Below are 56,123 nucleotides of genomic sequence, written 5' to 3'. Positions count from 1 at the left end.
CCTGGGGCGTGCCCGGGGCTGCTTCGCGGTTGTACTTCAGGATGGCGTGGCTCAGCGCGGGCGTAGGTGTGTAGGCGTGCCGTGCGTCAACCAGCACGGTGACTCCGTTGGCGGCCAGAACTTCCAGCGCGGAGTTCTGTGCCGGTTCGCTGAGGGCGTGGGTGTCCCGTCCTATGAACAGCGGCCCGGTAATGCCCTGACGCCCGCGGTATTCGACGATTGCCTGCGTGATCGCGAGGATATGCGGCTCGTTGAACGACGCCTTCAAGCTGGATCCGCGGTGTCCAGACGTTCCAAACGCCACACGCTGCGCGGGGTCACCCAGGTCAGGCGCGACGTCGAAGTACGCGTCCAGCAGGGCTGTGATGTCTACAAGGTCTTGGGGAAGGGCAACTGTGCCCGCTCGGCTAGCCATGGGGTCCAGCATGCCAGACCTCGGGGCCTGCCGACAGGAAATGTCCGGGATCCGGTCCCTGTGACGCCGAATGGCGCCCACGGCAGCCGCCCCTGAATGAAGATTAACCTCTTGTTCAAGAACGGCTGCTAGCCAAAAGAACGCTCCGCCCCGGTCCAAGGAACCGGGGCGGAGCGGGGGTGTCAGTGAGGAGGCGCCGCTAGACAGCCGTGTAGCCGCCGTCGACAAGTACGTACGAACCGGTCATGAAGCTGGCCTTGTCAGATAGGAGGAACGTAGTGACGTTCGCGATCTCTTCTGCCTTGCCCAGGCGGCCGAGCGAGTGCTTGGCTTCGAGGCCGCTGATGACTTCCTTCGGGGCGCTGGCCAGGAGCGGGGTGTCGATGTAGCCCGGGCCGATGGCGTTGACGCGCAAGCCCTGGGCGCCGTATTCGGCGGCTGCGTTTTTGGTCAGGCCGACGACGCCGTGCTTGGCTGCGGTGTAGGCGGCATTGCCGGGTGCGGCGACGGCACCGTGGATCGATGCCATGTTGACGATTGCGCCTTCGGAAGCGCCTGCTGCGAGGATGGCCGGGATCTGGTAGCGCATTCCATACAGGACGCCGCTCAGGTTGATTCCAATAACGCGGTCCCAGTCATCGATGTCGACTTCGCCAATGGGGGCGTTGGCTCCGCCGATTCCGGCGTTGTTGACGGCGTAGTTAAGGGCACCATAGGTCTCGACGGCGAAGTCGACGGCTTTCTTGCTGTCCTCGGCAACTGCTGTGTTGCCCTGGAAGGGTACGGCTTTCCCGCCTGCGGCGGTGATCTCGTCGGCTACGCGGGTGGCGGCGTCGAGATTGACGTCCGTGACAACCACGTTGACGCCGTTCCTGGCGAGGTCCTTGCTGATCGCTTCGCCGAGCCCTGAACCGCCGCCGGTGACGAGCGCGGTTTTGCCTTCGAAGTTACCCATGATTCCTCCTTCGCGGGACTAATCCCGCAGATTTCGTAGTTAGCGCTGCTTACGTCGCTATTAGTGACAACCCTTTGCTTCCCGGTCATATTCCATGCATATGCATGAATCCCGTCACATGTGTCCTACTTATGCACCACCCCCGACGGCGGTAGTGTTGGAATCAAAGACCAGATAGCAGGGGATTCCTATGTCAGATCAGCCATCCAAGGACAACGAGGACAAGCCTGCGGGCTACCAACCGCCGCAGTACGTTCCGCCCGCACAGTTCAGCGCACCGGAGGCCAGCGCGCCGCAGCCCGCCACGCCGGATTACAGCGCGCCGGACCAGGGGGCCAACGCCACCCAGCCGATCCCGCCGCATGAGCAAAGCGCCTATACGCAAAACGACCAGGGTCAGAACGACTTCTACACCCAGCCGCAGCCCCCGAGCCAGAGCGCTTACTCGCCGGGCGACTACAGCCAGCAGCCGCCGTCGCCGTACGGCCAGCCGCCCAGCCCGTACCAGCAGCAGGCATTTGGCCAGCAGCCCTACGGCCAGACGCAGTCCCCGTACGGCCAGCCCGCGTACTACGCCATGCAGGCAGAGCCCAAAGGCCTGAGCATCGCCAGCATGTGCTGCGGCATCGCCATCTTTGTGGGCTTCGGCTTCTTCATCCTGCCGCAGATCGCAGCGGTGATCCTCGGCCACATCGCGCTCAAGCGGGAACCAGCGGGCAAAGGCATGGCCATCGCAGGCCTGGTGATGGGCTACATCGGCATTGCACTGACCGTAATCTTCGGCATCATCTTCTTTGCCGCGATCGGGGCCTCCACCAGCCGGTACAACTACTAAGCAAAAACGAACGACGGCGACCCTTGCGTCAGGTGGGAATCCCACCAGGCGCAAGGGTCGCCGTCGTTGGTCAACGTCCGGCTGTGTCGGTTGTCAGCGAACCCCGCCCATCAACTTCTTGATCGCGGGAGTTGCCGAAGCCAGGCCCACGGCGAGCACCACTGCCACGCCGCCGATGCCCAGGAAGTACGGCAGCTCGTCGTGCGGGTTGTAAAGACCGGCCAGGATGCCGGCCAGGGTGGTGCCGAGGGAGACGGACAGGAAGAACAGGGCCACCATCTGGGTGTGGAACGCCTTCGGGGCGAGCTTGGTGCTGACGGACAGGCCGATGGGGGAGAGGAACAGCTCCGCCAGCGTGAACAGGAACAGGATGCCCACCAATGCGAGCAGCGGGGTCTTGCCGTCGCCCGCAAGCGGGATGAAAGCCAGGAAAGCAATGCCCATGATGAACAGGCCCGCAGAGAACTTCAGCGGCGAACTGGGCTGCTTGGAGCCCAGTTTGGTCCAGAGGGCGGCCATGACACCGGCGAAAATGATGATGAATACCGGGTTGATTGATTGGACCCATGCGGCCGGCATTTCCCAGCCGAAGAGATTGCGGTCCAGCTTCTCCTGCGAGTAGACGGCAATGAACGTGAACTGCTGCTGGAACAGTGCCCAGAACGCGGCGGATGCGATGTAGAGCGGAATAAAGGCCACCACGCGCTTGCGCTCCAGCCCGGAAACCAAGGGGCTGCGGAAGATCAGGACCAGGTAGATCACAGAAGCTCCGATGGCGGCGTACGCCATGCTGCGGGCCAGGTTGTTGGCGTTGACGAGCCCCGTTCCCAACAGGACGCCTATCACCACAAGGATGCCCAGGAAGATCAGCCCATACTTTGTGCGGTCCTTCGCCGGGAGCGGGTTGGGGACACGGTGTGCTTCCTCGGGCAGGCGCTTGCGGCCGAGCGCGTAAATAACCAGGCCGATAGCCATGCCCACGGCCGCCGCAGCGAAGCCGATATGGAAGCCGAAGCTCGTCTGCAGCCAACCGGTAACCAACGGACCGATGAGTCCGCCGATGTTGATGCCCATGTAGAAGATGGAGAAACCTGCATCGCGGCGCTCATCCTTCTCGCCGTACAAGGTGCCAACCAAGGCCGTGGCGTTGGCTTTCAGGCCGCCGGAGCCGACGCCCACCAGGACCAAACCGGCAATGAGGCCCGGAATCCCCGGAATCAGTGCCAAAGCGATGTGGCCGCCCATGATCATGATTGCGGAGCCGAAGAGGACCTTCTCCGAGCCGAAGAGACGGTCGGCGAGCCAGGCGCCGAGGATCGTCGACAGGTAGACGCCTCCACCGTAGGCGCCCACCAGGCTGGCCGCGAGGCCCTGGTCAATGGAGAGGCCGCCCTGTTCGGCGGTGAAGTACATGTAGTAGAGCAGGATGCCCTGCATGCCGTAGAAGGAGAATCGCTCCCACATCTCCACGGAGAAGAGGCTGGCCAGCATTTTGGGATGGCCGAAGAATGACGTATCGCCCGAAGCCTTGGCAGGCTCAGCCGTGGTTTGTGGAGTGCTCATTTTTTCAATGCTGGCACTGACCGCGGGCATTGTCACATCGAAAGATGTTCAAGGCAAGCACTTTCCATATGCTAGACACGCGTGCATGCGGTCAGTAATGAGCCTCCAGGGATGCTGCCACTTGGAGAAGCTGCAGCTCAGACCCCATCCGGCCAATAAGTTGGATCCCCATCGGCAAGCCACCAACAGTTGTGTGAACCGGGATGCTGATGGCCGGCAGTCCGCACACGTTCACCATGGAGGACCATGGTGCATACTCGCACTGCCTTCTGTAGTCGTCGTCGGCGTCGCCGGACCACTCGCTCGGCCAGCGCTCGCCGCTGTGCCCACCGCCGGTGAACCAGCCGATGGGCCGAGGCGTCTGCGCCAGGGTGGGCATGAGGATCAGGTCCCACGGAGAGTACTGCGCAATCGTGTCGTGCTGGAACTGCCGGAGGAAACCCAGCGCTTCGTTGACCTTGGATGCGCTCCGCTGCTGCGCCCGCCGCCGGAACGTCCGGGTCAGCGGGGTCAGCAGCGCCTCCCGTCGGGGTGCTATCCGGGCGCTTCCGACGCCGGCGGTCCAGGCTGCGGTGAACGCTTCCGGATAGCGGTTGTCATACCGGATCTCCGCTTCGCTAACGCGGTGGCCAGCCTTTTCCAACAGTTCCAGACCCTTCGCCAGGGCCTCCATTGCTTCAGGTTCAATCTCGAACGGATAGATACCGGCCCAAGGGCTCGCCAGGCTCACGCCGATTTTCAGGGGCTCAGGCGCCCGACCCACGTTGGCGAGGTATCCGCCGTCGGGCGCCTGGTCCCGCGGGACCAGGGCGTCCATGAGCAAGGCGGCGTCGGCGGCTGTCCGGGTGAGCGGGCCGGTGACCACCAACTGCGCCGTATCGCCAGGGCTGGTGCCCACGGGCACAGTTCCCCGCCCGGGCTTCAGGCCCACCAGTCCGCAGGCACCGGCCGGAATCCGGATGGACCCGCCGCCGTCGGTCCCTGGCGCGAACGGCACCAGCCCTGCGGCCACTGCGGCAGCGCTGCCGCCCGAGGAGCCGCCGGAGCTTCTCCCCGGTGAGTGCGGATTGCGCGACGGCGGTGCCACGCGGTTTTCGCTGTGAGCCGTCAGTCCAAACTCCGGAACCTGCGTCTTACCCAGTGGGATGACGCCGTGACGCCTCAAGTGCGCCGCCAACGCGCCGTCCTCGGACGCTGGCTTGTGGTCCAGGGCCGCGCTGCCGTGCGTGGTGGGAACCCCCGCGACGTCGGTGAGGTCCTTGAACGCCGTGGGCATCCCGTGAAGCAGGGGAAGTTCTTCCAGCCTGCCCTGGCGCAAGAGGCGGGCGTGCAACTGGTCGGCGGTGTTGGCTGCGGTCAGGGCTTGTTCCTGGATGACCGTGATGAACGCGCCGAGGTGCTTGTTCCGCTCCTCGATGACGGAGAGGAAGTGTTGGGAGGCCTCGCGGGCAGACAGATCACCGGAAGCCAAGGCATCACGGAGTCCTACGGCGGTCAGGCCGGCCAGGGCCCGGGATGAAGGATCAGCCAAGGAAACGCGACTCCAACCGTTCCTCCACAGCCACGGCGTCCACACTCTCGCCCGCACCGGCCGTCACCCGGAAGGCCGCCTTGTTCTTCACCTCGGAGACCACCTCCACCAGTTCCGTGCCCCGGTAAACCAGCCCGACGCCGTCGTCCGTGCAGTGGGTTTCACCCAGCGTGCCGTTGGCCACCAACGCGTGGATGGCCGGGGCGCGGCGGGGTTCGGAGTCGTAGTGCACGCCGCTGGCGTAGGGCAGGAAGCCGAGGGCGTCTGTGACCGGGCGCAGTTCCGGACCGAAGGAGTCGGTCACGCCGCCCTGGTACCAGCAGATCGAACCGGCGGAAACGCCGGCAAGCACCACGCCGCCCTCCCAGGCCTTCCGGAGGGCCCGGTCCAGCCCATGCGCGCGCCACACCGCCAGCAGGTTCACCACCGAACCTCCGTTGACCCACACCACGTCCTGGTCCAGGAGGTGCGCTTCCGGGTCAGCGATGTTCGGCATGGTGAAAAGGTTGAGGTGGCTGAAATCGAAACCCGCAATCCTGGCGGCCTGGTCCATCTCGGCGGCCCACCAGCGTTGATCGCCGGACGCCGTGCCGATGTGCGTCACCCGCGGCGCGCGGCCCGTCACGCCGGAGAGCTCCACGGCGTAGTGCATCAAGTGGTTGAACTCGATCCTGGTGCGTTCGCCCGGCTTGTATCCGCCGGACGTCGCCAGGATGGTGGGTTGCCCAGCAGGCACAGGGTGCTCCTCACGGTTTCGATGGATTGCTTCGGGTCCAGTCTTAACGCCCGCGCTCCCGTAAGCAACCGCCTGCGGGTCCAGGTTACTGCTCCGGGCTGCGAGGACTAGGCTGGATGCTGGACTTAAATCGATGGGAAGGGACCCCAATGAGCGACTTCGACACTGTGCCTGTTGGCGACATTCCGGCTGATGCCAGCATCCTGGACGTCCGCGAAGACTACGAATGGGTGGCAGGGCACGCCGAAGGTGCACGCCACATCCCCATGGACCAGCTGCCGGCGCGCCTGGACGAGCTTGACCCGGACGACGACCTCTTCGTCATCTGCCGCACCGGCGGCCGATCTTTCCGGGCCGTTCAGTGGCTGGTCGGCCAGGGCTACTCCGCGGTGAATGTTGCCGGTGGGATGGACATGTGGCTGGAAGCAGGAAAGCCGATGGTTTCAGACAACGGGCTCAAGCCGGTAGTTCTGTAACCAACGCATATAACCAGCAAGGAATATTAATGTCGGCAGTCACCTACACGTTCCTCGGCCCCGAGGGCACCTTCACCGAGGCCGCCCTCATGCAGGTGCCGGGCGCTGCTGATGCCACCCGCATTCCCTGCACCAACGTCAACACCGCCCTGGACCGGGTCCGGGCAGGCGAAGCCGATGCGGCCATGGTCCCCATCGAGAACTCGGTTGAAGGTGGGGTCACTGCAACACTGGATGCGATTGCCACGGGCCAGGAGCTACGGATTATCCGTGAGGCCCTGGTTCCCATCACCTTCGTGCTGGTGGCGAGGCCCGGCGTCGCGCTTTCCGACATCAAGAGGATCTCGACGCACGGCCACGCCTGGGCGCAGTGCCGCCTCTGGGTAGACGAACACCTTCCGAACGCAGACTACGTTCCGGGTTCCTCGACGGCGGCCGCGGCCATGGGCCTGTTGGCGGACGACGCACCCTATGACGCGGCAATCTGCGCCCCGTTGATCGCAGCCGAACAGCCCGGGCTGAACGTCCTGGCCGCGAACATTGGCGACAACCCGGATGCCGTCACCCGTTTCATCCTGGTGAGCCGCCCCGGCCCGCTTCCTGAACGGACCGGAGCCGACAAGACCACCGTCGTGGTCCCGCTTCCCCAGGACCACCCCGGCGCCCTCATGGACATCCTGGATCAGTTCGCGTCCCGCGGCGTGAACCTCAGCAGGATCGAATCGCGGCCCACCGGACAGTATCTGGGCCACTACTTCTTCAGTATCGACGCCGATGGCCACGCCGCGGATTCGCGGGTAGCGGATGCGTTGGCGGGCCTGCACAGAATCAGCCCGGCAACCCGGTTCCTTGGCTCCTACGCCCGCGCGGACCGGCAGGCAGCCGTTGTGGCTCCGCACACGTCCGACGCGGCTTTTGCCTCCGCCCACGCGTGGGTGGACTCGCTGCTGAAGGGCTCGTAGGCGCTGTCCACAGCGCACAGCCGGTGCCCTTTCGAAGTGATCCAAGTGTGCGTATGCTTGCCTGATCCATAAACGGTGGATGAATTACCAACGAAGGGAGCGGTCATGACTGTCCACAGCGACGACAACGACGGCCAGGGCATGATCGTCAATCCCAAGCCCTCACGTGAGAACAATGATGACTGGGACGGCGACGAAGCGGATCGTGCGGATCGCCTGCGTTTTGAAGAAGAGCAGGCCATGATCAAGGAGCAGTCCGAAGCCCGGGCTGCCGCGAAAGCAGCGGCCGAAGAAGCCGAGCGAAACGCGGCCCAGCCTGACGCCGGGGCTGTCTAGGCGGTCGTCGCCTTCGGTACCCGCACCAGCAGGGAAGCTGGTTCAACCTGCACGGTGACCTTCGTGGCCTCACCGGAAGGGTCGCCGTCGAGCTGTGTGGCCATTGGCTCTTGGCTGCGGATGGTCACCTTGCCCGAGCGGTAGAAGTTCATCATGGGCAGGTTGTGCTTGTGCTTGAAGAGGATCTTTGTGTACATGGCGATCCAGCCAAACGCGCTGCGCGGACTCATCACCACGATGTCCAGCATGCCGTCGTCAATCATGGCCTGCGGAATGAAGTCGATGCCGCCCGGGATCAGTCCACAGTTGGCGAACAGCACGCTGCGGATCTTGCGTGCCTGTTCGGGCTCGTCATCCATGGTGATGCTGACGCGCTTCCGTCGGCCCGGCAGGTGGCGCACGCCGGCTTCGGTGTAGGCAAGCCAGCCGACGGTTTTCTTGAGGTCTTCCCGGGTATCCCCGACAACCTCGGCGTCCAGGCCCATGCCCGCGATCACCAGGAACGTGTGCGTGGATGCGTGGCCGGTGATGCTGTTGCTGATGGCCATGGTGGCGGTGTCGATGTAGCGCTGGTGGCCGAACAGTGCTGTCTGGATGCAGCCCTCCATGTCGGTGACATCCAGATCGACATTGCGTGCCAGCAGGTTTCCGGTGCCCACGGGAATGAGGCCCATCGCCACATTCTTGTGGGCCAGGCACTCGGCCACCACGCGGACTGTTCCGTCGCCACCACACGCCAGGATGACGTCGGCACGGTCGGCCAGCGCTTGGCGTGACTGGCCATAACCGGGGTCTTCCACCGTCGTTTCATAGAACCGGGGCGCGTCCCAGCCGGCGAGCTCGCACGCATCGATGATGGCCTGGCGGGCAACGTCGGCGTTGTTCTTTACCGGGTTCAGGATCACGGCAACCTTCTGGTCGCCGGGGTTCGGCTTGTGCGCATCCTCCCGAACGGCGCTCCTGATGTGGCGGGCTTTCAACCGGCGCACACCCCACCAACTGGAGACGGCAAACGCCACGCCCCCAGCGAGAATCACGTACAGGATCCAGTCGCTCATGGTGCTCCAACACTATCCCGCTGGGCTGCCCTGTTTCGCCGGATCGTGGACAGTCCGGGGTTTGGACGCCGGCGCACCGGGAAATCGCGGCCGGTTCGATAGTCTTGTGTGGTGATCGACGTAAAAGACCTCAGCGAAAATCCGGACAAGTTCCGTGCCAGCCAGCGCGCCCGTGGTGCCGATGAGTCCGTTGTGGACGCGATCATCTCCGCTGACGCCGATCGCCGTGCAGCACTGATCCGCCACGAAACACTCCGCGCTGAGCAGAATGCTTTCGGCAAGAAGGTGGCCCAGGCCAAGGGTGAGGAAAAGCAGGCCCTTCTGGCCGAGGTCAAGGAGCTCGCCAACTCAGTCAAGGCCGCTTCCGCTGAAGCCGCCGCAGCCCAGGCCAAGCAGGAGGAGCTCCTGCGTGTCATCCCCAACCTCGTTGTGGACGGCGTGCCCGAGGGCGGCGAAGACGACTACGTCGTGGTCAAGACCGTCGGCACCCCCCGTGAATTCACCGATTTCGAGCCGAAGGACCACCTGGAAATCGGCGAACTGATCGGCGCGATCGACATGGAACGTGGTGCCAAGGTCTCCGGTTCACGCTTCTACTTCCTCCGCGGCGTTGGTGCCCGGCTGGAAATGGCGTTGCTGCAGATGGCCATGGAACAGGCAATCGACGCGGGCTTCGTCCCCATGATCACCCCTACTTTGGTGCGTCCGGAGACCATGCAGGGCACCGGTTTCGATGTAAAGCACGACGCCGAGATCTACCGTCTCGCTGAAGACGACCTTTACCTTGTGGGCACCTCGGAAGTGGCCCTCGCCGGCTACCACGCGGACGAGATCCTGGACCTCTCCGCAGGCCCCATCCGTTATGCGGGCCAAAGCTCCTGCTACCGCCGCGAGGCCGGTTCGCACGGCAAGGACACCCGGGGCATCATCCGAGTGCACCAGTTCAACAAGGTGGAGATGTTCATCTACACCACCGTTGAGGAAGCTGCCGCCGAGCATGAGCGCCTGCTGGCCTGGGAAGAGGAAATGCTGGCCAAGTGCGAGCTCCCTTACCGCGTGATCGATACGGCAGCAGGAGACCTGGGCATGTCCGCAGCCCGCAAGTTCGACTGCGAAGCCTGGGTCCCCACGCAGAACGCCTACCGCGAGCTCACCTCAACGTCCAACTGCACCACGTTCCAAGCGCGCCGGCTCAACATCCGTGAACGCGTGATCAACGACGAAGGTGTCGCCAAGGGCACCCGTGCTGTGGCCACGTTGAACGGTACGTTGGCCACTACGCGTTGGATCGTGGCCATCCTTGAGCACCACCAGAACCCGGACGGCTCGGTCAATGTTCCCAAGGCGCTGCAGAAGTACCTTGGCGGACTCGAGGTCCTGCCCGTTCTCTAGGTTTTCGTCTGCGGCTACTACAGACCCGCCCTTGTTTGCTGAGCCCGCCCTTGTGCGGCTTGTGAGGCCAACAAGGGCGGGTTTAGCTGTTGAGTGGCAGTTACAGCAGGCCGCGCAAAACCAAGGCTGCGCCGTCGTCGAGCACTGACGCGGTGACCTCATCAGCAACGGCGAGGACCTCATCCGGAGCCTGGCCCATGGCAACGCCGCGGCCGGCCCACGTGAGCATCTCGATGTCGTTGCGGCCGTCGCCCACGGCCACTGTGTTGGCCTGGTCCGTGCCGAGCTTCTGCCGCAGCGCTTCCAAAGCACTGGCCTTCGTGACGCCCTCGGCAGCGATATCCAACCAGGCCGTCCAGCCGACGGAATAGGTCACGCCGGACAGCCCGATGTGCCGGATTGCCTCGTTGAACTCTTCCGAGGTGTTGTCAGTGCTGAAAACCACCACGCGGACCGCGGTAGCGTCCAGCATCGTTTGGAAGTCGACGCCGATGGACTCCACGCCGAAACTGGCATCCTGGAAGCGTTCGGTGGAAAGGAAGTTTCCGTCCTCATCCTCGAGCGCGTACTTGGCGTTAGGCAGCCGTTTCCGCAGTGCCTGCAGTGCCGGAGCGGGATCAAACGTGGCCTTGTGGATGATCTCGTAGCCGGACTCCACTGCGGGGTCCAGCCGGAGCGTTACGCCGCCGTTGCAGCAGACCGCGTAACCCCGCTCCAGGCCGATCTGTTCGATGATGGGAAGCGTGGCATTGAGTGAGCGGCCCGTAGCGATCATGACGTCATGCCCGCTGGCCACAACGGCCTGTGCAGCGGATCGGACAGCCGGGGACATGTGGCCGTCGTGATCGACGAGTGTGCCGTCGACGTCCAAAGCGATCATGAGCTTGTTGTTGTTGTTGAGCTGGTCATCGATGCCAGCAACTGGAGTATCAGTCAGAATAGTCATGCTTCCAGTACAGCAGACATCCCCGACACTGAACTAGGACCGGCGCCACAGCACGGGATTAACGGACCGTGAACAGTCATCACTGAAAAGTCATCACGGAACATCGTTGGTGCTTCGGAGGACTATCAGCTGCCGGGTTGCCCTGGTCATCGCCACATATTGGTCCACCGCGCCTCCCATGCCGTGGCCCGGGCCTCCATCGCCGAACTCTTCCGGGTCGACCAGGGCGACGAGGTCGAACTCCAGCCCCTTCGCCAATTCCGGAGTGAGCCAGTAGACGCGGCCCTCGTCAGGACCGGCGTCGGAGTGCCCTTGTTTGCTGATGACGCACGCAGTTCCTTCAGCGTTGGCCGCGAGCCAGGTGTCCAGGACCAGATGGAGCGTATCCACGTGCTGGTGCAGCACAGGAATCCCCGTGCTGCGGACCGAAACAGGCACGTTTGCGTCAGGGAGGAGCGCCTTGATCACGGGCTCGGCTTCTGCCATGACCTCCTCCGGCGTCCGATAGTTGATGCTGAGTGTGGCGATCTGCACGCTTCCCATTCCCACGCGCTCCAGGCGTTCCTCCCATGATTCGGCGAATCCGTGCCGGGCCTGGGCGCGATCGCCCACCACAGTGAAGCTTCGCGAAGGGCAGCGAAGCAGCAGCATCCGCCATTCCGCATCGGTCAGCTCCTGCGCCTCATCAACCACAATGTGCGCGAATGGACCGGCGAGAAGGTCGGGATCGGCCGCCTCCAGGCCATCCTCGTCCACGAGCTTCTCCCGCATGTCGTCCCCGCGCAGCATGTACATCTCCATGAGTTCGGAGTCGTCGGCCGCAATCAGGTCATCGACTACCCGGTCCATCAGTTGCCGCTCGGCAGCCAAGGCGACCTGCCGCCGTCGTCTGCGTTGCGACGATTCAGGGTCACCCAGCCGCAGTCTGGCTGCATCCAGCAGGGGGAGGTCGGAGGTCGTCCACGCGGCCGGCTCTTCGCGTTGCAAGGCGGCGATTTCCTCGGCATTCAGCCACGGTGCCGACAAACGCAGGTAGGCGGGAACGCTCCAGAGGTCTCCCACCAGGCCCTTGTAGTCCAGCAGCGGCCACGCCCGGTTGAAGGCATTGCGCAGTTCTGCATTCTGCGAGAAGGCTTGGCGCAGGATGTCCTCAGGAATGTCGTGATCCTCCATTTTGTCGATGAGGATAGCGAGCAGTGCCTCCCACACTTCGTCGCGGGATTCGTTGTGTGGCGTACCGGGTTCGGCGGCATCGAAAGCCTCCGCCCAGTCCTCAGCGCTCACCCGGATGTCCGCGTACGGAGTTTCGACCGTCAGCCCCTTCGATGGCGGCTCCTCGTAAAACCGGACCGCCGACTCGATCGCTTTCACCATGTTCACGGACGACTTGAGCCGCGCCACCTCCGGATCCTGTTCATCCCCGGCGCCGGCTCCTTCCGGGACGAGGTCCTTGAGTGTGCACGTCTGCACTCCCTCTTCTCCCAGGCTGGGGAGGACATCGGCGACGTACGCCAAGTAGGCCTGGTGCGGGCCGACGAAAAGGACATCGCTTTTCCGGTGGTTGCTCCGATGGCCCAGGCGGGGATCCGAATACAGCAGATAGGCCGTGCGGTGGAGTGCAACCACCGTCTTGCCAGTGCCTGGACCTCCATCCACCACCAGGGCACCCCGTGAGCCGGCCCGGATAATCGCGTCCTGATCAGCCTGGATCGTCCCCAGCACATCCCGCATCCCTGGGGAGCGGCTGGTGCCCAGGCTGGCTATGAACGCGGACTGGTCATCTAGGGCCTCGTTTCCCTCCATCCCGTCGGCCGTAAACACCTCGTCCCAGTAATCGCTGATCCTGCCCCGGGTCCAGCGGTATCTGCGACGGCTCACCAAGCCCATGGAATTGGCATGTGTTGCACCAAAAAACGGCTCTGCGGCCGGCGAACGCCAGTCGACAAGGAGACGGCGTCCACGCTTGTCGCTCAGGCCCAAACGGCCAACGTACACCGGCTCCTGAGTGTCTTCTGGGACCATCCGGCCCAAGCAAAGATCCAGCCCAAAGCGGCGGAGCGCACGGAGGCGGGCAGTCAGGCGGTGGATCTCCTGGTCGCGGTCCAACGCCCGTTGGCCGCGACCGGCTGGTTGCTTTCGGGTCTCCTCCAGGCGGTCGGACAGATCGGCGATGGACTCCGCGAGCGTCTCAGCAATTGCCTCAAAGTGTTGCTCATCGCTGCCAATCAGCTTGGGGTTGGCTTTGCGGTTAAGGTGCTCGGGCAGGGCGAAAGCACTGGATTTCAGAGGGCTGGTTTCGGGCATCCCACGACTCCCTTTTTCTGTGGTGATGGGGGTACGTCGACCCATTGTTCGGCATGCAGGGGGCCTTGCCGCAAGCCCCCGTGTGGGTTATACATTGAATATGGAAGGGAATATTTCCCTTCTTTTTGTGCTCGCCGACTCGTTCCAGGCTCCGGATCCCGGACATGTACGAATATCCCGCCGGAGTACGAGCCGGCAGGCCAACAAGGGCCGGATTGGGCGCCAGTTCATGTGGAAACGGTTCTCAGTAGCGCGGACTTTCCCGCGGGAGACAACCCGGCCGCGATGAGTTTCCTGCGCAGCCGTTCCGGATCCCGGACATGCGACCATCCCCATCGGACGAAGGCAAAGCCCAGTGCCCGGATACGGTCTTCGCGGATCTTTTCCTGGTAGAGGGTCTCCTCCGGACTGCCACCTCTTCTCAACATGGCGTCCGTGTATTTGCCCTTGCCATCGAACTCCCCGACTACACCCTTCCTTCCGTCCTGACCAGGCCACCAGAAGTCACTCCGGCCTATGAAGCCGTCAGGATCGCTGAAGTCGTGCTGCAGTTCGGGCTGTTCAAAACCCAGATAGTGAAAGGCTGCACGGCTGTAGGACTCCCCGGCGGACTCAACCAAGGGGTTCGAAAGGGCCAGTGCGAGTTCGGCACGATGCCGGGCCGCCGCGTGCGGGTGTGAGCGAACGGCAGCGGCGAGCTCCTGGTGCTCCAGGAGGCTGACGCCGGGCTCCAATTCTCCGCGGAGCCACAGCTTCCGGGCTGCGCCATCGGTGACTACCAATGACTGGCTCAGTTTGGAGGAGAAGGCCACATCAAGGACTGTTCGCAGAAGTCCAGTGCAGGTAAATTCTCCGTGGGTTTCCCGATGTCCTTCCTGGCCAAGGTGATACCGCAACGGGTAACCAGTTTCCCTTACGACGCGACCATCATGATCAGCGGCTTGGTGGGCTAAGAAAGTGGGGCGTCGGCTACCGGATCGGCTCGGATGGGGCGTCAAGCATTCCACATGGGATGGCGTCTGAAGTATTGGTAACCCTGCGGCGAATGCTGCGGTTTCGCGGCAAAGAACGAGGCCAGGTATAGCTCGGGTGGCGGCCGCCAGGGTCCATGCGAACCGGTCCCAAGGCTTGGCCTCGACCCACTGGGAAGTTGGTACGTAGAACCCGCGCCGGATCCTCACAAGATTGCCGGCCATGAAGCTGCTGTGCACGGCGTCGGTTCTGCCTCCGGAGCGGAGGATTGCGGGTGTCTCGATGAGCCCGGAAGGAATGTCCATACGAGAACACTGAGGCAGAAAGCGACTCATCCGGCCGCCCTGATGTCCCTATGTGCAAAACAGGAGCTGGGGAGGACTGGTGGGGGCGTGGGCCTCCCGGCCTTGTTGGTCGGGCACGCCGTTGAACGGTGGGCGTGGCGAAGAAGGCCGGGACCAGGGGTGGGCGTGGCGAAGAAGGCCGGGATCAGGGGTGGGCGTGGCGAAGAAGGCCGGGACCGCGCCCGCGCCAGAAAGCCCGGCGCCTACTTGAACACGGTCTGGATCGGTCCGCCCCCGGCTGAATCAACGATGGCCTGCGCCACCACACGGAGCTTGACGTTCCGGTTGCTGGAGGCTTTCTTGATGAGTTCCATGGCCTCGACCTGTGTGCAGCGGTTCTGGGCGATGATGATGCCCGTCGCCACGTCGATCACCGTCCGGGATTCCATGGCGGCCCTCAGGTTGGCGGCGGTTTGGCTGTGTTGCGCGATCAGCACGGCGAGCTGGAGGCCCTTGGATGCCTGTTGAACGTAGTCGTTGGCACGCTGCACGGCGGCTTGGTCGAAGGCGTGGGGCCGGTCTGAATAGAGGTTAAGGCCAGCCATGGCGACCCCCTCGGACAGGGGGAATGGAACAGCCAGGACGGCGCGGACACCGTGGTCTGTGATGGCCTTGTTGTACTCGGGCCAGGTTTTGTCCTTCTCGAAATCCGGGATGTGGACTTGCGTGGCCTCGCGGCAGGCGTGAAGACAGGGCCCGTCCGCGAAGGAGTATTGGATCTCGTCGAGCTGGCGCGCGCGTTCACTGCTGCTGGCGACGGTGCCGGCGTTGCGCTGCCGCATCAGGGTGATGCCGCAATACACATCCTTTTCGGGAGTGCTGAACATGGCAGCTGAGTGCCGGGCCAACTCATGGAGAAAGTCCTCGACGTCAGGAGTGGCGAGCAGCAAGTCCTGAACCTCAGCCACCACGGAATTCGGCTCGAGGAGCTGTGGGTCTTCCATGTGTATCTCCGATCCGTGGCGGTGGCTACCTTTCGAGACTAACCTCCGGCACCCGTTGAAAGCCAATAGTAAGTGTGCTTCTCTTTTTAAGGAGTCTTGCCGTGGGCTCACCCCTCATCCGGTCAAAGGATTGAAGCCCATGCGTCAAACCCGACCTTTCGACGTAAGTACCAGGCCTCCGGTTGCCCCTGAAGGAAGCATCCGCCAAAGTTTTCAGGACAGCCTGGTCCTGGACCATCTCAATCTGGCCAAATCCATTGCGGCCAGGTATTCCGCCCATACGCACGACTTGGATGATGTCAGGCAGGTCGCCTACATGGGCCTCATCAAGGCCTCCCGAGGCTACGACAAGTCCAAGGGCGTCAGTTTCCCGGCCTATGCCGCCCCCACCATTGCCGGCGAGGTCAAGCGGTACCTCCGTGACCATTGCTGGGTTGTCAGGCCGCCCCGCACCATCCAGGACGTTCGTCGCCAGGTGTTGGCCCGGACGGAGGAAATGACACAGGTGCTGCAACGGACGCCATCCCCGGAGGAAGTCGCAGAGGACCTCCGGCTGGAACCCTGCCAGGTGCGCGAAGCGCTGATGGCTGGCACCAGTAAGCGTCCGGATTCCCTGGACGCTCCCGCGGGGGAAGGCCGTGAGGGGTTGCAGGGTTCCCTGTCTGCTTTTGGCTGCCCCACTGACCGGTTGGAGGACGTGCTGGCTCTCCGGAATGCGATTCGTGACCTAAGCGCTGAGGACCGCCACCTGCTGTACCGGCGCTACTACCGCGAAGAGACGCAGTCCACCATTGCTGAGGCCTTGGGCATGTCCCAGATGCAGGTTTCACGCAAGCTTTCCAAGGTCCTCGTCTCGCTCCAAACCAAACTTTTGGACGACGAAGTCCGGCTCCGGGACGGAACAGCCCTATAACCACACGGCCACGGGCAGCTAGCAGTCCAGGCGCTCCACGGCGTCCAGGACATCGCGCACGCTGACCGCCAGGAGTGCGGGGTCCGGGTCTGCGGAGAAGACGTCGCCGCGGCGAAGTTCGACGGCGGTCAGCACCACGTGCGGGCCCGGCGGCGGACCCCATTCCTCCGCGGGCGCGGGACCAAACAGAACGACGGACGGGCGCTCGTAGGCAGAGGCAAGATGTGCCGCCCCAGTGTCAGCGGAGACCACCAGGCGCGCCTCTGCGATGGTGGCCGCAAACTCTGCGAGCCCCTGCCGCCCAGCCAGCAGACCGTCGTCGAGGTTTGCTCCTTTGAGCTTGGCCAGGGCAGCCGTCTCCTCGGCGCGCCCGCGCTCCGACGTGCCGCCCGTGAGGACAATCCGGTGCCCTGCCGCGGCGAGTTGGACCGCGACGTCGGCGAATCGCTCCACCGGCCACAGCCGGCTGCCGTACGCAGCGCCCACATGGATCACTGTGGCGCCGGGACTTGGCGAAGGAACGGCGGGGCGGTGCAGCCGAAAGTCCAAGGGGTCGGCGTCAATCCCATGCCAATTCAGCAGCCTGGTCCAACGCTCGCGCTCGGGTAACCCGGTGGACCAAGGAGGCCCCTCAAGGCCGGGCGATTCATGGGCGATCACCCGCCGGGCCTGCAACTCATCAATCCGCGTGCGGCTCTCGGCCCCGTTTCCATGCAGGTTCACGGCGATGTCCACCGCGCCCCGCGGGACCGTGAGGGGATCGTCGAGCCCCGGCGTGGGCAGGTGGTGGATGCCCCCAACCAGCTCCAAAGCTTCAGCGATCCAGGCCGGCGCGGCGTACAGGATCCGGTGGTCGGGGAATGCCCTCCGCAGTCCCCGGAGTGCCGGAACAGCGACCAGGAGGTCGCCAAGCTTCAGGGCGCGCAGGGCGAGCAGCAAGGGTTGTTCGGTGCTATCGACAGTGTCCATGGAGGCCTCCCGCTAGGAGTCTAGCCGCATGAAACTTCTCACGGCCGCACTGTTTAGCGTCCGGAGAACTGGGGAACGTTGCGGGTATGGGAGGAACCGGAACGTTGAAGGCGGTCCTGTTTGACCGCGATGGAACACTCGTCGTTGACGTGCCGTACAACGGCGACCCGAAGCTGGTGCAGCCCATGGATGGTGCCGTGTCCGCCCTCGAGAGAGTGCGTCGGGCGGGACTGGCCACCGGAGTGGTAACCAACCAATCGGGCGTGGCCCGTGGACTGGTGACCCTAGACCAGGTCATGTCAGTGAATCAGCGGGTGGATCAACTCCTGGGCCCGTTCGATGTGTGGGAAATCTGCCCACATGGCCCGAAGGACGGATGCGACTGCCGCAAGCCCGCCCCCGGCATGATTCTGGGAGCCTGCAGCACGCTGGGTCTCTTGCCGGAGGAAGTCGCTTTCGTTGGCGACATCGGTGCAGACATGGAAGCGGCCGCCGCAGCGGGTGCCCGGAGTGTGTTGGTGCCAACGGACGTGACCCGGCGCGAAGAAATCGCCGCCGCCCGCTTTGTTGCCGAGGACTTGGGCCAAGCAGTGGACCTCATACTGTCGGGGGCACTTGAAGAACAGGACACCCGTGTATGAGCCGGGTCTTGGTGGCCCGACTGGACAGCATGGGCGATGTCCTCCTGGCCGGGCCTGCCCTGCGGGCTGTGGCGAACGGAAGCCGGCCCGATGGGAGCCGGCCCAATGACGTGGTCCTGCTGTGCGGACCTGAAGGCGCAAGCGCGGCCGGGATGCTGCCCGGCGTGACCCAAGTGCACACATGGGCCTGCCCCTGGATTGTGAATCCCGCGCCCCCTGCCACTGAAGACAGCACCAGCGCATTGATCGAGTTTGTCCGCAGTTCCCGCATTGAGGAAGCCCTGATCCTCACCTCCTTCCACCAATCACCACTCCCGCTGGCGTTGCTGCTCCGTCTGGCTGGGGTCAAGAAGATCATGGGCGCCTCCACGGACTACGCCGGTTCGCTGCTGGACGTCCGGCTCAAACCAGGCGAGGACTTCCCCGAGGACCAGCCTGAAGCCGTCCGTGCCCTGGCGCTCGCCGATGCCGGAGGGTATGTCCTGCCCAACGGTGACGACGGCAAACTGCGGATCACGCCCAGCCCGGATCCGGACAAAACAGCCCAGGAACTGGCCAGCGAAGGCCCGTACATTGTGGTCCACCCCGGCGCCACGGCCCCCGCACGGGCCTGGCCTGCACTGCACAACGCAGCAACCGTGGAACTCCTGCAGGCCTACGGGCACCGGGTGGTGGTTACCGGGGGACCGGCCGAAGCATCGCTCGCGGCAACTGTTGCGGGACCTTCGGCCAGGAACCTCGGGGGCGCGACCGACCTGCGCACGCTCGCAGCGGTACTCGCGGGCGCCGCCGTCGTGGTTACCGGCAATACGGGTCCCGCCCATCTGGCCGCCGCGGTGGGCACCCCGGTGGTTTGCCTGTTCGCGCCAGTGGTTCCGGCGATCCGCTGGGCACCATACGGCGTACCCATGGAGTTGCTGGGCGACCAGGAAGCAGCGTGCAAGAACACCAGGGCCCGGACCTGTCCGGTGCCGGGGCATCCGTGCTTGAGCTCGGTCACGCCGGAGCAGGTCGTGGAAGCTGTCGGACGGTTACTGGGTGGCGTGTCGTCGCTGTCCACCCGACGGAAGGTTTGGAAACCATGAGGATCCTGGTGTGGCACATCCACGGCGGATGGATGGAAGCGTTCGTCCGGGGCCGGCACGAATACCTGCTGCCCACATTGCCCGACGGCGGCCCTTGGGGTTTGGGGCGAGGGGGACGTGACTGGCCGGTCGCCGCTCAGGAAGTGGACCTGGCCACGCTGGACCCGGACAGTGTGGACGCTGTGGTCCTGCAACGGCCGGAGGAAATCGCAGCCGTCACCAAGGCCCTGCGCCGCCGCCCGGGAGTGGACGTTCCTGCGGTCTACCTGGAACACAACACCCCCAAGGGCGATGTCCCCTTTTCACTCCATCCGCTTGCCGACCAACGCAGCATCCCGGTGGTCCACGTGACCCACTTCAACCAGCTCTTCTGGGACACGGGCTCGGCCCCCACTGCAGTGATCGAGCACGGGATTCCGGATCCAGGGCACCTCTATACCGGTGTCCAGGAGGAGATGGGCGTGGTGGTCAACGAGCCCGTCCGGCGTGGACGGGTCACCGGCACGGATTTGCTTCCCGGATTCGCCCGGGTTGGACCGCTGAGGGTGTTCGGAATGGGGACGGACGCTCTGCCGTCTGCCTTGGACCTGGGCAGCCACGGCCTGGACGGGGATCGCCTCCGGATTTCGGGTGACGTTCCTGCCGCCCGCCTCCACCGGGAACTGGCCAGATGCCGTCTCTACCTGCACCCGCTGCGCTGGACCTCGCTGGGACTTGCCCTGTTGGAGGCGATGCACCTGGGCATGCCCGTCGTTGCGCTCGCCACTACCGAAGCAGCCCGGGCAGTCCCGCACGGTACCGGCCTGGTGTCCAACGACGTCGACGATCTCCAAAAGTTCGCCCAGCGCCTCCTGGACGACCCCGATGACGCCTACGCGATCGGCATGAGGGCCCGTCAGGCAGCACTCGAACGCTACGGACTGGGGAAATTCCTCCGGGCCTGGGACGAGCTACTCGCCGATCTTCCCGCCAAGCATGGACAGCGCCCGCTAACCGGGCTCATACCGGTCAGCCACCACACCCAGGCCAGCCATGACACCGAGAGGATGCACCCATGAAAATCTCCATGGTCTCCGAACACGCCAGTCCGCTGGCCGCCTTGGGAGGCGTCGACGCCGGTGGACAGAACGTCCACGTAGCGGCGCTCTCGTCCAGCCTGGCTGCCCGCGGCCACCACGTCACGGTCTACACGCGGCGTGATGACCCCGATCTGCCGGCGAAGGTGCAGGTGGGGCCTGGACTCACTGTGGTGCACGTCGATGCGGGGCCCGCCTGGCGCATCCCCAAAGACGAGCTCCTGCCGTTCATGGGTGAGCTGGCGGACGGGATTTGTGCGGACTGGGGCGAGGCCCTCCCGGATGTCGTGCACGCGCACTTCTGGATGTCCGGACTGGCAGCGATCCAGGCGTCCAAACGTGCCGGAGCCGCCGATCCCGTGCCCGTGGTCCAGACCTTCCACGCCCTTGGTTCGGTGAAGCGCCGCCACCAGGGCTCCGCGGACACCAGCCCACCAGCCCGGGCCTGGTTGGAGCCGTGGGTGGGCCGCACCGCAGACTGGGTCATCGCCACTTGCCCCGATGAAGTCTTCGAACTCAAGGCCCTGGGCATCAGCCGGTCCAAAATCTCCATTGCCCCCTGCGGCGTGGACCTGACGCTGTTCCCCGGAACGTCCGACGCCGAACCCACCCCGCGCACGCATCGGATCCTGAGCGTGGGACGCCTCGTGCAACGCAAGGGGGTGGACCTGATCATCCGCGCACTCCCTCTCCTGGCGGACGCAGGCTTCAACGATGTGGAGTTGCTGATTGTGGGCGGCTCCGGGGACGCCCTCACCCTGGAGGAAGACCCCGAAGCGCAGCGCCTCCATGCACTGGCCAAGGAACTTGGGGTCGAAGACAAAGTGACCATGCGCGGACAGGTTCCAAGGGACGCCATGCCCGGTATTTTCCGCAGCGCCGATGCCGTGGTGTGCACCCCCTGGTATGAGCCTTTCGGGATCGTGCCTCTCGAGGCCATGGCGTGCGGGGTGCCGGTGGTGGCGGCCGCCGTGGGCGGACTCCGGGAGACCGTCGTCGACCAGAAAACGGGGCTGCATGTCCCGCCAAAGGACCCGGAAGCGATAGCCGAAGCTGTGGGGAAGCTGCTCGCCGATCCCGCATTGCGGGCCGACATGGGCCGCGCCGGCGCGCGCCGTGCCCGCTCACGCTACACCTGGGACAGGATCGCCGCGGACACCGAGAAGGCCTATCGCTCGGTCCTGGCCGCCGGTCTCTCCCGGCAGGCTGGCAATGGCCTGGAATCACTGGAAGGAACGGCACTGTGACCATCAAAAGCCCTGTGACCATCAAAAGCCCTGTGACCATCAAAAGCCCTGTGACCATCAACAGCCATGTGGCAGCCCCGGCACGGTGGACTCCCGAAACCGGCGGGCCCACGCACCAAAAGGCGGTGACAACGCATCTGGACAACGTCCTGCCCGCGCTTGAATCCCTGCGCTCGCAATCAGGGCGGTTGTGCGAATGGGGTACCGAACTCGCCATCCGGCTGTTGTCGGGCCAGCGGCTGCTGGCTGCGGGCAACGGCGGATCAGCTGCCGAAGCGCAGCACCTCACAGCTGAGCTCGTTGGCAGGTTCGATGACGAGCGCGCGCCCTTCTCGGCCATCTCACTCCACGCCGAGTCCTCTGCCGTCACCGCGCTTTCCAACGACTACGGCTACGAGGAAGTGTTCGCCCGCCAGGTCAGGGCCCACGGCCGTTCGGGCGACATCCTGGTCCTCCTGTCCACCAGCGGCCGCAGCCCCAACCTGCTCAAAGCAGTTCGCGCCGCACGGGAACGCGGTATCACCACCTGGGCCCTTACCGGAACCGGTCCCAACCCCCTGGCCGACGCCTGCGACCAGGCCATCACCGTGGACGCGATCGCCGCGAACGCGCAGGAAGGCCACCTGATCGCGGTGCACGCCGTCTGCCGGGCCTTCGATGCCGAGATCGCACGCCGGTCCGGCCCCTACACGGGCGGCCAGCCATGAGGATCACGGTGGTAGGCGACGTCCTCCTTGACGTGGACATCAATGGTGCCGCCACCCGTCTCAGCCCCGACGCCCCCGTGCCCGTGGTGGACGTCGCAGGCATCCGGCGCCGTGCGGGCGGAGCAGGCCTGGTGGCCACCGTCCTTGCCCAGGATGGCCACGACGTCACGCTGGTCACCGCGGTATCGGACGACGACGGCGCAAGCCACCTCAGGCGCGCACTGGCCGGTGTGTCGGTGCTCGCCGGCGACCCGCTGGCCCCTACCCCCACCAAGACCCGTGTGCGGATCGGGAGCCACCCGATGGTCCGTTTCGACGAAGGGTGTGCGCCGGCCCCCGTTCCGTCCAGCACCCCTGCAATGCTCGCGGCAATCACTTCCGCCGATGCGGTGGTCGTGGCCGACTATGGACGTGGAATCACCGCCAACCCGGGGATTCGGGCGGCCTTGACGGAGGTTGTCGGCCGCCTCCCGGTGGTGTGGGACCCGCATCCTGCCGGTTCGGAACCCGTGCCCGGAGTCGCCGTCGTAACCCCGAACCTGGCCGAAGCGCTCGCGTCAGCCAAAGCGGGCGGACTGAACCCCTCACGGACCGGTGCCGGTGAAGCCGGCGAGCACCTGCGGGAAAAGTGGCAGAGCAATGCCGTGTTGGTGACCAGGGGCGAAGACGGGGCGGTGTTGGTCGAAACATCCGATGGAACGGTGGACATCCCCGCGCCCAGGACATCGGTGAGCGATCCGTGCGGTGCAGGGGACCGGCTCGCGGGAAGCCTGGCCGTGTACCTGGGCCTGGGGCTCGAACTGCAGGAAGCCGCCGCCAGGGCCGTGGAGGATGCGTCGGCCTTCCTCGCCAAGGGAGGCGCCGCGGCGCTGCCCGAAGCGCCCGCGGTGCGTGCCGCCGTCGGACTTAACAACGTCGAACCGATACGCCCTGACAGCCACATCCCCGACGGCGTCCAGCTCGCCCAATCCATCCGGGAGGCGGGCGGAACGGTGGTGGCAACCGGCGGCTGTTTCGACCTGCTCCACGCCGGCCACGCCCGAACGCTGGCGGCTGCGCGGAACATGGGCGACTGCTTGGTTGTCTGCCTCAACTCCGACGAATCCGTCAGCCGGCTCAAAGGTGCACACCGCCCCATTGTCAGCGTCGAGGACCGCGCGGAGTTGCTCCTGGCACTTGAATGCGTCGACGCCGTAGTGGTCTTCGACGAAGACACCCCCGAGGCCTGCCTCCAAGGGATCCGGCCCGACATCTGGGTCAAGGGCGGCGACTACGAACCCGACGAACTGCCGGAGGCCCGCCTTGTCGCGGGCTGGGGAGGGCGCTGCGTCACTGTGCCCTTCCACCCGGCACGCTCCACCAGCGGCCTGGCTGCAGCACTGGCCAAAGTCAGCTGACCCACGAGTTGGAAATCAACGAAAGGAACCGCATGAACACGCAAACACCTGGCCGCGTCATCGTCACTGGAGGCGGCTCCGGCCTGGGAGCAGCAATCGTGGAAGCCATCCGGGACGCCGGCGGTACGCCGTTCGTCTTCGACCGCGACGTCAGCAACGTCTCGGGTGCCAAAGCCCTGGAAGTGGACGTTTCCAACCGCGAAGCAGTGGAAGCTGCCGTCAAGGAAGCCGCCGACAGCCTGGGCGGCCTGGACGGGGTGGTCACCGCGGCAGGGATCGATCGTTGCGGGAAGCTGGGCGACGTCGCTGCCGAGGAATGGGAAAAGGTCATCGGAGTGAACCTCTTGGGTACCGTTTCCACCATCCGTGCGGCCCTGCCTTACCTCAAGGGATCCCGTGGCCGCGCGATCACCATCGCGTCGACGCTGGGCCTCAGGGCCTTGCCGGACGCCACCGCCTACTGTGCTTCGAAGTTCGGCGTGATCGGTTTCAGCCGGGCGCTCGCAGCGGAGACCGGGGGAGTCATTGGCGTCACCACCATCATCCCGGGCGGCATGAAGACCCACTTCTTCGACGATCGGGACGAACAGTACAAGCCGCAGGACGACTCCAAGCTCAATGACCCGGCCAACGTGGCCCAAGCAGTGGTCTTCGCACTCTCGCAGCCGTTCGGCAGCGAGGTCCGCGAACTCCTGATTACCCCCGCAGAAGAAGGCTCGTGGCCGTAAGGTCCAACACGTCCTGAACAACATCGGCCACGGCGATGCCCCAGATCAGGGTGTCGTCGTGGCCGCAGTGCGGAGCGGTCCAGCCCACTTGCGTTACATCCGCGCCGCAGCGTGGGCAGTGGGTCACCCACGACATGTGGACGCGGTGCAGGCCTCGTCCCCGCGGTGCGGCATTGAACGCGTTGCCCACCCAATAGATGCCAACGGTCGGGGTGCCCACGGCCTGCGCCAGATGCCGCGGACCGCTGTCGCTGGCAAGCATCACCGTTGCTTCGGCCAGGAGCGCTGCCAATTCACCGATGCCCAACTCCCCGGCCACTGACCGCACTGCCTGCCGGTCCGTCGCCGGGAGTTGGCGAACAGCCAGCTCCACGACTTCCTGGGCCAAAGCCTTCTCTGAGCGGTCGCCCACCACCAGCACCTGCGCGCCTTCTGCCGCCAAGGCGGCAGCGGCATCGGCAAAGTTCGACGCCGGCCAACGACGCCGTGGATCGGTGGCACCGGGATGGAGAACCACCAAGGAATTCCGGGCTTGGTCCCGCAGGCCGGTAACGTCCTGCCGGTGGTCCGGGTGCGGCTGCAGCGGCGGTGGGACCACGGTGGGTGCTCCGGCGAGGCCCGCCACTTCCAGCCACCGGTCCGGTTCGTGCTGGTAGTAGACGTAGTCGAGGTTCCGCTCCAGGGGCATGGCGTCCTTGGTGCGCGTGCCGACGGTGTGCCGCGCGCCCAGCCTGAGGAGGAAAGGATTGGAAAACCGTCCACCTCCGTGCATCTGGACGGCCAGGTCAAACGCTTCCGCGCGCATGGCCTCAAAGAATTGTTCCTGGGCGGCAACGTCCTCAGCGTCGTCGTCGAACCGCTGGCCGTTGCGGGGACCGTCGTGGACGCCGCGCGCCACAGGCAACATCACGACCTCGTCCACCGGCCCCGTGGTTGCGCCCGCGACTGCGGCATGGACGGGTGTCCCCAGGAGTGTGATGGTGGCATCCGGGTAGGCGATCTTCAGGGCATACAGGGCCGGGTAGGTATAGATCAGGTCCCCCAAGCCGCCACCCCTGAGGACTGCAATCCGCCTGACGTCGCCGAATTTTTCCAACACCGGTCCTATTCCGGGTGTGGGAGCCGTGGCCATGAGAACTTCCCTTCGTCGTCAATAGCGGAAACTCCAGGGCCGGCGTGTAAAGCCCGTGCCGCGGGGTACCTGTCGGGAACAGGAAACTGTCATCCAACCGGAAGGTACCCCATGGCACGCCTCTCCAATCAAGAAGGCCTGGCTGACTGGTTGCCAGCACGCTTGGCCCAGGAACGTCCTGTTGTGACAGTCATCGGCGATTCCATCCTGGATGGCTGGTGGGATGGAACCATTGAACGGTTCTGCCGCGAAGCGCCTGCCCCGGTGGTCCAGGTGCAGCGCCGCGACTTTGCGCCCGGAGGGGCCGCCAACACGGCCATGAACCTGGCGGCGATGGGAGCGGAAGTGCGGTTCGTCTCCGTTGTGGGGGAGGACGCCGCGGGCCTCCAGCTCCTCGAGCAGCTGGAGGATGCCGGCGTTGACGTTTCCCACGTCGTGTCACATCCGGAGATGGTCACCACCACCAAATACAGGGTCAGCAGCGGGGGACAAGTGATGCTGCGTCTGGATGACACAGCCACCGGGTTGCCTCCAGAGGGACTTGAGGTGATGGCCGCGTTGGTGCCCGAGGCCACTGAAGGCGCTGCCGCTGTGGTGCTGTGCGATTACGGGGCGGGGGCCCTGGCAGGGCCCGTCCGCTCGGCGCTCCTCGACAGCCTGGCACCCGCCAAGCGCCAGGACAGGCTGGTGGTTGTTGATGCCCACGATCCCGGTGCCTGGGCAGGGTTGAAGCCCCACCTCGCTACCCCGAATGCCCAGGAGGCCTCGCGGTTGCTCGGCGTCGAATTCCCGGGAGGTGCCGCGCGTTGCCCCTTCGTGGAGGCACATGCGGAGCAGCTCCTGCGCGCCTCCGGTGCGTCCGCCGTCGTCGTGACACTGGACCGGGAGGGGACGCTGACGGTGAAGTCCGGCCCCGACACCGACGAGGTTGCCACCCACCGGACCTGGGCCCGTCCGCAAGCCGAGAAGCAGGCCTCCGGAGCGGGCGATACCTTCGTGGCTGCCTTGACCCTGGCCCGGGCGGCCGGTTTGCCGCTGACCACCAGTGTCGACCTTGCCCAGGCTGCTGCCGACGTCGTGGTCCACCGGCCAGGGACGTCGGTGTGCACCACCGATGAACTGACGCGGCACCTGAGCGGGTTCGCTGATACAGCGCTGACGGCAGGGGAGTTGGCCCGGCATGTTGAAGAGCATCGCCGTGAGGGCCGCAGGATCGTGCTGACCAACGGCTGCTTCGACGTCCTGCACCGGGGCCACACCCGCTACCTCAACCAGGCCAAGCAACTGGGGGACGTCCTGGTGGTCGCCCTGAACAGTGACTCATCCGTGCGGCACCTCAAGGGACCGGACCGGCCCGTCAACCATGAAGCTGACCGGGCCGCAGTGATTGCTGCCCTCAGCTGCGTGGACCACGTAACGGTTTTCGACACTCCAACGCCCATTCCGTTGATCGAGCTCCTCCGGCCGGACGTCTATGCCAAAGGCGGTGACTACACGCCGGAAATGTTGGCAGAAACCGCGGCTGTGGAACGTTGCGGCGGCACCGTGACCATCCTGGACTACGTGCCCGAGCACTCCACCACGGCCGTACTGGAACGCATCCGCTCCACGGGCGACAACCCGCAACCCTGAGGAATTCCGCCATGCGCATTGTGATCACTGGAGCCACCGGACACGTCGGTACGGAGGTCCTGAAGCGGCTGCAAGCGGCCCGTTCCGAGGAAGGCGCCGATCTCGAACTGGTGGGCGTGGTCCGCCGCCACCCTGACCAGGACGCTGCCCCGTACCGCGGCGTCGACTGGCGCACGTTGGACATCGGGGAAGGCGTGGACCAGCCGGCCTTGGAGGCTGCGCTGTCCGGAGCGGATGCCGTGGTGCACCTTGCCTGGCTGATCCAGCCGAACCACCACCGGGAAATGCTCCGGCAAACCAACGTTGAAGGAACAGCCAATGTCTTGGCTGCGGCACGGAAAGCCGGTGTGCGGCACGTCGTTTGTGCGTCCTCGGTGGGCGCTTACTCGCCTGCTCCCAAGGACCAGCGAACCCAGGAGGGCTGGCCCGCGGCGGGGATTCCGAAGTCGCATTACAGCGTGGATAAGGCTGCGCAGGAACGGCTGCTGGACGATTTCGCCAAGGCCAATCCGGACATTGTGGTGGCCCGGCTTCGTCCGGCGTTGACGTTCAGCGCAGGAGCCGGGAGCGAGGTAGGGCGGTACTTCCTGGGACGGCTCCTGTCACGCTTGGTGCCTCCCAAACCGTGGTTGCCCCTGCTGGCCCTGCCCAAGGAACTGGTGTTCCAGGCGGTGCATGCGTCCGACGTCGCCGACGCGTATTGGCGCGTCCTCGAGCGCACGGCGGAGGGTGCCTTCAATATCGCCGCAGAGCCTGTGATCGACCCCAATGCCCTGGCGTGGACCTTCAACGCCCGGCGGCTGCTGCCGTTCCCGCTTCCGGTGCTGCGCGCCGTCGTCGAGGCCAGTTGGCGGCTCCGCCTGCAGGCGACCGACGGCGGCTGGGTGGACATGGCCGCGAACGCGCCCATCATGGACACGGGCCGCGCGCACAGGTTGCTGGGATGGTCGCCGAAGCATTCATCGCTGGAATCGCTGGCCGAAATGCTGGAGGGGCTGGGGACGGGGAAGGGCCGGAAGGCGTCGCCGCCGCTCAAACCCCGCTGACTTACTCGGCGGACAACACCACGGTGAGGATCCGCCGCAGGCTCATGGCCACCGACGCCGGGGCGTTTACCGGTGACTGTCCCGCGGCGGCCTCGGCCACAGCATCGCTGAGCGCGGATATCGAGTCCTTTGCCGCCGTTAACAACGATCCGAGTTCGTTCGAATCCGCGTCCCTCCAGTGGTCAACAACCAAGGCGGTGGCTTCCAAGGCGTCGGAAAGATTGCCCACCAAGGAATCGGGGATGACTGTTCCCGCGCCCCGCTCCCAAATGGCGCTGGCAAGGACGTCGGTGATGTCCTGCACGTGGAACGTGAGCCGTTCGAGTGTCCGCAAACCGGCCAGGTCTCCCGGCAACCGGGTTGCCAGGCGGCGGGAGCGTGGGTTCGCCTTGGCACTCAGTTCGGCTTGGTGAACAGCAGTGCGAACTTCGGCGGCCGTCAAGGAAAGTTCGTCACTCCTGCTGGCCCATGCCTCATGGTTGGGTGGCCACGATTCCTCCATGGCCCGGGCCATGTCCTTGAGCTGCCGGGAGAGGGCGCCCTGGTGCCCACTGATTGCGGGGTCGATCGCGTCAAGGTGCAGCGGCGGAATCACAAGCCAGTTCACGGCAAACCCCACGGTCACTCCAAGGGCCATTTGGAGGACGTACCCGAAGGAGAACCCCTCTGCATTCGAGCCGCCCAGCACCAGAACGAACAGTGCAGCCATGGGGATCCAGTCCGACCCCGATCCAAGGCGTGGCAGGCCGCCGATCAGCACTCCCAGCCCAACCACCAGGGCAACGGAGAAGGAATTTGGGTCGGCAAAGGAAGTGACAACAAAAGCCATCCCGATCCCAAGGACCAGCCCGGCAAGGCTCTGCAGCCCGTGCTTGGCCGAGTCCGCCACCGTGGGGTGCATGCTGACCAGCGCACCCAGCGGCGCATAGTATGGGTAGGCCGCGGCGGGACCGGGCATGAAGGGTGCAAGCCACCAGGCAAGACCTGCTGCCAACGCTGTCTTGGCGGCGAACAGGAGCCGGTGTCTGGTGATGGTTTTCCGGAGCGCGGGAATCAGCCGCCGCCTGATGGGCATGAGGCTCATCGATCCCACGTTCGCAGGTATTCCCGGAAGTGTCGAGCGGGACCGTGCTGCATGTAGCGAGACCATCTTTTCAAAATTGCGCGATTAGAACAGTGGCAAGCGGGTACACAACCCTTTGATAGTAACGATACTTACTATCCCGGCTGCTGTCCGCAGCCTGCCAACTGTGGAAAGAGAGCGACAATGACTGAGAGCCAATCGCCGCAGGACGGAAGCTTCGCGGCACCAAGGAACGGCGGCACCGCAGGTACCGAACCGTTTACCGGAAGCTACCTGGACTCGCCGGACGTGGAATTCGACACCGCAGGAACAACCGCTTCGGGAACCGGAAGTGACAACTCCGGCAAGGTTGACGCCGCAAAGCAGGAAGCTGCGGAAGTTGCCGGCGCCGTCGGCGACGCTGCCGGTGGCGTGGTCGATACCGCCAAGACCGAGGCTGGCCACGTGGCCCAGGAGGTCAAGGTTAACGCCCGGCAACTGCTCACCCAGACCAAGGGCGAGCTGACCGACCAAGCACAGGCCCAGCAGCAGCGTGTTGCCGAAGGCCTGCGGTCCATCTCCGACGAGCTGTCCACCATGGCCAATTCGACGGATAACGGTGGTGTCGCCACGGACTTGGTCCAGCAGGCAGCCCAACGTTCGTCCTCCATTGCGCACTGGCTGGAGAGCCGGGATCCCGGTTCCCTGCTGGACGAAGTCAAGGGCTTCGCCCGCCGCAAGCCCGGAACTTTCCTCTTGCTGGCCGCCGGAGCCGGTGTCCTCGCCGGTCGTCTGGGTCGTGGCATGGCAGGCGACGCCACCGAATCCGCCTCAACCAGCGGCACTGCTGCTGCCGGGACGCCGCGGGCTGCCTATTACCCCACCCAGGGCGTGCCCTCCCAGGGCGGCGCCGTGACTCCGCCGGCCGTTGACCTGCCGGGCCCCACGGCTACCACCGCGGGATACGGTTCAGCCACCACCACCAGATACGACGCCGGAACCACCGGTTACGACGCCGGAACCACTGGCGGCTACGACGGATCCACGCTTCCCTACCCGGAAACCGACGCCGGCGGCGTCAAGGCGCAGGGCGATCCGCTGGCCGGCCCGCATGATCCCGATGGCCTGGGACGTCCGGACGATCCCCAATACGGAGGTAACCGATGAGCAGTCCTGCCGACCTGCCTCCCACCACAGCACATGTAAAGGCAGAAACCCTTCCCCTTGGCGAGCTGCTGAGTGACGTCACGCGGGACATCTCCACCCTGATGCGCCAGGAAGTGGAGCTGGCCAAGGCTGAGATCAAAGATTCCGCATCCAAGGCCGGCAAAGGCGCGGGAATGCTCGGTGGAGCCGCATACGCGGGTCACATCACCGTGCTGTTCCTGTCCATCGCGCTCTGGTGGGCGTTGGGCCTGCTGGTTGGTCTCGGATGGTCCGCCCTCATAGTGGCGGTCATCTGGGGAATCATCGCCGCGGTACTGGCTTCCGTTGGCCGCAAGGAACTGAAGGCCATCAAGGGCCTGCCCAGGACCGCTGAGACCGTCAAGGAAATACCCCCTGCTTTGAAACCGAACACTGAGGAGACACGATGACGCAGAACCCCGACGCCCTGCGCGCCGATATCGAAGAAACTCGCCGGCGGCTGAGCACCAACGTTGACGCCGTGGCGGATAAGGTCACCCCGTCGCACATCGTCAACCGCCGGGTGGACAGGATGAAGACGGCCGTGTTCGGTGCCCGCGACGACGTCTCTGATGCTGCAGGCAACGTCGCGCACCGGGCCGGGGATGCCGTTTCAGGCGTCGCTGACAATGTCTCCGGTGCCGTCTCGGATCTGGGCGACGCACCGCAGGTGCTGAAGAGCAAGGCCCAAGGCAGCCCGATCGCCGCGGGGCTCATCGCCTTCGGTGCAGGCCTCCTGGTGTCAGCGCTGTTCCCGCCGTCGGAGAAGGAACGCGAAGCCGCCCACGCCCTTAAGGACGCGGCCCAGCCGCTCACCGATGAATTGAGCCACGCAGCCCAGGAAGTCGCTGAGCACCTCAGGGAGCCAGCCCAGGACGCGATGCAGAACGTCAAGGACAGCGCCACCGAAGCAGCGGCAAACGTCAAGGACGAAGGGCAGGCCGCGGCCGCCGACGTTCAGGACCGCGCCACCGCAGCAAAGGACAACATCAGCAACCAGTAGTCCGCTGATTTAGCCAAGCGAGTGACAGCAAACGCCCTTCTGACCGTTCTGAAGGGCGTTAGCTGTCACTCAGTTCTGCTTTAAGGGGTGCGTCAGCGCACTTCCAGGATCATTTGCAGCAAACGTGCGGCGGCCGGGCGGGCTGCATGCTCTTCGGCCCACTGTGCGCGGGCCAGCGTCTTGCTGACCGCCTGGGTCGAGATGCCAAGTTCCTGCGCAACCGTCTTCTGCTGGCCGCGTACCCCGGGCGTCAACAGGTCCAGCACGCGCCATTCCGCGGCACTTCGGTGTTGCACAATGTGCCCGAGGAGCCGAAGCACAGCCTCCGCTTCGGATGCCAGGGCTGTGAGGGGGCCGTCCACCGCCACCGGAATGCGTTCCTTGCCGTTACGCAAACGGTCCACAGCCCGTCGGGCATAGACGAGCCCATGCCCGGAAGCATCCCGGACCAGGTTGGGCAGCGGTTCGTTGATCGGCCCCACCCCGATCCCCACGTACCACTGGCTGGACCGGAGGGCGATCAACGCCGTCTCCACCGCCTGATGGCTGGACTCGACAATGCCCTGCACTTCATCCTCCACCGAACGGTCGAAATCCAACCGCGCCGGAATGTGGCGAAGGTCCTTGAGCAACTGGGGCACAAGGTCGCCGTCGCGGCGGCTGTCGCGTTGGTTGATGGTGAGAGTGAACATAGTGGATCACATGCTACCGGCTGGTAGCGGCTCTGCAAGGGGAAAATCTGCCTGTTACTTTGTCCGGAGCGGCGCTTCCGGCTAGCCCAGTGCGGTGCGTTCGGTCAGCACGACGGCGGGAAGCGCGCCTGCCGCTGCAAGGCCGGCGCCGGGTATTCCGGCTTGGCGCAAGCAGGCGTGGACAGCGCCCACCATTGCTTCCAGGTCTTCGTTCGTGGCGAACACCCAGAAGGTTTCGCGCGCCCGGAACACCAGTGCGTTGACTCCGCCGGCTCCCAGCGAAACCTTCTGCTTCGCCACCAGGCGCCGCTCCGGATCAGTGCCGTCCAGGGTGGTCACCACTTTGAGGGACGCGGGAGCTATGTCAGCCCAGGGGAACAGCAGCAGGGTGTGATTTTGAGAGTATTTGGCGACTATCCCGCCGTCGAACACCAGGAGCTTTCGGAAGCTGCCCAGCAACGTCATGGACCAGAGCACAAGCCCGGTGAGGATGCTGGTGAGGACATAGAAGAGGGGATCGTTGAAGTGGCCGGCCTCCCGCGTGGAGCGGATGGGGCTGACGAACTCAGCGATGGCCCCGAATACGAACCCCACCACCAGGCAGGGAACAAGGACCTTCCAGAAGATGCGCCGGGAAGAAGCTACGTAGCGGAGCCGCCCAAGCTGGGGTTCCAGCCGCCGCTCAACGCGGCGGACCAGCCAGTTACGGCCGCGCATCCGGCCGCTGGCCGTAAAGGTTGGGGAGGCCTTCCTGTTCCGCGGCTGCGGCTTTTTGGGCGGCGGCAGCTTTGGGGTCCGGGATTGGCGGCATTCCTTGGGCCAGGCCGGAGCGGCGGTCGACGGCGGCGAACTTGGGATCCCAGGTGTCGCCCGATCCGCCACTGAAGGCTGCGGCGATGACCATCACCACGAAGAACGGGAAGAAGGACCAGCAAATGGCCCGCCAACCACCCAACCAGGCGCCCGCCGTCGTTCCGTCCTTGATCCGCACGGAGCGCATACCGGCAGCGGCGTCGCCGACGCTTCCCACGGTTCCCCAGATCATGCCGTAGACGAACAGGCCAACGAACCACAGAACCACGTAGATGGTCAGCCAGGCGCCGTCGTTGTAGCCCAGGGCGGAGCCGCTGTTCATCATGGATTGACGCACTACGGCAGCAATGACCGCCAGCACGGAGTACCCCACCAGGAAAACGACCGCATCCAGGACCCGGCCCCAGAAGTGCGCGGTTCCCGAGGCTTTGACGAAGTACGCCCCCGTGTCGGTATGGCGCCGGACGGCACGGCCGTTGGCGGCGTCAACCAGACCGGTGGCGGTAGTGGACTTCGGATTGCTCATGAGGGGCTTTCGGCTCGACGGCGGTAGGCAGCGTGGGGAGGAATCGTCAGGCCAGTCCGGCGAGCCCGCCCAGGACGCCGGCCAGGGATGCCTGGGACGTTTCCTTCAGCTCAAGGGTGACGGTCTCGCCTGTAACCCGGGGTGTCAGGACGTGGACGCCCGACGGGCCCGTGTAGACGGTAACGGTGGGAAACTCGTCCGTGTCGGCGTTGAATGCCACCACGTTGCTGGCAGCCTGGGTGTCCGCGAGGGCGGTGGCCGCGTGTTCCTCGAACTGGGGTTCCGTGTACACGGTCGGGGCGGTGTCGCGCTGGGCTGCCTTCTCCGGGTCCACGAATTCGGCCAACCGGGGCACCAGCTGTTCGCGGGTCACCGCGGTGAAGCCGTGGAGTCCGCCTTCATCCACTTCTTCGAGGAGGGCGCCGTCGTCATGGAGGTAGCCGTACAGCCAGCGCTTGCCGGTGGATACGGTGCGCTCAATGGAGATCACGCTGCTGCCGCTGCGCCGCAGGGTCAGGGCGCCGGTGATGTCCTCTGTTGCATGGAGGCGGGAGGGCTCCGTCTCGCCCTCAAAAATCACCGGGTACACGAGCTCCTTCGCCAGCAGCCCGCGCAAAGCGATGGCACACATCAGTTCCTTGTTGGCATCCTGGGCAGAGAGCCAGGGCGTGGCCACCAGTTGCTCATGCTGGACGCCGTCCAGGGCCACCAGTTCTTCGTCGGTCAACGTGGGCAGCGGCGTTCCCGTGGCAGTGGCTGATGCCAGTACCTTGGCGGCGGCCTCAATGTCCCGCTGGGTCCATTTCATGGTGCTGGTGGTCATCCGAATATCCCTCCGACAAAGTTTCCAACTGACTTGGCGGCATTACCGACCCCGTCTGCCACCTTACTGCCTACGTCCTTGGCGAAACCCGCCACCTCCTTGGCGCCGTCGGCTATGTAGCTGCCGGGGTTCCGCGCGAAGTTGGAGATGGAGTCCCAGTTGTCCGCTACGAGGTTGCCCAGCGCCCAGGCTCCGGCAACGATTCCGGCCCCGATCACGATCGGGGCGCCGATGGGTCCAAGAAGCGCAGCGCCGCCGGCGGTCATGAGCATGATGCTGCCCACGCCGCCCACCACGGAGAGGCCGCCAGCTACGCGGTCGCCGGTACCGCGCCAACCATCGTGCTCCGGGCTGATCATGTCGCTGATGCCACCCACGATGTTCAGCGGTGCGGCCAAAGCACCCGCAACGCGAAGGCCTTTGGAGAACTTGCTCGCGTCCTGGAATGCCTGGCTGTAAGGGATGTTGGCTTTGAGGTCGGTGAGGACGTCGGTGACTTTTTCACCGTTGCGCAACGCCGTAAGGGCATCGCGGACAACGGTTCCGCCGGCACGCCAGTTGGTGAGGACTTCGCGCGTCTTGACCCATTCCGCGCGGCCCAGCTTGCCGTACTTGTAGGCCGTCCAGAGCTGCGCTGCCAGGTCCTTGACGCCCATGCCGCTGTCGTAGACGTCCTTAAGTACCCCAACCGAGGTACCGGAGCCGTCGTTGTGGCTGGCGAATTCCTGCTGGTTGGCGTGCTTCTTCAGCTGGCTCGCGTTTTCGCGCAGCATGTTTGCGGCCTTCATCAGGCTCTGCCGGTGCTGGCTGTTCCACTCGCCCTTGAACACTGTGGCGTCCCTGCCCTGCCACGCCGTCGTGGAGTTGATGGCATTGGACAATTGCGTGCCCTGCAGGCTGATGGCGTCGGCAGCTTTGCCCATGACGCCTGCCAGACTGCGAAGCTGTGCGATGTCCGCACCGTAGAACCCAGCCATGAGGTACCCCCTGTTTACATGCAGTGAAAAGTCTCGTCCCAGCCTAAAGGGACCAACGGCATGTCGCGATGGGGAGCGGTGCCCATCCATTCGTTAAAGAACGACGGCGGCTGGTGGGGTTCACGGGGAACCGCACCAACCGCCGTCGTTCGCTAAATCAGTGTCCCGCAGCCGGAACGTAACGCTTGATGGAAGCTTCCAGCTCGGCTTCGGCAGCGGCGCGATCGCCCCAGCCCTCGGCCTTGACCCACTTGCCGGGCTCCAGGTCCTTGTAGCGCGTGAAGAAGTGCTCGATTTCCTTGATCAGGAACTCGCTGACGTCGCTGACTTCCTGGATGTGGTCGAAGCGTGCGTCAACCGGGACGCAGAGGACCTTGGCGTCTCCGCCGCCGTCGTCGGTCATGTTGAAGACGCCGATCGGGCGGGACTCAACGATGACGCCCGGGTGGAGGTCGAAGTCCTGCAGGAGCACCAGTGCGTCCAACGGATCGCCGTCTTCGCCCAGGGTGTTCTCGAAGAAACCGTAGTGCGTGGGGTACTGCATGGAGGTGAACAGGACGCGGTCCAGGCGGACACGGCCGGTTTCGTGGTCAACTTCGTACTTGACGCGCGATCCCTTGGGGATCTCGATGGTCACGTCGTGCTTCATGGAATGCTCCTTGACGGGTGTGGGTGGGGCGTCGCTCCGCCGAAGCGGCCGTCACGGGTGACGGTGCCTCAGGCAGGCTGCTCAGCCCGGGGCTGGCGGCAGGCAAAATTGCAGCCGGTGCCGCCGACTACTATTGAGGATATAGCGAGAGGACCGGGTTTCTTGAACCGGCGGGGACAATTCAGGACTGACAGGATTAAGCAACTTCCATGATGGGCGTTAAAAACGGGGATGCCCGAGCGGGGTTATCCGCGGCGTGGGGGCGCTTGAAATGGCCGGTGCTTTTGGCCTCAGTCCTGCTGTGCCTCGGTGCCGTTGTGGTGGCCGGGATGATGCCCGGGCTGCTTTCACTGCCCAAACCAGAAGCCTCAGTGCCCGCCTGGCAGCTGGAACCCTCCCATCTTTCCAACGCCAGCGGGGTCCTTCCCTTGGACGCAAACGCCCCGCTCCCGACGTCCGCCGAAGTCACGGCACTCCTCGATGGAACGTTGAAACCGGACGGCGCGGGCAGCATCAGCGGGGTGGTCATGGACGCGTCCACCGGCAAAGTCCTCTTTGACCGTGATGCGTCAGCCAACCGGATCCCGGCGTCGAACATGAAGCTGCTGACCGCCGTCTCAGCACTAAAAGCACTCGGCCCGGACACGCGCTTCACCACGCGGGTACTGGGATCCGCAAATCCCTCCACGGTTGTACTGACTGGGGGAGGGGACGTGCTGCTGGGTGCTTCCGCCTCCGATCCCAACGCCGTGTTGGGCCGGGCCGGCCTGGCATCCCTGGCCGCAGATACGGCCACCGCGTTGACGGCCGCCGGAGTCAAGGGGCCCGTCACCGTCCAGGTGGACGACACCCTGTTCAGCGGCGCACCCCTTAACCCGGCCTGGAGCCTGGACGACGTCGCCGCCGGCGAGACCGCACCCCTCTTTCCGCTTGCGTTGAATTCGGGCCGATACTCGCCAACCGTGATGACCGGGCCCCGTCCCCAGGATTCCGCTGTCACCACCGCCCAGGCCTTCGCCGAGCAGCTGGCGGCTGCCGGCGTCGCGGTGAGTCCCGGCGTCGAACGCGGCAAGGGCCTGCCTGCCAAGGTGCTGGCTGAAGCTGAGTCCGCCACCGTCAGCGAGCAGGTGGACCTCATGCTGGAGACCTCGGATAATTTCCTCGCCGAGGCCTTGGGGCGGATGACCGCAGCCGCGTCCGGCAAGGAAACCACGTACGACGGCGCCACCGCGGCCGTGCGGCAAAGGCTGGCGGAGCTGGGAATCGCCACGGATTCGATGCAGTTGGCTGACGTATCCGGCCTTGCCCTGGAAAACCAGGTCAGCGCCCTGCAGTTCGTCCAGGTCGTCCGTGCAATCACCAGCGGCCCGGACCTTTCCCTGAGGGCGGCGCTGGACGGTTTCCCGATCGCAGGGCTGACCGGCACCCTGGATAACAGGTATGTGGACGCCAGCACGGCAGTTGGTGCTGGCCTGGTGCGCGCCAAGACGGGGACGCTGAATACCGTGATCGCCCTGAGTGGGTACGTGGTGGATGCGGATGGGCGCCTGCTGGTGTTCTCGTTCATCGGCAACGGGCTCGAACCGGGTGCCCCCGGAAACAAGGTGGCCATGGACCGGGCAGCGTCAGGCCTGGCTTCGTGCGGCTGCCGCGGCTGAAGCTCCGCGTCCAGCGAACTTAAGGGCTCATTGTCAGCCGCGTGTGGTGTGATGGTCCGTATGGTGTCATCTGCCCGCGATTCGTCAGCAGGGGCCCAGTCCCTGATCAACTGGGACCTGGCTGCCTCTACGGCTGGCCGGCTTGCCCCTCCAGGTCCTGAGCTCAGCGCAGGGGAGATTGGCAAGGCGGTGGATAACCTGCGTTTCAACGCGGACATCTCCGTCCCCCACGTGCACGACATCACCGGCCTGGACGCTGCGAGGGACCTGAGGGACTCCCACGTCCTGGTGGTGGACCGTGCCTCCTGGTCCAAGGCCAACACGCAGAGCTTCGCCGTGATGCTCCAGCCCGCGCTGCAGAAGATGCTGGAGAGCCGCAGCAGCGTGGCCATGACCCCTGCAGCCGCAGCCGCCAGTGGTGCCATCACCGGCACGCAGCTTGGAGCGGTCCTCGCTTTCCTGTCCAGCAAGGTCCTGGGGCAGTACGACCCCTTCGCGGCCCTTGCCCCGGGTGCCAACGTTCCTCCGGGCGGCCGGCTCCTGTTGGTGGCACCCAACATCATCTCCGTGGAGCGCGAACTCAACGTCCACCCCGACGATTTCCGGCTCTGGGTCTGCCTCCACGAGCAAACCCACCGCGTGCAGTTTGCCGCGGCGCCGTGGCTCAGGCATCACATGCTGGACGAGATCGAAAAACTCAGCGGCAACCTGCTGGGGAACATGGACTCCCTGGTGGACCGGGCGGGTGCCATCGCCAAATCGCTGAAGGATCGCAATCCCTCAGACAAAGTGCCCGGCCGTGGGGCCATCCTGGACCTGCTCCAGAACCCCGAGGAAAAGGCCTCCCTGTCCCACATCACCGCTGTGATGAGCCTTCTCGAGGGCCATGCCAACGTGGTGATGGACGCCGTGGACGCCAGCATCGTTCCGTCCGTGCGGACCATCCGCCAACGCTTCAACGACCGCGGCAAGGAACGTGGCGTGGTGGAGAAGTTCATCCGCAACCTCCTCGGCCTGGACGCCAAGATGCGGCAATACACGGACGGCGCCAAGTTCGTCCGCGAAGTTGTTGCCGTTGCCGGGATGGAGGGCTTCAACAGGGTCTGGGACGCGGCCGAGCACCTCCCCACCGAAGAGGAAATCCATAACTCCAAACTGTGGCTGGAGCGGATGGGGCTTTGAGCTTCTCCGATGAATTGGCCGCCTCTGCTGACACGGCGGGCGACCCCCCGGTTGCCAGCCCTGGTAGGGGACGACGGCGGCCAGGGCGTCTGGCGCCCGTCGTCGGCAAGGCGCGGAAGCAGTTGCAAAACGCCCTCGTCGCTGCAGGCTACCCCGGGCGTGTGCTCGTCGCATGCAGCGGCGGACCGGATTCGCTCGCGCTCGCAGCGGTCGCTGCCTACTTTGCCCGGCGCGGACATGTGGATGGCCGTCCGGTATCCGTAGCAGCCGTGGTGGTCGACCACCAGTTACAGCCCGGCTCAGCTGACGTCGCTGCCCGGACCGCCTCGGTATTGCGTGAGCTGGGGCTCGCGCCGGTGGAAGTGCGCACGGTGGACGTCGCTGCCACCGGATTTGGGCCCGAGGCCGCTGCCCGGGACGCCCGCCACGCAGCCCTCGACGCCGCCGCCGACGACCTCGGTTGTGCTGCAATCCTCCTGGGCCACACCTTGGACGACCAGGCAGAACAGGTGCTCCTAGGGCTGGCCCGGGGTTCCGGAACCCGTTCCCTGGCAGGAATGCGGCCCTCCCGCGGCCGCCTGCTCCGGCCCTTCCTGGGCCTTCGTCGTGAAGAGACACTGGAGATCTGCGAGGTCGAAGAACTGGACCCCTGGCATGATCCGAGCAATGCGGATCCCGCTTATGCCCGTTCGCGCACGCGGGTGGAGGTCATGCCTGTCCTGGAAGAGAAACTTGGGCCGGGAGTGGCCGAGTCCCTTGCCCGGACGGCCGCTATCCTTCAGCAGGACGCAGATTTCCTGGAGAACCTGGCCAACGAGACCTATCTCTCACTTGTCCGGCGCGAGGATGGGGACGTGTGGCTACCCGAGGACGCCGTCCGGGAACTGCCGGCGGCCCTGAGGTTCCGCGTCATCGCCAAAGCTGCGTCCGACGTCGGGGGCCAGCAACCCGGCTACGGAAGGCTCCAAGCCGCGGAAGCGTTGCTTCGCCGGCAAGGATCCGCCGGTCCGGTGGAACTCCCCGGGCACGTCAGCGTATTCCGTTTATCCCTCAGCGATCTGGAACAGGAGCGGCGGGACCTTCCAGGTTCTGCGCCTGCCGCTCGGGGGGCCGCGACCACCTCCGCGGGCCCGGATTCGGCCGGAGCCGGTCCCCGCGATGCCGCCCGCTGTGGGAAGCTAGTATTCCGGCATCAGAAACCGTCCCAACAGTAGCCGCACCCGAGCATCAAAACAGGAGCCATTGGTGGATTCAAACGACGTCCAGGCAGATCTCAAGCACGTTCTTTACACCAAAGAGCAGATCCAGACACGCATCGCGGAACTCGCGGCGCAGATCGACAAGGACTACGAGGGCCGCGACATCCTCGTCGTCGGCGTCCTCAAGGGTGCAGTGATGGTCATGGCTGACCTGGCACGCGCGCTGCACAGCCACGTCAGCATGGACTGGATGGCCGTCTCTTCGTACGGTTCGGGAACGCAGTCCTCCGGCGTGGTCCGGATCCTCAAGGACCTGGACACCGACCTCATGGGCAAGGATGTCCTGATCGTCGAGGACATCATCGATTCCGGCCTGACCCTTTCCTGGCTCAAGTCCAACCTCGAATCCCGCGGCACGGCCAGCGTCGAGATCTGCACGGCATTCCGCAAGCCGACCGCCGCCAAGGTGGAAATCGACGTCAAGTACGTCGGCTACGACATCCCCAACGAATTCGTCGTGGGCTACGGCCTCGACTACGCCGAAAAGTACCGCAACCTGGACTTCGTCGGCACGCTGGCCCCGCACGTCTACGAGTAGACAACACCGCGCCGCACCACTTCTCACCGCCGCACCACTTGCCGCTTTCCGCACCCACAACCACTGGTGCGCTGGGCGGCAAAGGGTGCGGCGTGTGCGCTTAACGGGTGCGCTGGGCGGCAAAGGGCGCTTGATTGAGCTGTTTCCGCCCTCGGATTGCGGCGCTGCGCGGCGCTAAACTGGAATATGACCGGTGCCCCCGCCCGTCCATTCCTTTGGCTCGTCGTCGTGGCGACCATCCTTACGGGATGCACTCCTTCTTCCGGTACCGGGGAAATCGTCTCCGCTCAGCCGCAGGCATCCGTTACAGCCAACCAGCCGCAGGCCGCGCCCGCACCGTCATCGCCGCTCCCGACCGCAACCCCGGCCCCGCCCGCGCCGTCATCGCCGCTCCCGGCCCCGCCCGCCGTACCCCAGCCGTTTGCCCTTAACCTGTATCAGGAGGGCGATTTCGTGCCGCAGTACACCTTCGAATGGTGCGTTGCGGCAAGCATCCAGATGGCTCACAACCTGGTGGATGCCACGGGCGGTGGCGCATGGACTGCTTCTGCGCAGCAAGGAGAGCTGTGGGAAATGGCCAGGGCGAGATCATCGGATTCGTTCAACGGGGCCAACCCCTTTGGCTGGGCGCAGGTACTCACTGAGGTTGGAATGGGTCCTTACAAAGTGGTGAGCGTAGCCCTTTACGATGACGCACTCCGGACCGCGGCCAAGGCGATCACCGAAACCGGCCGACCCGTGGGCTTGGTGATGTGGAGTGGCCGGCATGCCTGGGTGATGAGCGGTTTCGAATCCATGGGGGATCCTCGGGTCTTCGCTGACTTCTCGGTCATGGGGGTTCGTGTTCTGGATCCGTTGTATCCGTACGGTTCCGGTCAGTGGGGGCCATCCCCGGAACCCAATAGCCTGGTCAGTCCTGCGCAATTGGCCACCCAGTTCGTGGTCCGTGAGCCACGGCGTTGGAGCAGTCAGTTGCCCACGGGCTACTTGCTGGTGCTGCCGGTTGGCGCCGTCAGCGGTTAGGGAGCCACTTACGCCGCCCGCCGGGATCTCAGCCCACCATCATTCAAGATCCGGGCGAAGGTTCGAGGATTCATCATTTCCGTCCAGTCCCAGCGAATGACGGTCAGGCCGAGGGCCCGCAGCGCGTTCTCACGGGCCTTTTCGGCCATCACTGCTTGCTGAATGGTTTGTTGGCCCCGCAACTTGCTGCGCAGGTATTTTCCCTGACCGTCGAACTCACCCACGAGGTCGAGTTCCGGCCACCAAAAGTCGGTTCGCGCGGTTCGTCCGTTCCTCAACGTGAACGAGCCCTGGAGTTTGGGTTCGGGGAAGTTGAGCAGAATCATCTGCGCCCGGCTGATGGATTCGCCCACGGATTCGGACTTGTCTGTTGATAGTTCGAGAACTCCGGCCACACGTCGTTGTCCCGTCCGGTGAGCAAGCCCGGAAGCAGCGGCCCGCAAGTCTTCTGCGCTTGACGCTGGACCCCATGCTTTGTCCTTATCCCAGTCGCCGGCGTCCACGGAGTCCCCCGTCGTGTGTATCCGTCGGCTGGTGTCCACCACCGCCAAGGCTTCAGCGAAGTTCAATCTCGACGCCAGTTCAACGGTTGTCCGGACCTTATCCGTGACGCGAAAGCCACCCAACTGCGTCACCCCATCATCCAAGGATCCGAGGGTTCTTTGGATGCCGTGCTTCGATCGTCCTCCCCTCGGGTCCGGCGTGACGGTGCACAGTCGGCTTGGTGTCCCCACCAAGCCCAGCCCCCAGAGGAGTGCGGCCGTTTGCAGGTTGAAGGTGGGCGGCATCAATGTTGTGTTGACCAGTGCTGCCGCTTGAAGTCCGTGGCGCTGGCGGTTGTTCAGGCCGGCCCAGTAAGCAGCGGGAACGTAAGCGCCCCTGCGAACGCGGACCACCTCGCCGCGTTTGCAGCGCTTAGCGAGGAGCCGGGGGTCCTGTCCGATCCGCGCCACATCTGAAGAGAAAATCAACTCGTAGGCTGCCATGAGCCCAACGCTTTCATTGCAGCCACGGACCCACGAGCGGCGACAACGCGTATGTGGATAACGACGGGTGCTTGGCGACGCACCCCTTCGCGCCTTGCGCACCCGAGTGTGGCTCACGACGCGTCCCGTTCCGCCCAGCGCCCCAGGTGTTACGGGGGCGGGAGGCGCAAAAGGGTGCGCCCCGCAGGCCGCTCCCGTGCTGCGGTAGCCAAAAAGCCTGTCGCGCCGCCTTGGACACGAGTATCCTGTGTACGCCCAGAGGGAACTTTTGGACTTTCCAGTGCGTGAATTACTGGGAACGGTGTATAGCTTGAAACTGAAGCAGCACCACTCGCGCGCAGAAGTTGCGCCTTGCAGCACTACCAGGAGGGACGGGGCAAAACCCCGATCAGATGAAAGCTAAGAGTTTCTTCAAGGGCCCGGGCATCTGGATTGTTGTCGTTGTTGGCTTGCTCCTGGTGGCATTCGCGACACTGGCTCCGGGCGGTTCAACGCGCATTGACACCAAGGAAGGCCTCGAGCTCCTTTCCCAGAGCGGGAAGGTTGAGCAGGCCAAGATTTTCGACGCCGAGAATCGCGTTGACCTGGTACTCAAGGACAACCTGAACTTGGATGGCCAGGACAAGGGCAAGAATGTCCAGTTCTTCTATGTCACGGATCGCGGTCCTGATGTGGTGAAGGCTGTTACCAACGCCAACCCGGACAAGGGCTTCACGGACCAGCCGGTCGAGAACAACTGGTTCTCCGGGCTGTTCTCGCTTCTCATCCCGGTGCTGCTGCTGGGCGTCCTGTTCTGGTTCCTGCTTTCGCGCATGCAGGGTGGCGGTTCCAAGGTCATGCAGTTCGGTAAGTCCAAGGCCAAACTGGTCAACAAGGACATGCCGCAGGTGACTTTCGCCGACGTTGCTGGTGCCGACGAGGCCGTCGAGGAACTCCAGGAAATCAAGGAATTCCTCCAGGAACCCGCTAAGTTCCAGGCAGTCGGCGCCAAGATCCCCAAGGGTGTGCTGCTCTACGGCCCTCCAGGTACAGGTAAGACCCTGCTGGCCCGTGCTGTTGCCGGCGAAGCCGGTGTTCCTTTCTTCTCCATTTCCGGCTCGGACTTCGTGGAAATGTTCGTCGGTGTTGGTGCTTCCCGTGTCCGCGACCTTTTTGAGCAGGCCAAGGCAAGCTCTCCGGCCATCATCTTCGTCGATGAAATCGATGCCGTGGGCCGTCACCGTGGCGCCGGTATCGGCGGCGGTAATGACGAGCGCGAGCAGACGCTTAACCAGCTCCTCGTGGAGATGGACGGCTTCGACGTCAAGACCAACGTCATCCTGATCGCCGCCACCAACCGTCCGGACGTCCTGGACCCGGCCTTGTTGCGCCCGGGCCGTTTCGACCGCCAGATCACCGTGGAAGCCCCGGACATGATCGGCCGCGAACAGATCCTCAACGTGCACGCCAAGGGCAAGCCGATGGCGCAGGGCATCGATCTCCGGGCTGTTGCCAAGAAGACCCCCGGCTACACCGGTGCAGACCTGGCAAACGTGCTCAACGAGGCTGCACTGCTGACCGCGCGTTCAAACGCCAACCTGATTGACGACCGCGCCTTGGACGAGGCAATCGACCGCGTCATGGCCGGCCCGCAGAAGCGAAGCCGCGTCATGAAGGAACTTGAGCGCAAGATCACCGCGTACCACGAGGGCGGCCACGCGCTGGTTGCTGCGGCACTGCGCAACTCGGCCCCGGTCACCAAGATCACCATCCTTCCCCGTGGCCGCGCCCTGGGTTACACCATGGTGATCCCCGAGGACGACAAGTACTCGGTGACCCGCAACGAACTGTTGGACCAGATGGCGTACGCCATGGGCGGTCGTGTGGCGGAGGAAATCGTGTTCCACGATCCCTCCACTGGTGCTTCCAACGACATCGAGAAGGCCACCTCCACGGCCCGCAAGATGGTCACGCAATACGGCATGAGCGAACGCGTGGGTGCCGTGAAGCTGGGCCAAGGAGGCGGCGAGCCGTTCCTCGGCCGCGATGCCGCCCAGGAGCGCAACTTCTCGGACCAGATTGCGTATGTTGTGGATGAGGAAGTCCGCCGCCTGATCGACCAGGCACACGACGAGGCCTACGCCATCCTCACCGAAAACCGCGACGTCCTGGATCGGCTGGCGCTGGAACTGCTGGAACGGGAAACCCTGAACCAGGCTGAGATCGCGGAGATCTTCCACGACATCCGGAAACGCGATTTCCGCGAGATCTGGCTTTCCAAGGAATCCCGCCCGGTCCAGTCGATCCCGCCGGTCGAAAGCCGTGCCGAGAAGGCTGAGCGCGAGGCCCAGGAGGAAGCCAAGAAGGCCCGTCTGGACGAGCCCCTGGACGTCGTGGCCCCGCATGCCCAGGGCGTCAGCAGCCAGGAGTCCTTCGAGGCCCCGAATCCCAACGGCGGCCCCGACCACCCGCATCACGGCTAAGCTTTCTGCTGTGACTCATTTCGACGACGACGACGACCTCGCCGCCGCCCACGGTTCTGCCACGGGCTCCAAGCACGGCCAAAAAGTGGATCGCCCGCGCATTGAAGCGGCGGTCCGGGAGATTCTCCTTGCCATTGGGGAAGATCCCGAGCGTGGCGGCCTGCAGGACACGCCGAAGCGGGTGGCCAAGGCCTACGCCGAGGTTTTCGCGGGCCTCCACCAGCACCCGGAGGAGGTCCTGTCCACCACCTTCGACCTCGACCATGAAGAGCTTGTCCTGGTGAAGGACATTCCCTTCTACTCGACGTGTGAACACCATCTGGTGCCTTTCCACGGCGTCGCGCATGTCGGTTATATTCCGTCACATGACGGCAAGGTCACTGGGCTTAGCAAGTTGGCGCGGTTGGTGGATATCTATGCCCGGCGTCCCCAGGTGCAGGAGCGGCTCACCACTCAGATCGTTGAGGCCCTTGTCACGCACCTGAACCCGCGCGGGGCGATTGTCGTCGTCGAATGCGAGCACATGTGCATGTCCATGCGCGGCATCCGCAAGCCCGGCGCGAAGACCGTCACCAGCGCGGTGCGCGGTCAGCTCCATGACCCGGCCACCCGCGCCGAGGCCATGAGCCTCATACTCGGAAGGTAAGCATTATGGACTCCCTCGCTGCAGCACCCGGAACCGGCCCGGCCACAAGCCCGTTGCCGGTTCTCCGTAAGCCGCGGCCCGCGGCCAGGTTCGAGGACCTGCCAAAGGACCGCACGCTTGTCATGGGAATCCTCAACGTCACCCCGGATTCCTTCAGCGACGGCGGCGCCCACCGGACGCCGGATACGGCCATCGCCCTCGGCCTGCGTATGTTCTACGCGGGCGCCGACATCATCGACGTCGGTGGAGAATCCACGCGCTCCGGCGCGGAGCCGGTTTCCCCCGAAGAAGAACAGCGCCGGGTTATCCCGGTGATCCAGGCGCTCGTCAAAGCGGGCGCGTTGGTCAGCATCGACACGATGCACACTTCCACCGCCGCGGCTGCCGTGGAGGCCGGCGCGGCGATCATCAACGATGTGTCCGGCCTGACCATCGAACCCGACATGCCCGAACTCGTGGCCCGCACCAAGGTTCCCTATATCCTCACGCACCGCCGCGGGGATGCGCTGACCATGGACAGTCTCACGGACTATGACAACGTCGTTGACGATGTCGTGGCGGAGCTCAGCGGTGTCCGCGACAAGCTGTACGCGGCGGGCGTCGCCCCGGAGCAGATCATCATTGATCCGGGTGTCGGCTTCTCCAAGAACGAGGACCAGAACTGGGAGATCCTCAAGAACCTTGACCAGCTTTTCAGCCTGGGCCACAAGGTTATGGTGGCTGCTTCCCGCAAACGGTTCCTCGGTTCGCTCCTGACTGTTTCGGGCAAGTCGGCTGCACCTCTTGAACGCGACGCCGCGACGGCGGCCATCACCGCTTTGAGCGCCGCCAAGGGCGCCTGGGCTGTCCGCGTCCACGACGTCGGTCCCAGCCTTGACGCCGTCAAGGTCGCCGCCCGTATCGCCCGCTGATTGGACAATGCTGTGGACAGGATCACGCTGACCGGCGTCACCGCCGTCGGTTATCACGGGGTGTTCGATTTCGAACGCCGTGACGGCCAGCCGTTCGTGGTGGACGCAGTGCTGCACACGGACTTCACCAAGGCTGCCCAGACCGATGACCTGCAGTACACAGCACATTATGGCGAAGTGGCCGAGCTGATCACCAAGCACATCGAGGGTGAGCCGCTGAACCTGATCGAGGCCCTGGCTGTCAGGATCGCCGAGGGCATCCTCGCGAACTACAGTGTGGCCGCCGTTGATGTCACAGTCCACAAGCCCAAGGCGCCCATCGAGGTGCCTTTTGGAGATGTCACTGTCAGCGTCCACAGGGAGCGGTCATGACACCTGTCTACACCAAGGCCATCCTGGCTCTGGGCAGTAACCTTGGCGAGCGGAACGATACCCTCTCCACCGCAGTGGCCGATCTTGTGGATCCTCCCGAGGTCAGGTTGTTGGGTGTGTCTCCGGTCGTCCAGACCAAGGCTGTTGGTGGGCCGGAGGGCCAACCCGATTTCCTGAACATGGTCATGGCGGTCGAAACGACCCTTACGCCGTTGGAACTCCTTAAGCATTGCCACGATGTGGAACAGAAGCATCACCGTGTCCGCGAGGTCCGCTGGGGTCCCAGGACCCTGGACGTGGACATTATTGTCTTCGGTGACCTTGTCAGCGAAGATCCCATCCTGACCATCCCGCATCCGCGGGCAGCCGAGCGGGCGTTCGTGCTGTACCCGTGGTCGCTGTTGGAACCGCACGCACAACTGGAGGGGCGCAGCGTAGCTGAACTGGCCGCCGTCGCCTCCGATATGCCGGATATCCGTCGTTTTGACGGCTTTGGTGACGTTGCCGGCGTGCCCGCCACGGGTGCGTTGGAGTAGCCATGAAAGCAATGCGTCCCGTGGTCCTGTTGCTGATCGCCGTGGTGGCTGCCGTCATTGCCTGGTTGGCTACGGTTGCCACGAACCGTTTCAGCATGGCTACGCCGGTCCTTCCTGAATCTGCCCTGATCACCATGGGCGTTATCGCCGGGCTCACCCTGATCATGGGTATCCGGGTGCTGCGCTGGCGGAACGGCAAGAAGAAGAACATGCTGAACCCGATCCTGGCTGCGAGGACGTTGATCCTGGCCCAGGCTTGCGCGTATGCCGGGACTCTTCTCCTGGGATGGCACGCCGGCATCGCAATCGACCTCCTCAGGGTCAGCCTCCGAAGTGGCGAGGGCATCCTCTGGAACGCGTTGCTGATGGGTGGCGGCGGAGTGGCGATGGTGGTGGTGGGGATCGTGGTTGAGCGGTTCTGCCGGATACCCCCTGAAGATTTCGAGGGCGGTACGCCCGGCCCTGACACGCGCAGGGGCGAGACCAAAGGCGAGGGCGAATATGCCTACCGCGGCGATTGATCCGCCGGGCGTCCAGTGGCTCAGGGTCTCCCCGAAGTACGTCACGGTTCGCTTGGTGGAGTGGGCCATTGGCAACCTGGTGTTGTTGGTGATCCTCAGTTTGCCTCTCCTTTTCGTGCTTCTTGGGTGGTGGCGCTGGCCGCCGCTGTGGCTTGCCATTACGGTTCCGGCGGTGATGCTGGGCCTGGCATTGTGGCGCCTGGTCCTGATCCCGCGCCAGGTCCGTGCCATCGGTTACGCGGAACGCGATGACGACCTCCTCATTCGGCGCGGCATATTCTTCCAGCGCACCATGGTGGTCCCGTATGGCCGCATGCAATACGTTGATGTCGCCGTTGGCCCTGTCGAGCGCAGCCTGGGGTTGTGCACCTTGAAGCTCCACACCGCCTCTGCCGGTACCCATGCCCACCTGCCCGGACTTCCCGCAGAGGAAGGTGCGCGCCTCCGCGAGCAGTTGTCGGCCCGCGGAGAAGCCCGGCTGGCCGGGCTGTGAGCCCGGGGGGAAGCGTGGCTGTAGGGCTTCGGGATGAAACCGTCGACGGCGATTGGCGGCGGGTCCACCCGGCGTCGCCGTTCGTCCGCGGCTGGGTAGCGCTGGCCGCCGTCGGATACTTCTTTGGCCGCGACGCTTTCGAGCGCGTCCTGCAGGGCCGGGAATTCGTGGATCCCACCCTCAACAGCCGGGCCCCGTGGCTGCTTGCCGGCGGAGCTGTGCTCCTGCTGCTGACCGTTGGCGGTTTTATCCTCAGCTGGTACTTCACGCGCTTCCAAGTGGCTGAGGGCTATGTCAGGGTGAACACCGGTTTCCTTTTCAAACAGCAACGACAGGCGCGCCTGGACCGTGTCCAGGCCATCGACATCGTCCAGCCGCTGCTGGCGAGGATCTTCGGCCTCGCCGAACTTAAGTTCGAGGTCGCCGACGCCGGGGAGTCGGCTGTGCGGCTGGCGTACCTTCCGGTTGACCAGGCCAAGCAGCTGCGCGCAACCATCCTCGCGCGGGCTGCGGGCGTGGTCAGTGGCCCGGAGGCCGCCGGGGAGGAAATGCCGGAAGCACCCGAGCATGTGGTGCTGTCGGTACCCCCAGGGCGGCTCATCGGTTCGCTGCTTTTGAGTGAGCAGACCGTGGGTATCCTGCTTGGTGCGGCAGCGGTGGTGGGCGTTTCCGTCCTCATGGACAACCAGGCGATTTTTCTGGCACTGATCCCTGCCGTCCTGGGTATCGGGGCCGCGTATTGGAGTTCGTTCAACAAGGGCTACAACTTCACTGCTGCGATCTCGCCGGACGGTATTCGGCTTCGGTATGGACTGCTGGACACCCAGGCACAGACGCTGCCGCCCGGGCGCATCCAGGCCCTGATGGTTGCACAGCCGCCAATCTGGAGGATTTTCGGCTGGTACCGGATGCACGTCAACGTGGCCGGCTACGGAGCCGCGGGCACAGAAGGTGCTGGGCGGACCATGTTGTTGCCTGTTGGGCTGAAGGCTGACGTCATGCGGATGATGTCGTTGGTGCTGCCTGATCCCGGCGTGGACGATCCCGGGAAGGTGTTCACTGCTGGTTTGACGGGGCTTGCCCGGGGCGCACGGTCGGCTGTCCCAAGCGAAGACGGCTTCGTGGTAACCCCGCGGCGGGCACGTTTGCTGGCCCCACTGGGTTGGCGGCGCAACGGTTTCTTCGCCACCAGGACTGCCCTGTTGATCCGCTCCGGCCGGTGGTGGCGCACACTGGTGGTTGTTCCTCATCAGCGGACACAGTCGATGGCGCTGCATCAAGGCCCCTTGGCCCGACGCTTCCGGGTGGCCGACCTGGTGCTCCACACCACGGCCGGACCCGTATCGCCCAGGGTTTTCCAAGCCGGAGTAGAGCAGGCCGTCGCCTTGTTTGACCACCAGGCGGCGCGGGCCCGGGAAGCACGGAAACGGCAAACCAGCGAACAATGGCTGGCGCAGGTAGCCCCGCAGGCCCCCGAAGTCGCAGCTGCTGTGAAGTCGCAACCACAAAGTTCCCCGTCACTACAACAACAGGAGGACCGCCAGGATGGCTAGGCCAGGACGACTCGGAGTCGGGATCATTGGCGCCGGGAAAGTGGGCGCCGTGCTGGGTGCGGCCTTGCGCGCGGCCGAGCACGCCGTCGTCGGGGTTTCCGCGGTGTCCGAGGCGAGCCGCGAACGGGCCGACAACCTGCTTCCGGGTGTCCCGATCCTGGAAATCCAGGACATCGTGGAGCGCTCGGAGCTGGTGCTGCTTGCCGTCCCGGACGATGCCCTCGGTGAGCTGGTTGGGGGACTGGCCAAGCTTGGCGCCTGGCAGCCCGGCCAACTGGTGGCTCACACCTCGGGCCGGTTCGGCGTCGGAATCCTGAACCCGGTCCGCGCGGCCGGCGCGATTCCGCTGGCCCTCCACCCCGCCATGACCTTCACGGGCATGAGCCTGGACCTGACCCGCCTCATGGATTGCACGTTCGGCGTGACCGCCGACGCCCCGATGCTGCCCATCGCCCAGGCGCTGGTTGTGGAGATGGGTGCCGAGCCGGTGGTCATCGCCGAAGGTGACCGGACGCTCTATCACGCTTCCCTGGCGCACAGCTCCAACCACATGGTGACGTTGGTGGCGCAGGCGTCGCAAATGCTGCGGGAGATCGGCGTCGAGGCCCCGGAGTCCATGCTGGGCCCGCTGCTGCGGGCGACGCTGGAGAACGCCCTTGCCTCCGGCGAATCCGCGTTGACGGGTCCGGTGGCCCGTGGGGATGTAGGCACGGTTTCCGCGCACGCCCAAGCACTTAAGGAATACGACGGCGGCGCAGGCGGCGATGTCCTGGCCGCCTACCAGGCCATGGCGCAGGCCACCGCGCGCCGGGCAGTGAACCGCGGATTGCTGCGGCCGGAACAACTCAACGAGATCAGCAAGGCTTTGGGCGAGGAGCCCGGGGCGTTGGAAGGAAACTGAACAGCATGGCCATCAAACTCGTCACCACCGCGGCCCAGCTTCGTGCCGAAAGCGCCAGGCTCCTGGCAGCCAAAGGTGGGAATTCGCAGGGACTGGTGCCCACCATGGGGGCCCTCCACTCCGGTCACGCCGCTCTCGCCCGGACCGCCGTCGCCGAGAACGACGTCGTGGTTGCCACGATCTTCGTGAACCCGCTGCAGTTCGGTGACGCCGTCGACCTCGACCGCTACCCGCGCACGCTCGAGGCCGACATGGCACTGCTGGATGCGGAAGGCGTTGACTTGGTTTTCGCGCCGTCCGTGGACGAGGTGTACCCGGGCGGCCAGCCGCTGGTTCGCGTTACTTCCGGCCCGCTCGGCGACAAGTGGGAAGGCGCCTCACGCCCCGGCCACTTCGACGGCGCCCTCACCGTGGTGGCCAAACTGCTGCACTACGGCCTCCCCGGAGGTGCTTCAGCGGACGGCACGACGGCGGCGTACCGGGCTTACTTTGGCCAGAAAGATGCGCAGCAGTTGGCCTTGGTGAAGCGCATGGTTTCGGACCTGAACTTCCCTGTGGAGATCGTCCCGGTGCCCATCGTCCGCAGTGAGGACGGCCTGGCATTGTCGAGCCGGAACCGTTTCCTGTCGGATGAAGAGCGCGACGCTGCACTGGTGCTTTCGCGGGCACTGCGCCTCATTGAGTCCCGGGCGAACGCCCACGAACCGCTGGACCTGGACTCCGCCGTCGAACTCGTTGCATCCCAGCCACTCGTGGAACTGGACTATTTCGACGTCGTTGACCCTTCCACGCTGGAACCGCTGGCGGAAAACTGCAAAGAGACCCCGTTCCGGGGCGAGGGGTTGGCGATCATCGCAGCCAAAGTAGGTCCGGTGCGGCTTATCGATAACGCACCATTGTTTTCCTAGCGTTTGGAAATTTCCTACTGACGGGAATTCGGTGGGCGCTTAGACTGTTCTTGTCTTCGCCGGCATAGATCGCCGGCCACCAAAAACCAAACCTTGGGGAATCCTCATGTCTACCGACGTCTCGTCCGACGCCAACGGCAAGCCCGAATCCGGCGCGCCCACCGGCGGTGCCACCACGGAGGCTTCGCGCCCCCAGGCCCCTGGAGCCCAGGCCCCAGCATCCGGAAAGATGTCCCGTGAGTCGGTGACCGTCATTGTGACCTTGTTGGTGGCCACGTTCGTCGTGATCCTCAACGAGACCATTATGAACGTCGCCCTCCAGCGGCTTATGACGGATCTCCAGGTGAGCGCCTCCACCGTGCAGTGGCTGGCCACTGGCTTCATGCTGACCATGGCCGTTGTCATTCCGACCACCGGTTTCATCCTGCAGCGTATGAGCACCCGCGGAGCGTTCATGCTCGCCATGGGCCTGTTCAGCGGAGGCACCTTGCTGGCAGCATTGGCGCCGGGATTCCTTGTGCTCCTGCTGGCGCGGATCGTCCAGGCAGGTGGGACGGCCATCATGCTGCCGCTGCTGATGACCACCATCCTGACGTTGGTCCCCATGGCCAAACGAGGCGCCGTCATGGGCAACGTCAGCATTGCCATTTCGGTGGCTCCGGCCATGGGGCCCACTGTCTCCGGCATCATCCTGGATAACTTCTCGTGGCGCTTCATGTTCGTGTTCGTGCTGCCGGTCGCTTTGGCTGCCTTCGCGATCGGTGCCAAGTACCTCACCAACGTGGGCGAGCGTGGTAAGACCACCTTGGACGTCTTCTCCGTGATACTCACCGTGCCTGCCTTCGGTGGGCTCGTGTACGGCCTGAGCCAGATCGGTGGTGCAGACGCCGGAGTTGTACCTGTCATCGCCTTGGTAGTTGGCCTCCTCTGCTTGGCGCTGTTCGTCTTCCGGCAGCTCAAGCTCCAGAAGTCGGACTCGCCGCTGCTGGACCTCCGCGCCTTCAAATTCCGCATGTTCACCGTGTCGACGCTGTTGATGGTCGTCGCCATGATGGCGCTTTTCGGTGGCGTGATCCTGTTGCCGCTGTACTTGCAGAACACCCTGCACCTGCAGCCGCTGGAGACCGGCCTGGCACTGCTGCCGGGTGGTTTGGCCATGGGCTTGCTGGGGCCGGTCATCGGACGGATTTTCGACAAGGTAGGTCCCCTGCCGCTCACCGTCTCCGGTTCGGTGCTCATGGTCCTGACCCTGTGGCAGTTCTCCCGCTTGGACGAAGGCAGCCCGCTTGGCTGGGTTATTGCCCTGCACGTCACCCTGAGCCTTGGCCTTGCCATGCTGTTCACGCCGGCGTTCACCACAGGCCTGAACCCGTTGCCGCCGCACCTCTACTCGCACGGTTCGGCGATCATCAGCACCGCGCAACAGGTTTCCGGCGCGGCAGGAACAGCGTTGCTGGTCTCCATCTACTCCGTGGTGGCCGCATCGTCCGGCCTGGTGGCCGGCATGCACGCAGCTTTCCTGGCTGCGACCGTCATAGCCCTGGCCGGAGTAGTCCTGGGTGCCATGATGCGCAAGACCGAAGGCGCCGGCGGCCACGGGGGCCACTGACGCTCTCTCACGCCCCGCCTGTTTGGGGTCGACGCTCTCTCACGTTCCGCCCCATTCCAGCAAACGCTCTCTCACTTCGGTGGGGGAGCGTTTCTGGTTTCCGGGCGGTGCTCGGCGGGGGCCAGTTCTTCGGTGAGCACGGACCGGACGCTCTCTCACGTTCCGCCTGCTTGGGGCGGACGCTCTCTCACGTTCCGGTGGTTTGGTGGGGTGTTCGACGGCGGTGGTTGGGGTTGGTGTTTTCGCATGTTGTTGCGGTGGTTGGGTGGTGTGACGGGCTTCACGGGGAGGTCTTGCGGGGATTTCGGCGGGTTTGGGGGTGTTGATGGGGTTGTTTTCCGGTTGTTTGCGGGGTTTTTGGGTGGTGTTGGGGTGGATTTGGTTAGGGGGCGGGGCGCGTGTAAAGTTATCTGAGTCGCCGCCGCTGATGCGGAAATGATGGTGACAAACTCCCTTCAAATTACCGATTTCGGTAGTGCTTTCATGCGCTTCTGTTGCGGTGTGGGAGGCCTGGTTCCGGTTTGCTTTGTGCGGCCGCTTCGGGTAAGTTTGAAAAGTTGCTCCGGAGCGAGCCAGTCAAGGCTGGTGGTACTGCTTTGGAATAGTGACCTGTTGTTTGAGAACTCAATAGTGTGCCAAGTTTGTTGATACCGATTGTTTTTTGATTGGTTGAAATTTATGCCAGTTCTGTCATGCACCCCCGTGTGTGGTGGGCTGGTTTTCAGCTGGTTTCGAATTTTGTGCAGCCGCGTTCTACCGTTATTTCCGGTGGGTGTGGTTGTGTCTGTTTGATTTTTTTGTTTTCAACGGAGAGTTTGATCCTGGCTCAGGATGAACGCTGGCGGCGTGCTTAACACATGCAAGTCGAACGATGATCCCAGCTTGCTGGGGGATTAGTGGCGAACGGGTGAGTAACACGTGAGTAACCTGCCCTTGACTCTGGGATAAGCCTGGGAAACTGGGTCTAATACCGGATATGACCATTCCACGCATGTGGTGGTGGTGGAAAGCTTTTGTGGTTTTGGATGGACTCGCGGCCTATCAGCTTGTTGGTGGGGTAATGGCCTACCAAGGCGACGACGGGTAGCCGGCCTGAGAGGGTGACCGGCCACACTGGGACTGAGACACGGCCCAGACTCCTACGGGAGGCAGCAGTGGGGAATATTGCACAATGGGCGCAAGCCTGATGCAGCGACGCCGCGTGAGGGATGACGGCCTTCGGGTTGTAAACCTCTTTCAGTAGGGAAGAAGCGAAAGTGACGGTACCTGCAGAAGAAGCGCCGGCTAACTACGTGCCAGCAGCCGCGGTAATACGTAGGGCGCAAGCGTTATCCGGAATTATTGGGCGTAAAGAGCTCGTAGGCGGTTTGTCGCGTCTGCTGTGAAAGACCGGGGCTCAACTCCGGTTCTGCAGTGGGTACGGGCAGACTAGAGTGCAGTAGGGGAGACTGGAATTCCTGGTGTAGCGGTGAAATGCGCAGATATCAGGAGGAACACCGATGGCGAAGGCAGGTCTCTGGGCTGTAACTGACGCTGAGGAGCGAAAGCATGGGGAGCGAACAGGATTAGATACCCTGGTAGTCCATGCCGTAAACGTTGGGCACTAGGTGTGGGGGACATTCCACGTTTTCCGCGCCGTAGCTAACGCATTAAGTGCCCCGCCTGGGGAGTACGGCCGCAAGGCTAAAACTCAAAGGAATTGACGGGGGCCCGCACAAGCGGCGGAGCATGCGGATTAATTCGATGCAACGCGAAGAACCTTACCAAGGCTTGACATGAACCGGTAATACCTGGAAACAGGTGCCCCGCTTGCGGTCGGTTTACAGGTGGTGCATGGTTGTCGTCAGCTCGTGTCGTGAGATGTTGGGTTAAGTCCCGCAACGAGCGCAACCCTCGTTCTATGTTGCCAGCGGTTCGGCCGGGGACTCATAGGAGACTGCCGGGGTCAACTCGGAGGAAGGTGGGGACGACGTCAAATCATCATGCCCCTTATGTCTTGGGCTTCACGCATGCTACAATGGCCGGTACAAAGGGTTGCGATACTGTGAGGTGGAGCTAATCCCAAAAAGCCGGTCTCAGTTCGGATTGGGGTCTGCAACTCGACCCCATGAAGTCGGAGTCGCTAGTAATCGCAGATCAGCAACGCTGCGGTGAATACGTTCCCGGGCCTTGTACACACCGCCCGTCAAGTCACGAAAGTTGGTAACACCCGAAGCCGGTGGCCTAACCCTTGTGGGGGGAGCCGTCGAAGGTGGGACCGGCGATTGGGACTAAGTCGTAACAAGGTAGCCGTACCGGAAGGTGCGGCTGGATCACCTCCTTTCTAAGGAGCTGCTAACAACTGTCCGTGTTCTGTGTATGCGGTTCGTGGTGGTTGTCAGTGTTGCCCATTGCGCAGGCGTCTGTTCTGCGGTGGGTGCTCATGGGTGGAATATCAACGAATCATTTTTTGGCATGGCCTGTTCGGTTGTGTCCTGGTGTTAGTACGGCGG

General features: G+C 64.5%; 54 protein-coding genes and 1 rRNA gene (1 of these 55 running past the window's edge). 35 read left to right on the top strand and 20 right to left on the bottom strand.

Translation table 11 applies throughout. The annotated features are described in order from the left end of the window. A protein-coding gene (pgm, locus tag LRQ04_RS04740; RefSeq protein ID WP_235518017.1) for a phosphoglucomutase (alpha-D-glucose-1,6-bisphosphate-dependent) crosses the window boundary here: on the bottom strand, positions 1-415 show its 5' end (the start). The gene continues 1,247 nt to the left of window position 1, outside the view; only the first 415 of its 1,662 coding nucleotides appear in the window; the start codon lies at positions 413-415; its stop codon lies off the left edge, out of view. Positions 416-614: 199 nt separating this feature from the next. Then, entirely contained in the window at positions 615-1,370 is a 756-nt protein-coding gene (locus LRQ04_RS04735) for an SDR family NAD(P)-dependent oxidoreductase (protein WP_235518016.1), read from the bottom strand. Positions 1,371-1,560: 190 nt separating this feature from the next. On the opposite strand from LRQ04_RS04735, the gene LRQ04_RS04730 reads away from it, so the two are divergent. Then, positions 1,561-2,205: a DUF4190 domain-containing protein gene (locus LRQ04_RS04730; protein WP_235518015.1), complete on the top strand. Its 645-nt coding sequence runs from the start codon at positions 1,561-1,563 to the stop codon at positions 2,203-2,205. A 93-nt stretch (positions 2,206-2,298) separates the two neighbouring features. Here the strand turns inward: LRQ04_RS04730 and LRQ04_RS04725 are convergent, their stop codons facing one another. The 3 genes from LRQ04_RS04725 to LRQ04_RS04715 all read right to left on the bottom strand — a co-directional run bounded on the left by LRQ04_RS04725 (position 2,299) and on the right by LRQ04_RS04715 (position 6,035). Then, positions 2,299-3,798, bottom strand: a complete 1,500-nt coding sequence (locus LRQ04_RS04725) for a peptide MFS transporter (protein WP_235518014.1) — start codon at positions 3,796-3,798, stop codon at positions 2,299-2,301. A 61-nt stretch (positions 3,799-3,859) separates the two neighbouring features. Beyond that, on the bottom strand, positions 3,860-5,299 hold the full coding sequence (locus LRQ04_RS04720; protein WP_235518013.1) for an amidase: 1,440 nt from the start codon (positions 5,297-5,299) through the stop codon (positions 3,860-3,862). Beyond that, positions 5,292-6,035, bottom strand: coding sequence for a peptidase E (locus LRQ04_RS04715; RefSeq protein ID WP_235518012.1), 744 nt, complete (start codon positions 6,033-6,035; stop codon positions 5,292-5,294). The genes LRQ04_RS04720 and LRQ04_RS04715 overlap by 8 nt, the downstream gene beginning before the upstream one ends. Positions 6,036-6,184: 149 nt before the next feature. Between LRQ04_RS04715 and LRQ04_RS04710 the strand changes: the two genes are divergently transcribed. The 3 genes from LRQ04_RS04710 to LRQ04_RS04700 all read left to right on the top strand — a co-directional run bounded on the left by LRQ04_RS04710 (position 6,185) and on the right by LRQ04_RS04700 (position 7,809). Beyond that, positions 6,185-6,511: a rhodanese-like domain-containing protein gene (locus LRQ04_RS04710; protein ID WP_235518011.1), complete on the top strand. Its 327-nt coding sequence runs from the start codon at positions 6,185-6,187 to the stop codon at positions 6,509-6,511. Between the two features lie 29 nt (positions 6,512-6,540). After that, a complete protein-coding gene (gene pheA / locus LRQ04_RS04705) occupies positions 6,541-7,473 on the top strand; it encodes a prephenate dehydratase (protein ID WP_235518010.1) in 933 nt (310 codons plus the stop codon). Positions 7,474-7,578: 105 nt separating this feature from the next. After that, positions 7,579-7,809 (top strand): hypothetical protein, encoded by a 231-nt coding sequence (locus LRQ04_RS04700; RefSeq protein ID WP_235518009.1) that lies wholly within the window; start codon positions 7,579-7,581, stop codon positions 7,807-7,809. Here the strand turns inward: LRQ04_RS04700 and LRQ04_RS04695 are convergent. Next, entirely contained in the window at positions 7,806-8,867 is a 1,062-nt protein-coding gene (locus tag LRQ04_RS04695) for a diacylglycerol kinase family protein (RefSeq protein WP_235518008.1), read from the bottom strand. The two genes, LRQ04_RS04700 and LRQ04_RS04695, sit on opposite strands and share 4 nt — an antisense overlap. Before the next feature lie 111 nt (positions 8,868-8,978). Between LRQ04_RS04695 and serS the strand changes: the two genes are divergently transcribed. Then, a complete protein-coding gene (gene serS / locus LRQ04_RS04690; RefSeq protein WP_211710411.1) occupies positions 8,979-10,259 on the top strand; it encodes a serine--tRNA ligase in 1,281 nt (426 codons plus the stop codon). 100 nt (positions 10,260-10,359) lie between these two features. Here serS and LRQ04_RS04685 read toward each other — a convergent pair whose 3' ends face one another. From LRQ04_RS04685 to LRQ04_RS04670, 4 genes are all read right to left on the bottom strand, one after another. After that, the gene (locus LRQ04_RS04685; RefSeq protein WP_235518007.1) at positions 10,360-11,205 is read right to left on the bottom strand and encodes an HAD family hydrolase; all 846 of its coding nucleotides are present in this window, start codon (positions 11,203-11,205) and stop codon (positions 10,360-10,362) included. Between the two features lie 93 nt (positions 11,206-11,298). Then, entirely contained in the window at positions 11,299-13,509 is a 2,211-nt protein-coding gene (gene helR, locus LRQ04_RS04680; protein WP_235518006.1) for an RNA polymerase recycling motor ATPase HelR, read from the bottom strand. A 227-nt stretch (positions 13,510-13,736) separates the two neighbouring features. Beyond that, positions 13,737-14,321, bottom strand: coding sequence for a hypothetical protein (locus tag LRQ04_RS04675; protein WP_235518004.1), 585 nt, complete (start codon positions 14,319-14,321; stop codon positions 13,737-13,739). A 707-nt stretch (positions 14,322-15,028) separates the two neighbouring features. After that, positions 15,029-15,769 carry a GAF and ANTAR domain-containing protein gene (locus LRQ04_RS04670; RefSeq protein WP_235518003.1) on the bottom strand — a complete coding sequence of 247 codons (741 nt, stop codon included), beginning with the start codon at positions 15,767-15,769 and terminating at the stop codon, positions 15,029-15,031. Between the two features lie 139 nt (positions 15,770-15,908). Here LRQ04_RS04670 and LRQ04_RS04665 point away from each other — a divergent pair, with 139 nt between their 5' ends. Continuing rightward, positions 15,909-16,682, top strand: a complete 774-nt coding sequence (locus LRQ04_RS04665) for a sigma-70 family RNA polymerase sigma factor (protein ID WP_235518002.1) — start codon at positions 15,909-15,911, stop codon at positions 16,680-16,682. A gap of 18 nt (positions 16,683-16,700) precedes the next feature. On the opposite strand, the gene LRQ04_RS04660 is transcribed toward LRQ04_RS04665, so the two are convergent. Continuing rightward, positions 16,701-17,651 (bottom strand): glycosyltransferase family 9 protein, encoded by a 951-nt coding sequence (locus tag LRQ04_RS04660; RefSeq protein WP_235518001.1) that lies wholly within the window; start codon positions 17,649-17,651, stop codon positions 16,701-16,703. A gap of 86 nt (positions 17,652-17,737) precedes the next feature. On the opposite strand from LRQ04_RS04660, the gene LRQ04_RS04655 reads away from it, so the two are divergent. The 7 genes from LRQ04_RS04655 to LRQ04_RS04625 all read left to right on the top strand — a co-directional run bounded on the left by LRQ04_RS04655 (position 17,738) and on the right by LRQ04_RS04625 (position 24,532). Then, positions 17,738-18,292, top strand: a complete 555-nt coding sequence (locus LRQ04_RS04655; RefSeq protein ID WP_235517998.1) for an HAD-IIIA family hydrolase — start codon at positions 17,738-17,740, stop codon at positions 18,290-18,292. After that, positions 18,289-19,377 carry a glycosyltransferase family 9 protein gene (locus tag LRQ04_RS04650; protein ID WP_235517996.1) on the top strand — a complete coding sequence of 363 codons (1,089 nt, stop codon included), beginning with the start codon at positions 18,289-18,291 and terminating at the stop codon, positions 19,375-19,377. The genes LRQ04_RS04655 and LRQ04_RS04650 overlap by 4 nt, the downstream gene beginning before the upstream one ends. After that, positions 19,374-20,435: a glycosyltransferase gene (locus LRQ04_RS04645; RefSeq protein WP_235517995.1), complete on the top strand. Its 1,062-nt coding sequence runs from the start codon at positions 19,374-19,376 to the stop codon at positions 20,433-20,435. The genes LRQ04_RS04650 and LRQ04_RS04645 overlap by 4 nt, the downstream gene beginning before the upstream one ends. Beyond that, the gene (locus tag LRQ04_RS04640; protein WP_235517994.1) at positions 20,432-21,700 is read left to right on the top strand and encodes a glycosyltransferase; all 1,269 of its coding nucleotides are present in this window, start codon (positions 20,432-20,434) and stop codon (positions 21,698-21,700) included. Before LRQ04_RS04645 ends, LRQ04_RS04640 begins: the two co-directional genes overlap by 4 nt. Positions 21,701-21,768: 68 nt before the next feature. Next, entirely contained in the window at positions 21,769-22,407 is a 639-nt protein-coding gene (locus LRQ04_RS04635; protein WP_235518675.1) for an SIS domain-containing protein, read from the top strand. Beyond that, a complete protein-coding gene (locus LRQ04_RS04630; RefSeq protein WP_235517992.1) occupies positions 22,404-23,804 on the top strand; it encodes a PfkB family carbohydrate kinase in 1,401 nt (466 codons plus the stop codon). Before LRQ04_RS04635 ends, LRQ04_RS04630 begins: the two co-directional genes overlap by 4 nt. A gap of 32 nt (positions 23,805-23,836) precedes the next feature. Continuing rightward, the gene (locus LRQ04_RS04625) at positions 23,837-24,532 is read left to right on the top strand and encodes an SDR family oxidoreductase (RefSeq protein ID WP_235517991.1); all 696 of its coding nucleotides are present in this window, start codon (positions 23,837-23,839) and stop codon (positions 24,530-24,532) included. Here the strand turns inward: LRQ04_RS04625 and LRQ04_RS04620 are convergent. Continuing rightward, positions 24,501-25,664, bottom strand: a complete 1,164-nt coding sequence (locus LRQ04_RS04620) for a glycosyltransferase family 9 protein (RefSeq protein ID WP_235517990.1) — start codon at positions 25,662-25,664, stop codon at positions 24,501-24,503. The two genes, LRQ04_RS04625 and LRQ04_RS04620, sit on opposite strands and share 32 nt — an antisense overlap. Before the next feature lie 111 nt (positions 25,665-25,775). Between LRQ04_RS04620 and rfaE2 the strand changes: the two genes are divergently transcribed. Together rfaE2 and LRQ04_RS04610 are read left to right on the top strand one after the other, a co-directional pair. Then, the gene (gene rfaE2, locus LRQ04_RS04615; protein ID WP_235517987.1) at positions 25,776-27,296 is read left to right on the top strand and encodes a D-glycero-beta-D-manno-heptose 1-phosphate adenylyltransferase; all 1,521 of its coding nucleotides are present in this window, start codon (positions 25,776-25,778) and stop codon (positions 27,294-27,296) included. An 11-nt stretch (positions 27,297-27,307) separates the two neighbouring features. Next, complete coding sequence (locus LRQ04_RS04610) at positions 27,308-28,342, top strand: NAD-dependent epimerase/dehydratase family protein (protein ID WP_235517985.1); 1,035 nt, start codon at positions 27,308-27,310, stop codon at positions 28,340-28,342. Position 28,343: 1 nt separating this feature from the next. Here the strand turns inward: LRQ04_RS04610 and LRQ04_RS04605 are convergent, their stop codons facing one another. Continuing rightward, positions 28,344-29,426 carry an aromatic acid exporter family protein gene (locus tag LRQ04_RS04605; RefSeq protein ID WP_235517984.1) on the bottom strand — a complete coding sequence of 361 codons (1,083 nt, stop codon included), beginning with the start codon at positions 29,424-29,426 and terminating at the stop codon, positions 28,344-28,346. 183 nt (positions 29,427-29,609) lie between these two features. Between LRQ04_RS04605 and LRQ04_RS04600 the strand changes: the two genes are divergently transcribed. The 3 genes from LRQ04_RS04600 to LRQ04_RS04590 are packed head-to-tail and all read left to right on the top strand — an operon-like array spanning position 29,610 to position 31,593. Further along, positions 29,610-30,572 carry a hypothetical protein gene (locus LRQ04_RS04600; RefSeq protein ID WP_235517982.1) on the top strand — a complete coding sequence of 321 codons (963 nt, stop codon included), beginning with the start codon at positions 29,610-29,612 and terminating at the stop codon, positions 30,570-30,572. Next, on the top strand, positions 30,569-31,000 hold the full coding sequence (locus LRQ04_RS04595; protein WP_235517981.1) for a phage holin family protein: 432 nt from the start codon (positions 30,569-30,571) through the stop codon (positions 30,998-31,000). Before LRQ04_RS04600 ends, LRQ04_RS04595 begins: the two co-directional genes overlap by 4 nt. Beyond that, positions 30,997-31,593, top strand: coding sequence for a DUF3618 domain-containing protein (locus LRQ04_RS04590; protein ID WP_235517980.1), 597 nt, complete (start codon positions 30,997-30,999; stop codon positions 31,591-31,593). The genes LRQ04_RS04595 and LRQ04_RS04590 overlap by 4 nt, the downstream gene beginning before the upstream one ends. 92 nt (positions 31,594-31,685) lie before the next feature. Here LRQ04_RS04590 and LRQ04_RS04585 read toward each other — a convergent pair whose 3' ends face one another. The 6 genes from LRQ04_RS04585 to LRQ04_RS04560 all read right to left on the bottom strand — a co-directional run bounded on the left by LRQ04_RS04585 (position 31,686) and on the right by LRQ04_RS04560 (position 36,073). Further along, positions 31,686-32,285 carry a hypothetical protein gene (locus LRQ04_RS04585; RefSeq protein WP_211710431.1) on the bottom strand — a complete coding sequence of 200 codons (600 nt, stop codon included), beginning with the start codon at positions 32,283-32,285 and terminating at the stop codon, positions 31,686-31,688. An 81-nt stretch (positions 32,286-32,366) separates the two neighbouring features. Further along, the gene (locus LRQ04_RS04580) at positions 32,367-33,002 is read right to left on the bottom strand and encodes a hypothetical protein (protein WP_235517979.1); all 636 of its coding nucleotides are present in this window, start codon (positions 33,000-33,002) and stop codon (positions 32,367-32,369) included. Further along, positions 32,989-33,624 carry an RDD family protein gene (locus LRQ04_RS04575; protein ID WP_235517977.1) on the bottom strand — a complete coding sequence of 212 codons (636 nt, stop codon included), beginning with the start codon at positions 33,622-33,624 and terminating at the stop codon, positions 32,989-32,991. The genes LRQ04_RS04580 and LRQ04_RS04575 overlap by 14 nt, the downstream gene beginning before the upstream one ends. Before the next feature lie 46 nt (positions 33,625-33,670). Next, complete coding sequence (locus LRQ04_RS04570; protein WP_235517976.1) at positions 33,671-34,447, bottom strand: hypothetical protein; 777 nt, start codon at positions 34,445-34,447, stop codon at positions 33,671-33,673. Further along, complete coding sequence (locus LRQ04_RS04565; RefSeq protein WP_235517974.1) at positions 34,444-35,424, bottom strand: hypothetical protein; 981 nt, start codon at positions 35,422-35,424, stop codon at positions 34,444-34,446. The genes LRQ04_RS04570 and LRQ04_RS04565 overlap by 4 nt, the downstream gene beginning before the upstream one ends. Before the next feature lie 157 nt (positions 35,425-35,581). Continuing rightward, a complete protein-coding gene (locus LRQ04_RS04560; RefSeq protein ID WP_039239147.1) occupies positions 35,582-36,073 on the bottom strand; it encodes an inorganic diphosphatase in 492 nt (163 codons plus the stop codon). A gap of 212 nt (positions 36,074-36,285) precedes the next feature. On the opposite strand from LRQ04_RS04560, the gene dacB reads away from it, so the two are divergent. The 5 genes from dacB (at position 36,286) to LRQ04_RS04535 (ending at position 41,733) form a co-directional block, all read left to right on the top strand. After that, on the top strand, positions 36,286-37,731 hold the full coding sequence (gene dacB, locus LRQ04_RS04555) for a D-alanyl-D-alanine carboxypeptidase/D-alanyl-D-alanine-endopeptidase (protein ID WP_235518674.1): 1,446 nt from the start codon (positions 36,286-36,288) through the stop codon (positions 37,729-37,731). Positions 37,732-37,791: 60 nt separating this feature from the next. Next, on the top strand, positions 37,792-38,913 hold the full coding sequence (locus LRQ04_RS04550; RefSeq protein WP_235517972.1) for a zinc-dependent metalloprotease: 1,122 nt from the start codon (positions 37,792-37,794) through the stop codon (positions 38,911-38,913). Between the two features lie 122 nt (positions 38,914-39,035). Then, positions 39,036-40,127, top strand: coding sequence for a tRNA lysidine(34) synthetase TilS (gene tilS, locus LRQ04_RS04545; protein WP_308194884.1), 1,092 nt, complete (start codon positions 39,036-39,038; stop codon positions 40,125-40,127). Between the two features lie 31 nt (positions 40,128-40,158). After that, positions 40,159-40,710, top strand: coding sequence for a hypoxanthine phosphoribosyltransferase (hpt, locus tag LRQ04_RS04540; RefSeq protein WP_026540856.1), 552 nt, complete (start codon positions 40,159-40,161; stop codon positions 40,708-40,710). Positions 40,711-40,896: 186 nt separating this feature from the next. After that, positions 40,897-41,733, top strand: a complete 837-nt coding sequence (locus tag LRQ04_RS04535; protein WP_235517971.1) for a hypothetical protein — start codon at positions 40,897-40,899, stop codon at positions 41,731-41,733. An 8-nt stretch (positions 41,734-41,741) separates the two neighbouring features. Here the strand turns inward: LRQ04_RS04535 and LRQ04_RS04530 are convergent, their stop codons facing one another. Beyond that, positions 41,742-42,719 carry a type IV toxin-antitoxin system AbiEi family antitoxin domain-containing protein gene (locus LRQ04_RS04530; protein WP_235517970.1) on the bottom strand — a complete coding sequence of 326 codons (978 nt, stop codon included), beginning with the start codon at positions 42,717-42,719 and terminating at the stop codon, positions 41,742-41,744. Positions 42,720-43,111: 392 nt separating this feature from the next. Here LRQ04_RS04530 and ftsH point away from each other — a divergent pair, with 392 nt between their 5' ends. From ftsH to LRQ04_RS04470, 12 genes are all read left to right on the top strand, one after another. Continuing rightward, positions 43,112-45,181 carry an ATP-dependent zinc metalloprotease FtsH gene (gene ftsH / locus LRQ04_RS04525; RefSeq protein WP_235517968.1) on the top strand — a complete coding sequence of 690 codons (2,070 nt, stop codon included), beginning with the start codon at positions 43,112-43,114 and terminating at the stop codon, positions 45,179-45,181. Between the two features lie 10 nt (positions 45,182-45,191). After that, a complete protein-coding gene (gene folE, locus LRQ04_RS04520; protein WP_235517967.1) occupies positions 45,192-45,827 on the top strand; it encodes a GTP cyclohydrolase I FolE in 636 nt (211 codons plus the stop codon). A 5-nt stretch (positions 45,828-45,832) separates the two neighbouring features. After that, positions 45,833-46,738: a dihydropteroate synthase gene (gene folP, locus LRQ04_RS04515; protein WP_235517966.1), complete on the top strand. Its 906-nt coding sequence runs from the start codon at positions 45,833-45,835 to the stop codon at positions 46,736-46,738. Positions 46,739-46,750: 12 nt separating this feature from the next. Beyond that, on the top strand, positions 46,751-47,110 hold the full coding sequence (folB, locus tag LRQ04_RS04510; RefSeq protein ID WP_235517964.1) for a dihydroneopterin aldolase: 360 nt from the start codon (positions 46,751-46,753) through the stop codon (positions 47,108-47,110). Then, positions 47,107-47,646 (top strand): 2-amino-4-hydroxy-6-hydroxymethyldihydropteridine diphosphokinase, encoded by a 540-nt coding sequence (gene folK / locus LRQ04_RS04505; RefSeq protein WP_235517963.1) that lies wholly within the window; start codon positions 47,107-47,109, stop codon positions 47,644-47,646. Before folB ends, folK begins: the two co-directional genes overlap by 4 nt. Positions 47,647-47,648: 2 nt before the next feature. Then, positions 47,649-48,167, top strand: a complete 519-nt coding sequence (locus LRQ04_RS04500) for a DUF3180 domain-containing protein (RefSeq protein WP_235517962.1) — start codon at positions 47,649-47,651, stop codon at positions 48,165-48,167. Next, on the top strand, positions 48,148-48,660 hold the full coding sequence (locus tag LRQ04_RS04495; RefSeq protein ID WP_235517961.1) for a PH domain-containing protein: 513 nt from the start codon (positions 48,148-48,150) through the stop codon (positions 48,658-48,660). The genes LRQ04_RS04500 and LRQ04_RS04495 overlap by 20 nt, the downstream gene beginning before the upstream one ends. A 14-nt stretch (positions 48,661-48,674) precedes the next feature. Next, positions 48,675-50,213 carry a PH domain-containing protein gene (locus tag LRQ04_RS04490; RefSeq protein ID WP_235517957.1) on the top strand — a complete coding sequence of 513 codons (1,539 nt, stop codon included), beginning with the start codon at positions 48,675-48,677 and terminating at the stop codon, positions 50,211-50,213. Beyond that, positions 50,206-51,114, top strand: coding sequence for a Rossmann-like and DUF2520 domain-containing protein (locus tag LRQ04_RS04485; protein WP_235517956.1), 909 nt, complete (start codon positions 50,206-50,208; stop codon positions 51,112-51,114). Before LRQ04_RS04490 ends, LRQ04_RS04485 begins: the two co-directional genes overlap by 8 nt. Positions 51,115-51,119: 5 nt before the next feature. Beyond that, positions 51,120-52,022: a pantoate--beta-alanine ligase gene (gene panC, locus LRQ04_RS04480; RefSeq protein WP_235517955.1), complete on the top strand. Its 903-nt coding sequence runs from the start codon at positions 51,120-51,122 to the stop codon at positions 52,020-52,022. Positions 52,023-52,128: 106 nt separating this feature from the next. Then, complete coding sequence (locus LRQ04_RS04475; protein ID WP_235517954.1) at positions 52,129-53,631, top strand: DHA2 family efflux MFS transporter permease subunit; 1,503 nt, start codon at positions 52,129-52,131, stop codon at positions 53,629-53,631. Between the two features lie 803 nt (positions 53,632-54,434). Then, positions 54,435-55,954: ribosomal RNA gene (locus tag LRQ04_RS04470) — 16S ribosomal RNA — on the top strand. Positions 55,955-56,123: the final 169 nt, after the last annotated feature.

The organism is Paenarthrobacter sp. AR 02 (assembly GCF_021538675.1).
In the GTDB taxonomy this organism is placed as follows: Bacteria; Actinomycetota; Actinomycetes; order Actinomycetales; family Micrococcaceae; genus Arthrobacter.
This window is presented reverse-complemented; position numbering and strand designations above follow the sequence as displayed.

Coding starts and splice junctions, on each gene's coding strand:
- rfaE2 (WP_235517987.1), top strand. CDS start 25,776: ATGGCACGCCTCTCCAATCAAGAAGGCCTGGCTGACTGGTTGCCAGCA.
- folK (WP_235517963.1), top strand. CDS start 47,107: ATGACACCTGTCTACACCAAGGCCATCCTGGCTCTGGGCAGTAACCTT.
- LRQ04_RS04625 (WP_235517991.1), top strand. CDS start 23,837: ATGAACACGCAAACACCTGGCCGCGTCATCGTCACTGGAGGCGGCTCC.
- LRQ04_RS04630 (WP_235517992.1), top strand. CDS start 22,404: ATGAGGATCACGGTGGTAGGCGACGTCCTCCTTGACGTGGACATCAAT.
- LRQ04_RS04575 (WP_235517977.1), bottom strand. CDS start 33,624: ATGAGCAATCCGAAGTCCACTACCGCCACCGGTCTGGTTGACGCCGCC.
- LRQ04_RS04565 (WP_235517974.1), bottom strand. CDS start 35,424: ATGGCTGGGTTCTACGGTGCGGACATCGCACAGCTTCGCAGTCTGGCA.
- LRQ04_RS04695 (WP_235518008.1), bottom strand. CDS start 8,867: ATGAGCGACTGGATCCTGTACGTGATTCTCGCTGGGGGCGTGGCGTTT.
- helR (WP_235518006.1), bottom strand. CDS start 13,509: ATGCCCGAAACCAGCCCTCTGAAATCCAGTGCTTTCGCCCTGCCCGAG.
- LRQ04_RS04530 (WP_235517970.1), bottom strand. CDS start 42,719: ATGGCAGCCTACGAGTTGATTTTCTCTTCAGATGTGGCGCGGATCGGA.
- dacB (WP_235518674.1), top strand. CDS start 36,286: ATGGGCGTTAAAAACGGGGATGCCCGAGCGGGGTTATCCGCGGCGTGG.
- LRQ04_RS04475 (WP_235517954.1), top strand. CDS start 52,129: ATGTCTACCGACGTCTCGTCCGACGCCAACGGCAAGCCCGAATCCGGC.
- LRQ04_RS04640 (WP_235517994.1), top strand. CDS start 20,432: ATGAAAATCTCCATGGTCTCCGAACACGCCAGTCCGCTGGCCGCCTTG.
- LRQ04_RS04595 (WP_235517981.1), top strand. CDS start 30,569: ATGAGCAGTCCTGCCGACCTGCCTCCCACCACAGCACATGTAAAGGCA.
- LRQ04_RS04660 (WP_235518001.1), bottom strand. CDS start 17,651: ATGGACACTGTCGATAGCACCGAACAACCCTTGCTGCTCGCCCTGCGC.
- LRQ04_RS04550 (WP_235517972.1), top strand. CDS start 37,792: ATGGTGTCATCTGCCCGCGATTCGTCAGCAGGGGCCCAGTCCCTGATC.
- LRQ04_RS04560 (WP_039239147.1), bottom strand. CDS start 36,073: ATGAAGCACGACGTGACCATCGAGATCCCCAAGGGATCGCGCGTCAAG.
- LRQ04_RS04700 (WP_235518009.1), top strand. CDS start 7,579: ATGACTGTCCACAGCGACGACAACGACGGCCAGGGCATGATCGTCAAT.
- folP (WP_235517966.1), top strand. CDS start 45,833: ATGGACTCCCTCGCTGCAGCACCCGGAACCGGCCCGGCCACAAGCCCG.
- LRQ04_RS04665 (WP_235518002.1), top strand. CDS start 15,909: ATGCGTCAAACCCGACCTTTCGACGTAAGTACCAGGCCTCCGGTTGCC.
- LRQ04_RS04590 (WP_235517980.1), top strand. CDS start 30,997: ATGACGCAGAACCCCGACGCCCTGCGCGCCGATATCGAAGAAACTCGC.
- LRQ04_RS04600 (WP_235517982.1), top strand. CDS start 29,610: ATGACTGAGAGCCAATCGCCGCAGGACGGAAGCTTCGCGGCACCAAGG.
- LRQ04_RS04585 (WP_211710431.1), bottom strand. CDS start 32,285: ATGTTCACTCTCACCATCAACCAACGCGACAGCCGCCGCGACGGCGAC.
- panC (WP_235517955.1), top strand. CDS start 51,120: ATGGCCATCAAACTCGTCACCACCGCGGCCCAGCTTCGTGCCGAAAGC.
- LRQ04_RS04620 (WP_235517990.1), bottom strand. CDS start 25,664: ATGGCCACGGCTCCCACACCCGGAATAGGACCGGTGTTGGAAAAATTC.
- LRQ04_RS04655 (WP_235517998.1), top strand. CDS start 17,738: ATGGGAGGAACCGGAACGTTGAAGGCGGTCCTGTTTGACCGCGATGGA.
- LRQ04_RS04650 (WP_235517996.1), top strand. CDS start 18,289: ATGAGCCGGGTCTTGGTGGCCCGACTGGACAGCATGGGCGATGTCCTC.
- LRQ04_RS04710 (WP_235518011.1), top strand. CDS start 6,185: ATGAGCGACTTCGACACTGTGCCTGTTGGCGACATTCCGGCTGATGCC.
- LRQ04_RS04495 (WP_235517961.1), top strand. CDS start 48,148: ATGCCTACCGCGGCGATTGATCCGCCGGGCGTCCAGTGGCTCAGGGTC.
- ftsH (WP_235517968.1), top strand. CDS start 43,112: ATGAAAGCTAAGAGTTTCTTCAAGGGCCCGGGCATCTGGATTGTTGTC.
- LRQ04_RS04685 (WP_235518007.1), bottom strand. CDS start 11,205: ATGACTATTCTGACTGATACTCCAGTTGCTGGCATCGATGACCAGCTC.
- LRQ04_RS04735 (WP_235518016.1), bottom strand. CDS start 1,370: ATGGGTAACTTCGAAGGCAAAACCGCGCTCGTCACCGGCGGCGGTTCA.
- LRQ04_RS04725 (WP_235518014.1), bottom strand. CDS start 3,798: ATGCCCGCGGTCAGTGCCAGCATTGAAAAAATGAGCACTCCACAAACC.
- LRQ04_RS04670 (WP_235518003.1), bottom strand. CDS start 15,769: ATGGAAGACCCACAGCTCCTCGAGCCGAATTCCGTGGTGGCTGAGGTT.
- LRQ04_RS04535 (WP_235517971.1), top strand. CDS start 40,897: ATGACCGGTGCCCCCGCCCGTCCATTCCTTTGGCTCGTCGTCGTGGCG.
- LRQ04_RS04570 (WP_235517976.1), bottom strand. CDS start 34,447: ATGACCACCAGCACCATGAAATGGACCCAGCGGGACATTGAGGCCGCC.
- pheA (WP_235518010.1), top strand. CDS start 6,541: ATGTCGGCAGTCACCTACACGTTCCTCGGCCCCGAGGGCACCTTCACC.
- LRQ04_RS04645 (WP_235517995.1), top strand. CDS start 19,374: ATGAGGATCCTGGTGTGGCACATCCACGGCGGATGGATGGAAGCGTTC.
- LRQ04_RS04485 (WP_235517956.1), top strand. CDS start 50,206: ATGGCTAGGCCAGGACGACTCGGAGTCGGGATCATTGGCGCCGGGAAA.
- LRQ04_RS04730 (WP_235518015.1), top strand. CDS start 1,561: ATGTCAGATCAGCCATCCAAGGACAACGAGGACAAGCCTGCGGGCTAC.
- LRQ04_RS04580 (WP_235517979.1), bottom strand. CDS start 33,002: ATGCGCGGCCGTAACTGGCTGGTCCGCCGCGTTGAGCGGCGGCTGGAA.
- LRQ04_RS04610 (WP_235517985.1), top strand. CDS start 27,308: ATGCGCATTGTGATCACTGGAGCCACCGGACACGTCGGTACGGAGGTC.
- LRQ04_RS04605 (WP_235517984.1), bottom strand. CDS start 29,426: ATGAGCCTCATGCCCATCAGGCGGCGGCTGATTCCCGCGCTCCGGAAA.
- LRQ04_RS04500 (WP_235517962.1), top strand. CDS start 47,649: ATGAAAGCAATGCGTCCCGTGGTCCTGTTGCTGATCGCCGTGGTGGCT.